General features: G+C 46.4%; 56 protein-coding genes (2 of these 56 running past the window's edge). 8 read left to right on the forward strand and 48 right to left on the reverse strand.

The features are described from left to right. From folD to spoIIIAA, 15 genes are all read right to left on the reverse strand, one after another. Positions 1 to 360, reverse strand: partial view of a bifunctional methylenetetrahydrofolate dehydrogenase/methenyltetrahydrofolate cyclohydrolase FolD gene (gene folD / locus QVE09_RS11720; RefSeq protein WP_017687597.1) — the 5' end (the start) only. Its footprint begins 498 nt before the window's first position; the window shows 360 of its 858 coding nt (coding positions 1–360); it begins with the start codon at positions 358 to 360; its stop codon lies beyond the left edge, outside the window. A 117-nt stretch (positions 361 to 477) separates the two neighbouring features. Continuing rightward, on the reverse strand, positions 478 to 930 hold the full coding sequence (nusB, locus tag QVE09_RS11725) for a transcription antitermination factor NusB (protein WP_017687596.1): 453 nt from the start codon (positions 928 to 930) through the stop codon (positions 478 to 480). Between the two features lie 222 nt (positions 931 to 1,152). After that, the gene (locus QVE09_RS11730; protein ID WP_315936966.1) at positions 1,153 to 1,386 is read right to left on the reverse strand and encodes a DUF2273 domain-containing protein; all 234 of its coding nucleotides are present in this window, start codon (positions 1,384 to 1,386) and stop codon (positions 1,153 to 1,155) included. Positions 1,387 to 1,400: 14 nt separating this feature from the next. Next, on the reverse strand, positions 1,401 to 1,940 hold the full coding sequence (amaP, locus tag QVE09_RS11735; protein WP_315936967.1) for an alkaline shock response membrane anchor protein AmaP: 540 nt from the start codon (positions 1,938 to 1,940) through the stop codon (positions 1,401 to 1,403). A 146-nt stretch (positions 1,941 to 2,086) separates the two neighbouring features. After that, entirely contained in the window at positions 2,087 to 2,497 is a 411-nt protein-coding gene (locus QVE09_RS11740) for an Asp23/Gls24 family envelope stress response protein (RefSeq protein ID WP_017687593.1), read from the reverse strand. Positions 2,498 to 2,714: 217 nt separating this feature from the next. After that, on the reverse strand, positions 2,715 to 4,058 hold the full coding sequence (gene accC / locus QVE09_RS11745) for an acetyl-CoA carboxylase biotin carboxylase subunit (RefSeq protein ID WP_036614375.1): 1,344 nt from the start codon (positions 4,056 to 4,058) through the stop codon (positions 2,715 to 2,717). Positions 4,059 to 4,113: 55 nt separating this feature from the next. Next, on the reverse strand, positions 4,114 to 4,578 hold the full coding sequence (gene accB / locus QVE09_RS11750) for an acetyl-CoA carboxylase biotin carboxyl carrier protein (RefSeq protein ID WP_036614903.1): 465 nt from the start codon (positions 4,576 to 4,578) through the stop codon (positions 4,114 to 4,116). Between the two features lie 139 nt (positions 4,579 to 4,717). Continuing rightward, the gene (locus QVE09_RS11755; RefSeq protein WP_315936968.1) at positions 4,718 to 5,548 is read right to left on the reverse strand and encodes a SpoIIIAH-like family protein; all 831 of its coding nucleotides are present in this window, start codon (positions 5,546 to 5,548) and stop codon (positions 4,718 to 4,720) included. A 66-nt stretch (positions 5,549 to 5,614) separates the two neighbouring features. Then, the gene (spoIIIAG, locus tag QVE09_RS11760) at positions 5,615 to 6,253 is read right to left on the reverse strand and encodes a stage III sporulation protein AG (RefSeq protein ID WP_017687589.1); all 639 of its coding nucleotides are present in this window, start codon (positions 6,251 to 6,253) and stop codon (positions 5,615 to 5,617) included. Between the two features lie 15 nt (positions 6,254 to 6,268). Next, positions 6,269 to 7,099 carry a stage III sporulation protein AF gene (spoIIIAF, locus tag QVE09_RS11765; RefSeq protein WP_315936969.1) on the reverse strand — a complete coding sequence of 277 codons (831 nt, stop codon included), beginning with the start codon at positions 7,097 to 7,099 and terminating at the stop codon, positions 6,269 to 6,271. A 31-nt stretch (positions 7,100 to 7,130) separates the two neighbouring features. Next, the gene (gene spoIIIAE, locus QVE09_RS11770) at positions 7,131 to 8,273 is read right to left on the reverse strand and encodes a stage III sporulation protein AE (protein ID WP_397387042.1); all 1,143 of its coding nucleotides are present in this window, start codon (positions 8,271 to 8,273) and stop codon (positions 7,131 to 7,133) included. Positions 8,274 to 8,341: 68 nt separating this feature from the next. Continuing rightward, a complete protein-coding gene (gene spoIIIAD / locus QVE09_RS11775) occupies positions 8,342 to 8,731 on the reverse strand; it encodes a stage III sporulation protein AD (RefSeq protein WP_017687586.1) in 390 nt (129 codons plus the stop codon). 32 nt (positions 8,732 to 8,763) lie between these two features. Further along, on the reverse strand, positions 8,764 to 8,967 hold the full coding sequence (spoIIIAC, locus tag QVE09_RS11780; RefSeq protein WP_017687585.1) for a stage III sporulation protein AC: 204 nt from the start codon (positions 8,965 to 8,967) through the stop codon (positions 8,764 to 8,766). Between the two features lie 29 nt (positions 8,968 to 8,996). Then, positions 8,997 to 9,515, reverse strand: coding sequence for a stage III sporulation protein SpoIIIAB (gene spoIIIAB, locus QVE09_RS11785; RefSeq protein ID WP_315936971.1), 519 nt, complete (start codon positions 9,513 to 9,515; stop codon positions 8,997 to 8,999). Continuing rightward, a complete protein-coding gene (spoIIIAA, locus tag QVE09_RS11790; RefSeq protein WP_315936972.1) occupies positions 9,508 to 10,512 on the reverse strand; it encodes a stage III sporulation protein AA in 1,005 nt (334 codons plus the stop codon). Before spoIIIAA ends, spoIIIAB begins: the two co-directional genes overlap by 8 nt. A gap of 263 nt (positions 10,513 to 10,775) precedes the next feature. Here spoIIIAA and QVE09_RS11795 point away from each other — a divergent pair, with 263 nt between their 5' ends. Continuing rightward, positions 10,776 to 11,525, forward strand: coding sequence for a 2-phosphosulfolactate phosphatase (locus tag QVE09_RS11795; RefSeq protein ID WP_315936973.1), 750 nt, complete (start codon positions 10,776 to 10,778; stop codon positions 11,523 to 11,525). An 87-nt stretch (positions 11,526 to 11,612) separates the two neighbouring features. Here QVE09_RS11795 and QVE09_RS11800 read toward each other — a convergent pair whose 3' ends face one another. The 5 genes from QVE09_RS11800 to QVE09_RS11820 all read right to left on the reverse strand — a co-directional run bounded on the left by QVE09_RS11800 (position 11,613) and on the right by QVE09_RS11820 (position 16,113). Beyond that, entirely contained in the window at positions 11,613 to 12,866 is a 1,254-nt protein-coding gene (locus QVE09_RS11800) for an aspartate kinase (protein ID WP_315936974.1), read from the reverse strand. A 190-nt stretch (positions 12,867 to 13,056) separates the two neighbouring features. Next, a complete protein-coding gene (gene efp / locus QVE09_RS11805; RefSeq protein ID WP_017687580.1) occupies positions 13,057 to 13,614 on the reverse strand; it encodes an elongation factor P in 558 nt (185 codons plus the stop codon). Positions 13,615 to 13,904: 290 nt separating this feature from the next. Next, on the reverse strand, positions 13,905 to 14,978 hold the full coding sequence (locus QVE09_RS11810; protein WP_315936975.1) for a M24 family metallopeptidase: 1,074 nt from the start codon (positions 14,976 to 14,978) through the stop codon (positions 13,905 to 13,907). 39 nt (positions 14,979 to 15,017) lie between these two features. Next, entirely contained in the window at positions 15,018 to 15,461 is a 444-nt protein-coding gene (gene aroQ / locus QVE09_RS11815; protein WP_036614400.1) for a type II 3-dehydroquinate dehydratase, read from the reverse strand. Between the two features lie 76 nt (positions 15,462 to 15,537). Beyond that, positions 15,538 to 16,113 carry a YqhR family membrane protein gene (locus tag QVE09_RS11820; protein WP_315936976.1) on the reverse strand — a complete coding sequence of 192 codons (576 nt, stop codon included), beginning with the start codon at positions 16,111 to 16,113 and terminating at the stop codon, positions 15,538 to 15,540. Between the two features lie 213 nt (positions 16,114 to 16,326). On the opposite strand from QVE09_RS11820, the gene QVE09_RS11825 reads away from it, so the two are divergent. Both QVE09_RS11825 and QVE09_RS11830 read left to right on the forward strand, forming a co-directional pair. Then, complete coding sequence (locus QVE09_RS11825) at positions 16,327 to 17,319, forward strand: DUF1385 domain-containing protein (RefSeq protein WP_315936977.1); 993 nt, start codon at positions 16,327 to 16,329, stop codon at positions 17,317 to 17,319. 5 nt (positions 17,320 to 17,324) lie between these two features. Beyond that, the gene (locus QVE09_RS11830) at positions 17,325 to 17,657 is read left to right on the forward strand and encodes a hypothetical protein (RefSeq protein ID WP_036614407.1); all 333 of its coding nucleotides are present in this window, start codon (positions 17,325 to 17,327) and stop codon (positions 17,655 to 17,657) included. A gap of 61 nt (positions 17,658 to 17,718) precedes the next feature. Here QVE09_RS11830 and QVE09_RS11835 read toward each other — a convergent pair whose 3' ends face one another. From QVE09_RS11835 to mntR, 3 genes are all read right to left on the reverse strand, one after another. Continuing rightward, a complete protein-coding gene (locus tag QVE09_RS11835; RefSeq protein ID WP_315936978.1) occupies positions 17,719 to 18,720 on the reverse strand; it encodes a patatin-like phospholipase family protein in 1,002 nt (333 codons plus the stop codon). A gap of 91 nt (positions 18,721 to 18,811) precedes the next feature. Beyond that, positions 18,812 to 20,422 carry a family 10 glycosylhydrolase gene (locus QVE09_RS11840; protein ID WP_315936979.1) on the reverse strand — a complete coding sequence of 537 codons (1,611 nt, stop codon included), beginning with the start codon at positions 20,420 to 20,422 and terminating at the stop codon, positions 18,812 to 18,814. Positions 20,423 to 20,632: 210 nt separating this feature from the next. Next, a complete protein-coding gene (mntR, locus tag QVE09_RS11845; RefSeq protein ID WP_062835284.1) occupies positions 20,633 to 21,061 on the reverse strand; it encodes a transcriptional regulator MntR in 429 nt (142 codons plus the stop codon). Between the two features lie 192 nt (positions 21,062 to 21,253). Here mntR and splB point away from each other — a divergent pair, with 192 nt between their 5' ends. Beyond that, positions 21,254 to 22,324 (forward strand): spore photoproduct lyase, encoded by a 1,071-nt coding sequence (splB, locus tag QVE09_RS11850; protein ID WP_315936980.1) that lies wholly within the window; start codon positions 21,254 to 21,256, stop codon positions 22,322 to 22,324. A 145-nt stretch (positions 22,325 to 22,469) separates the two neighbouring features. Here the strand turns inward: splB and QVE09_RS11855 are convergent, their stop codons facing one another. The 17 genes from QVE09_RS11855 to adhE all read right to left on the reverse strand — a co-directional run bounded on the left by QVE09_RS11855 (position 22,470) and on the right by adhE (position 47,530). Then, positions 22,470 to 23,183, reverse strand: coding sequence for a cytochrome c biogenesis CcdA family protein (locus QVE09_RS11855; RefSeq protein ID WP_017687570.1), 714 nt, complete (start codon positions 23,181 to 23,183; stop codon positions 22,470 to 22,472). 49 nt (positions 23,184 to 23,232) lie between these two features. Further along, positions 23,233 to 24,036, reverse strand: coding sequence for a metal ABC transporter permease (locus QVE09_RS11860; protein ID WP_105409230.1), 804 nt, complete (start codon positions 24,034 to 24,036; stop codon positions 23,233 to 23,235). A 52-nt stretch (positions 24,037 to 24,088) separates the two neighbouring features. Continuing rightward, positions 24,089 to 24,847 carry a metal ABC transporter ATP-binding protein gene (locus tag QVE09_RS11865; protein WP_091018152.1) on the reverse strand — a complete coding sequence of 253 codons (759 nt, stop codon included), beginning with the start codon at positions 24,845 to 24,847 and terminating at the stop codon, positions 24,089 to 24,091. 99 nt (positions 24,848 to 24,946) lie between these two features. Then, positions 24,947 to 26,005: a metal ABC transporter substrate-binding protein gene (locus QVE09_RS11870; protein ID WP_397387032.1), complete on the reverse strand. Its 1,059-nt coding sequence runs from the start codon at positions 26,003 to 26,005 to the stop codon at positions 24,947 to 24,949. Positions 26,006 to 26,239: 234 nt separating this feature from the next. Then, positions 26,240 to 28,300 carry a methionine--tRNA ligase gene (gene metG / locus QVE09_RS11875; protein ID WP_315936981.1) on the reverse strand — a complete coding sequence of 687 codons (2,061 nt, stop codon included), beginning with the start codon at positions 28,298 to 28,300 and terminating at the stop codon, positions 26,240 to 26,242. Positions 28,301 to 28,765: 465 nt separating this feature from the next. Beyond that, positions 28,766 to 29,017 carry a membrane protein insertion efficiency factor YidD gene (gene yidD, locus QVE09_RS11880; RefSeq protein WP_091018158.1) on the reverse strand — a complete coding sequence of 84 codons (252 nt, stop codon included), beginning with the start codon at positions 29,015 to 29,017 and terminating at the stop codon, positions 28,766 to 28,768. A 2-nt stretch (positions 29,018 to 29,019) separates the two neighbouring features. Beyond that, a complete protein-coding gene (locus QVE09_RS11885) occupies positions 29,020 to 29,484 on the reverse strand; it encodes a Fur family transcriptional regulator (RefSeq protein ID WP_074095707.1) in 465 nt (154 codons plus the stop codon). A gap of 339 nt (positions 29,485 to 29,823) precedes the next feature. Further along, a complete protein-coding gene (locus QVE09_RS11890) occupies positions 29,824 to 32,076 on the reverse strand; it encodes a stalk domain-containing protein (protein WP_315936982.1) in 2,253 nt (750 codons plus the stop codon). 275 nt (positions 32,077 to 32,351) lie between these two features. Continuing rightward, a complete protein-coding gene (gene nagZ / locus QVE09_RS11895; RefSeq protein ID WP_315936983.1) occupies positions 32,352 to 34,007 on the reverse strand; it encodes a beta-N-acetylhexosaminidase in 1,656 nt (551 codons plus the stop codon). A 27-nt stretch (positions 34,008 to 34,034) separates the two neighbouring features. Beyond that, positions 34,035 to 35,666, reverse strand: a complete 1,632-nt coding sequence (locus QVE09_RS11900; protein ID WP_315936984.1) for a response regulator transcription factor — start codon at positions 35,664 to 35,666, stop codon at positions 34,035 to 34,037. Next, a complete protein-coding gene (locus QVE09_RS11905) occupies positions 35,663 to 37,498 on the reverse strand; it encodes a cache domain-containing sensor histidine kinase (protein WP_315936985.1) in 1,836 nt (611 codons plus the stop codon). Before QVE09_RS11905 ends, QVE09_RS11900 begins: the two co-directional genes overlap by 4 nt. Before the next feature lie 32 nt (positions 37,499 to 37,530). After that, a complete protein-coding gene (locus QVE09_RS11910) occupies positions 37,531 to 38,361 on the reverse strand; it encodes a carbohydrate ABC transporter permease (protein WP_036674968.1) in 831 nt (276 codons plus the stop codon). Then, complete coding sequence (locus QVE09_RS11915; protein ID WP_315936986.1) at positions 38,361 to 39,245, reverse strand: carbohydrate ABC transporter permease; 885 nt, start codon at positions 39,243 to 39,245, stop codon at positions 38,361 to 38,363. The genes QVE09_RS11910 and QVE09_RS11915 overlap by 1 nt, the downstream gene beginning before the upstream one ends. 51 nt (positions 39,246 to 39,296) lie before the next feature. Beyond that, a complete protein-coding gene (locus QVE09_RS11920) occupies positions 39,297 to 40,664 on the reverse strand; it encodes an ABC transporter substrate-binding protein (RefSeq protein ID WP_315936987.1) in 1,368 nt (455 codons plus the stop codon). A 278-nt stretch (positions 40,665 to 40,942) separates the two neighbouring features. After that, complete coding sequence (gene pflA, locus QVE09_RS11925) at positions 40,943 to 41,692, reverse strand: pyruvate formate-lyase-activating protein (RefSeq protein WP_315936988.1); 750 nt, start codon at positions 41,690 to 41,692, stop codon at positions 40,943 to 40,945. A gap of 89 nt (positions 41,693 to 41,781) precedes the next feature. Next, a complete protein-coding gene (gene pflB, locus QVE09_RS11930) occupies positions 41,782 to 44,040 on the reverse strand; it encodes a formate C-acetyltransferase (RefSeq protein WP_315936989.1) in 2,259 nt (752 codons plus the stop codon). 877 nt (positions 44,041 to 44,917) lie between these two features. Further along, positions 44,918 to 47,530 carry a bifunctional acetaldehyde-CoA/alcohol dehydrogenase gene (adhE, locus tag QVE09_RS11935; RefSeq protein ID WP_074095716.1) on the reverse strand — a complete coding sequence of 871 codons (2,613 nt, stop codon included), beginning with the start codon at positions 47,528 to 47,530 and terminating at the stop codon, positions 44,918 to 44,920. 430 nt (positions 47,531 to 47,960) lie between these two features. Here adhE and QVE09_RS11940 point away from each other — a divergent pair, with 430 nt between their 5' ends. Then, complete coding sequence (locus QVE09_RS11940; protein WP_076333276.1) at positions 47,961 to 48,677, forward strand: Crp/Fnr family transcriptional regulator; 717 nt, start codon at positions 47,961 to 47,963, stop codon at positions 48,675 to 48,677. An 87-nt stretch (positions 48,678 to 48,764) separates the two neighbouring features. On the opposite strand, the gene QVE09_RS11945 is transcribed toward QVE09_RS11940, so the two are convergent. The 6 genes from QVE09_RS11945 to QVE09_RS11970 form a co-directional block, all read right to left on the reverse strand. Next, entirely contained in the window at positions 48,765 to 49,478 is a 714-nt protein-coding gene (locus tag QVE09_RS11945) for a hypothetical protein (RefSeq protein WP_017687552.1), read from the reverse strand. Between the two features lie 197 nt (positions 49,479 to 49,675). Then, positions 49,676 to 50,407 carry a hypothetical protein gene (locus QVE09_RS11950; protein ID WP_315936990.1) on the reverse strand — a complete coding sequence of 244 codons (732 nt, stop codon included), beginning with the start codon at positions 50,405 to 50,407 and terminating at the stop codon, positions 49,676 to 49,678. A 194-nt stretch (positions 50,408 to 50,601) separates the two neighbouring features. Continuing rightward, complete coding sequence (locus QVE09_RS11955) at positions 50,602 to 50,898, reverse strand: winged helix-turn-helix transcriptional regulator (protein WP_074096966.1); 297 nt, start codon at positions 50,896 to 50,898, stop codon at positions 50,602 to 50,604. A gap of 410 nt (positions 50,899 to 51,308) precedes the next feature. Continuing rightward, complete coding sequence (locus QVE09_RS11960) at positions 51,309 to 52,037, reverse strand: ThuA domain-containing protein (RefSeq protein ID WP_315936991.1); 729 nt, start codon at positions 52,035 to 52,037, stop codon at positions 51,309 to 51,311. A gap of 24 nt (positions 52,038 to 52,061) precedes the next feature. Further along, complete coding sequence (locus tag QVE09_RS11965; protein ID WP_036674961.1) at positions 52,062 to 53,030, reverse strand: sugar phosphate isomerase/epimerase family protein; 969 nt, start codon at positions 53,028 to 53,030, stop codon at positions 52,062 to 52,064. 201 nt (positions 53,031 to 53,231) lie between these two features. After that, positions 53,232 to 54,344: a Gfo/Idh/MocA family protein gene (locus tag QVE09_RS11970; RefSeq protein WP_036614448.1), complete on the reverse strand. Its 1,113-nt coding sequence runs from the start codon at positions 54,342 to 54,344 to the stop codon at positions 53,232 to 53,234. Positions 54,345 to 54,534: 190 nt separating this feature from the next. Here QVE09_RS11970 and QVE09_RS11975 point away from each other — a divergent pair, with 190 nt between their 5' ends. Further along, positions 54,535 to 55,353, forward strand: a complete 819-nt coding sequence (locus QVE09_RS11975) for an AraC family transcriptional regulator (protein WP_315936992.1) — start codon at positions 54,535 to 54,537, stop codon at positions 55,351 to 55,353. A 25-nt stretch (positions 55,354 to 55,378) separates the two neighbouring features. On the opposite strand, the gene QVE09_RS11980 is transcribed toward QVE09_RS11975, so the two are convergent. Together QVE09_RS11980 and QVE09_RS11985 are read right to left on the reverse strand one after the other, a co-directional pair. Next, complete coding sequence (locus QVE09_RS11980) at positions 55,379 to 55,693, reverse strand: hypothetical protein (protein ID WP_036614451.1); 315 nt, start codon at positions 55,691 to 55,693, stop codon at positions 55,379 to 55,381. 37 nt (positions 55,694 to 55,730) lie between these two features. Further along, the gene (locus QVE09_RS11985; protein ID WP_315936993.1) at positions 55,731 to 56,669 is read right to left on the reverse strand and encodes a Gfo/Idh/MocA family protein; all 939 of its coding nucleotides are present in this window, start codon (positions 56,667 to 56,669) and stop codon (positions 55,731 to 55,733) included. A gap of 100 nt (positions 56,670 to 56,769) precedes the next feature. Here QVE09_RS11985 and QVE09_RS11990 point away from each other — a divergent pair, with 100 nt between their 5' ends. Continuing rightward, positions 56,770 to 57,480 carry a TVP38/TMEM64 family protein gene (locus QVE09_RS11990; protein ID WP_315936994.1) on the forward strand — a complete coding sequence of 237 codons (711 nt, stop codon included), beginning with the start codon at positions 56,770 to 56,772 and terminating at the stop codon, positions 57,478 to 57,480. A 181-nt stretch (positions 57,481 to 57,661) separates the two neighbouring features. Beyond that, positions 57,662 to 57,671, forward strand: partial view of a peptide-methionine (S)-S-oxide reductase MsrA gene (msrA, locus tag QVE09_RS11995; RefSeq protein ID WP_091028748.1) — the beginning only. 953 nt of this gene lie beyond the right edge of the window; the window shows 10 of its 963 coding nt (coding positions 1–10); its start codon is at positions 57,662 to 57,664; its stop codon lies beyond the right edge, outside the window.

A 57,671-nucleotide genomic window follows, 5' to 3' on the forward strand; every position in this document is an offset into this window, starting at 1 on the left:
GTCTACGTCTTTATCCACGGCAATCGCATCAATGACCGCTTTCTCTTCGATATGTTTCGGCAGTGGGAGTTGAACCAAAATTCCGTTAATGGATTGTTGATTGTTAAGCTTGTCCACCAGCGCAAGCAGATCTTCTTGGGACGTATCTGCATCCAAGCGATGCACTTCGGAGTAGAAGCCGAGGTCGTGACATGCTTTTTCTTTATTACGCACATATACTTGGGATGCCGGATCTTCACCGACGAGCACAACAGCCAGACCAGGTACTACCCCCTGTTCGCTAAGCTGTTTTACTTCTGTTGTCATGCTTGCGCGGATCTCTTGGGATACTTCTTTACCGTTAATAATAGATGCTGTCATTGTACTCTCTCTCCCTTATGTGAATATAAATTTAGAGGTTGTTCAAAAAGCCCGCTTTGGATTACGAAGGATACTGAAAACCGGTCTTTTTGAACACACACTATAATTAATCATAACTTAAGATAATTTTGCTTTGATGGCGTCAACTTCCTGAATCATTCGTCCAAGTACACCATTGACAAACTTGCCGGATTCTTCTGTACCAAAATATTTGGACAGTTCAATCGCTTCATTGACGGATACCTTTGCCGGAATGTCATCACGGAACACCATTTCATACGTAGACAGTCGTAGAATCTGGCGATCCACACGTGACAGACGGCTAATCTGCCAACCTTTCAAATAATCAACGAGTAATCCGTCAATTGCTTCCTTATTGTTCCAGGCTCCTTGTACAATCTCAGTAACATAAGTACGCATTACATCTGCATCGCGGATAACTACTTCGGTTTCATTATCTTCAGCAGCTTCATTGATCAACATGTTCACAGCTTCTGCTGCGCCTACCTCATTCATTTCCATCTGATACAGACTTTGTACTGCAATTTCCCTTGCCAAACGTCTTTTCATGTCCTGCCTCCTGCAGCGCTCCGTCTGGAGCGTCATCATGCTTATTTTATAATCCATGCAACCCTCTCATCAAATCCTGTAATGGATTGATCGATGGCTTCCACGGTATTGTTATTGTTATCCCTTTTCACAAAAAAACCTGCAATACGTTTCCTCCAAAAAACGGGCAACCTAAACTACAGCTCTATTTTCGGAAGAAACATATTGCAGGGTTCAGGTAGGTCACTTAAACGGACGCCAGCGATCGCCAAGCCATTGTCCCCACTCACTCCAGGGAATGGACGAACCCAGCTTCGAATCGCTTCGTCTGCCTAACGTATAACCGATGAACACCAAGAGTGCAAAGAACAACATATCCCAAAAACCGATCCATACATAAAGAAATCCAAAAAAGATGCCGCCGATAATTCCGGTAATTCGGCCTCTGTGACTATCCCAAATCTCTTTCCACAGCATCAGTGAAACTCACCTCATTCCACTCGACTCTTGTAGTTAGGCGACTGGGTTACATTAGCGATATACACCGTGACAAAAGAAACCGGAATCCCCGTAATCTCTTGTACATGATCATGTATCGCCTTTTGCAGATCAGAAGTCAGCGCAGGAATAGGTGTCTCGCCATCCACTACCGCACGGATCATAATCTCCAGTCCTGACTCAACCACGCGTATGCGTGCCTTGACATCACGTACTCCCCGGAATCGGGAAGTTGCCTTCAAACAGAGATTCTCAATCGTCTCCATCGAAATCTGTACATCACCAAACTCAGTACGTTGATCTACAGACGGCAACGATGCACGCCCACGCCGAACCGAGATGTAGAAAAATCGCAAACTCAGGATAAACAAAATCGCTGCTGCAATAACCGACGCAACAATAACGTTTTGTTCCTGCTGGTAATTCAATTCGTAAGGCAGCACACCGCTGATCAGAAGAATGACGGCTGCCGATATTGCTCCAACGCTTATGCTGTATATAAACAACAGAAGCCGATCCAGTATTTTAGCCACGAACTGCACAGCCTCCCTTGCTCACTAACATGACTTAACCTGTTCACTATCAATAATCAGATCGTCATCTAGCTTTCGCTATCATGAAGACCTGTCCAAGACGGGGATAACCCCCGGCAGAAGATGCCGGGGGAATCTGTCTTCTTTTATTTTACGCGTTGACTGTTCAGGTCGATCTCTTCCACTTTCTCGGTGCTCTTGAACTGAACGTCATGAATGTGCACATTCACTTCATTCACATTCAATCCTGTCATGTTCTCGATGGAACGTTTCACGTTCTGTTGAATCTCCGTAGCTACCTGTGGCAAACGGTATCCGTACTCGATAATTACGGAAACATCAACTGCAGCTTCACGTTGGCCTACTTCAACTTTAACGCCTTTGGAAAGGTTTTTGCGACCAAGCAATTCAGCAAATCCGCCAGCGAATCCGCCACTCATGCCTGCAACACCTTTCACTTCAAGGGTTGCCAATCCAGCAATCACTTCAATAACTTCAGGTGCGATCTGGATTTCACCGATATCCGTTCGTTCAAATTCAGTCGGTAGTGTACTCATAACTGTTCAACACACCTTTCGCGAGATAAGTTTGCGGCCATCCGTCAGGGCGCTGGACTCAGGTTAATCAACCTTCAGAACCCTTCCGGTCCGGCTTTACCGGAACTCCTGCAAACATCCGCGAGGTGCGGGCTTATCCTTTGCAGGAGACATGCGCTCTTATTATTCATACTATATCATTTGGGCTACATTATGACAAACAAGCCCAATATACCTTTTAAATCTCGTTTTCCTCAAGAAATTTGATATCAAAGTCACCACGAATGAACGTTGGGTGCTCCAGCAATTTCTGATGGAAAGGAATGGTTGTAGATATGCCTTCAATCGCAAATTCCCCAAGCGCACGTTTCATCTTGGCAATCGCCTCTTCACGATTCGCTCCCCACACGATCAATTTTGCGATCATGGAGTCATAGAAAGGTGAAATGGTATAACCCGGATAAGCAGCACTATCTACACGAACGCCAGGTCCTCCCGGTGCAAGGTAGAATCCGATTTTGCCTGGTGATGGCATAAAGTTACGGTCCGGATCTTCCGCATTGATACGACATTCTATCGACCAGCCATTGATAACCACGTCTTCCTGACGGAATGAAAGTGGGTTGCCTTCAGCTACCGAGATCATCTCACGGATCAGATCCACGCCAGTAACCATCTCAGTTACCGGGTGCTCTACCTGAATACGGGTGTTCATCTCCATGAAATAGAACTCGCCATTCGGGCTGAGCAAGAACTCCAATGTGCCCGCTCCCGAGTAATCCACAGCAAGGGCAGCCCGTACCGCAGCTTCGCCCATCAGTGTGCGCACATCTTCGGAGAGAATCGGACACGGAGCTTCTTCCACCAATTTCTGGCGACGACGCTGAACCGAGCAATCACGCTCTCCCAAATGTGCTGCATTTCCGTGTTTATCGGCAATGATCTGAATTTCCACGTGTTTCATACCTGTCAGGAATTTCTCCAGATATACACCTGCATTGCCAAATGCCTTTTGTGCTTCCTGCTGAGCAGCGGTAATCTGCTTAATCAGCGTTTCTTCATCTTCGGCAATACGAATTCCCTTACCTCCGCCACCAGCAGTAGCTTTGATAATGATAGGATATCCGATATCTCTAGCAATCATGATGGCTTCATCCATATTTTCAACAAGGCCGTCTGATCCAGGAATAACAGGTACTCCTGCATCTTTCATCGTTTGTTTGGCAACAGCCTTGTCTCCCATTTTGGTAATGGCTTCGGGTGAAGGCCCGATGAATGTAATATTGCAAGACTCACAAATTTCCGCAAAATCAGCATTCTCCGCCAAAAAACCGTATCCAGGGTGGATTGCATCACATTCCGTCAGCGTAGCTACACTCATCAGGTTTGTGAAGTTGAGGTAACTGTCCTTAGACAGTGTCGGCCCGATACAATAAGCCTCATCTGCAAGACGAACATGCAGAGAATCCTTGTCCGCTTCCGAATAGACGGCTACCGTTGAGATGCCGATTTCACGGCAGGCACGAATAATACGTACCGCAATCTCTCCACGGTTCGCAATCAGTATTTTTTGAAATTTCATTTCGTTTTGTCCTCCTTCGAAGCTCATGCGGTTAGCTGTTAACCAGCCATAACGGTTATTCCGGTTTCACCAGGAAAAGGGGCTGCCCATACTCGACCAGCTGTCCGTTCTCAACCAGCACTTCAACGATTTCTCCCTTGATGTCCGCATCAAGCTCGTTCATCAGCTTCATGGCTTCGATGATACATACCGTTGTTTTCTCAACAACTTTATCACCAGCGCTCACAAAAGGACCCGCTTCCGGCGAGGAAGCTCTGTAAAAAGTACCTACCATCGGAGATACAATTTTATGTAAATGACTTGTAGTATCGACCTGCGGTGCAGCTTCACTTACCACTGCGGCCGGCTGTACTTGCGGAGCAGCAATCATTTGCGGTTGCACAGCAGCTGCTTGAACATACTCCGTTTTTCCCGGTTTGCGGATCGATAACCGTGATCCTTCATTTTCAATTTCCAATTCTTGAACGGAACTTTCATCTACCAGTTTAATCAGTTCTTTGATTTCACTCAATTTAAACATTTCCATTATTCACTCCTTCGGCATCATGCCAGTCTCACTAGGACGGTCATATGGCTTTATGTATTATATCATAATCATTAAAAATGGAAAGAGCCCGAGAGTACAACCAGCTCCCGGGACTTCATTTCCATGATTTGGATTACTGTTCTGTGACGTATTGCACGCTGATTTTGTTCTGTGAAACCGCCAATTCTTTCATGACCAGATCCACAATGGATACCGCCTGTTTTACATCCAGTTTGTCACTGAGGACCACAACTTTATACTTGTCGGCATCTTCTTGAACGATCGCATTAGCGAACTGTTGAGAGAGTGTCTCCTCAATGCCAGTGATTTTAGCTTCTTTTTCTTCCAGTGTACGGAGCTGCTCCGTTGCTTTGGCATTCTCCTCTGGTGTTTTACTCAAGTCACCTGCCACGGTCATCAGTTCCTCATATATGCGATTGTTGCTTTCCTCACGTTGCCACTGGTAGTTCTGGAACTGGCTGCTCGCAGATGCTGTCGTATTCTGCTCTTCCATTTCCTTGAGGACTTCCTCATCTGTCTTGGTTGCAGTACCACCTGCCTGACCGTCTGTCTCCGGTGTAGTTGTTGCCCCTTTGTCGGTCTCTTTGTTGGTTTCTTTGCCTGCCTCACCCTTATTCTCGCCTGGTTCGACAGCAGGTGTTTTCTCTGTATTTCCGGCTTCTTTACCTTCCGTAGCCGCCGGTTCTTCCATAGCTCCAGCCGCACTTGGATCACTTTCAACTTCGCCGCTATTCACCACTTCATTCACAACCAAACCTTCTGTAGGATCAAGAATGCCTGCCGTCTCCTTTGCTTCCCCTTGCTTGATTCCATCCACTTGCTGACTGTCAGCCACCGGCGCGTTGACTGGACCGGAATCCTCAGTGAACAGATAATACGCGGACAAAATGACCATCAGACTCAGCATGGAAACGAGCCATACCGTTTGACGTTTGTTATTCATTAGAACTTCCTCCTCAAATTGGCTTCAATCTTATGAGAATTGAATTTTGTGATTCAACAAACCAAATTAGTCTTGTTTGCGCGGTACAACAGAAATCCGGTAGGCTGCCACATTCAGTCCTTTTTCCACAGCATCGGTTATCAGGTCCTTCACAACCTTGTTCTCTGCACCCCTCGCAACCACAAGCACACCACGGATCTGCGGTTTGAGCTTTTTGGTCACTATAGGTGTCTGATCCCCTGATATTTCGTACGTAATAATCTCGCCATCACGGGTATATTGCGTCATATGTCGTTTGCCCCCGCTAGCATCCGTTTCTTCGGTAAGTTGCTGAGAATCCTTCACGTTCCGCTGAACGACCAGCTCTTCTGTGGAATCCACGGTAACCATCACATCAACCGTTCCCACACCAACAATGTTTTCCAGCACACCTTTGATCTTGTCTTCAAATGCAATTTCGATCGCCTGAAAAGGATTCTGTTCTGACGGATCACTCTGTATGGATGCCATGGATGTTGCCGGGTCCGGTGGTTCCCGACCGATATTTTCGGAATCAATTTTTTTGACATTGACGAAGGAATTGAATAGCATGATTCCCACCCCGATCAAACCGAGGATAATCAGCCAGCGGAAGGTTTGACTTCGCCTTGCCCCACCCTCTCCGCCACCCATCCAGGTTTCCATCTTTTTGAACCATTGTTTCATCGGACACCCTCCTTCTCAGAGCACTTCAGCACTTTTTGGTTCTTTCACTTGAACTTTGCTCGCATCAACATCCCACTTTTCGGTCAACAATGTAATAATCTGCACCGCATGTTCGGACCTTGTGGATGTCTCACCTTGCTGCTTCGTCTCGTCTGCCTGATCACGTATAACAGGCTCGGAAGAAGCTTCATTTCCATCACGCTGCCCTTTACTCACATCAATCTGTACATCAGGCACTTCAATCTGACCAATCTGGATGGGCTGCTGTGTTTGAGGTGATTTATCCTTCTCGGCTTCTGTGTCTGTTCCAAATATGGGTTGTGTATTTGCAGCGACTCCTTGCTGCCTTGCCTTCACTTCTCCTTCCGCACCCTCTCCGGCCATCTCGACCAACACACGCTGTATCACAGGCAGTTCGACTGATGAGGCAGCTTCCATCTCCGTTTCATATTTGCTCATTGCCAGCTGTACCTCTACGGATCGCACCCTCGCTCCTGTTGTTTCTTCAATCTGGCCTTTCATGACATTAGCCAGTTCTTTCGCTGTCCATTGTAAGGATTGTTCCTGTTCATTGGATTGCAGCCGCTTACCCTGAGCCAATATCTGTTCGAGTGTTGCATTTCCATCCGATGGAGCATCCATTGCCGACATCGCCCGTTTCAGTTCGCCAACCGGATCACTTTTGAGCAGCTTGGTTATGGGTGATAAAAGGGTCAGCAGGATGAGAAGGCTCAGCACAAGCTTGGCATAACGTTCCATGGATCGATTGGGCAACAGCATATCCACAAAAGTCGCCAGCAGAACGATCATAATCAATTCCCGGAGCCAGTTGCTCAGCCACCCCATCCTTTCCATCCCCTTTCTTGCCAACATACATTCAGCGCATCATGACAGTCAGATTGCCCGCGGTCAACAGGATGGTGATTGCCAAGAAAAACATCAGCCCGACGGCTGCGAGCGCCGCAAATACGTAGATCATGCTCTTGCCGATGGCCTGCAGGCATCCAACAATCGGGGTGTCTCCTAGCGGTTGCATAATGGCTCCAGTTACGTTGTATATCAAGGCAAGAGCCAGGATCTTGAGTGCCGGAAAGGCACATAGAAACAAAATGATGATCACTCCGGTGAGTCCAATTGCATTTTTGACAAGTAAAGAAGCTGTAATTACCGTATCCGTCGCATCCGCAAATGTTCTGCCCACGACAGGGACAAAATTGCCTGCGATGTATTTGGCGGCCTTCAGGCTAACTCCATCCGCTACCGATCCCGATGCTCCCTGAACCGAGATTACACCCAAAAACATCGTCAGCAGGATACCCAGCAATGCCACACTAATATTGCGCAGGAGGTCTGCCAGCTGTGTCAGCTTGTACTTGTCAGACAATGAACTGACGAGATGCAGAACAGCTGAGAAGAAGAGTAACGGGAATACCAGCAAGTGAATCAATGTACTCACCAGATGAATCATGAAAATGATGAGTGGATGTGTAACCGAGACGGTGATGACGTTACCCATAGACGCGAGCAGTGTGAATAACAAGGGAACCATGGCCATCATGAAGTTGATCATGCCGGTTATGGCATCCTTGGCGTATCCAATCGCCACACTGAAGCTGTTGATCGCAATAATGATGATGACCATATAACAGATGGAATAGGCGATTTTGCTAATATTATTTTTCTCAAAAGCGGTCTGAAGCGTCTCCAGAATCATGCTGAGTACGCTTAACATCACAATCGTGACCAGAAGCTTGCCATTATATAAAATTTCATGCAGCATGAAGGTTCCTATCGCTACAAACACCGATTTCAGGCTGAACCCTTCATTGCCGGGGACTAACATATCCATGAAGGAAGGGGTTTTCCCATCCGGGAAGAAACCACCGTATTGTTGCATCAGTTGATCCCAGTATTTCTCCACCTGATCCTTGGGAAGCTGATCGGCCTGCTGCTGCATCCACTCACCGGAAGGCGAGCTTGCAGTAACCTGTCCCAGGATACCAAACAGAAAACAGAGCATCAGCACAACCCTAAGGCGCCACTGCGGTTTATGATGCATTGATTTCATATGAAGTCCGCACGCCCTTTCTATACCGGCATCAGCTTCATGACGGTTTCGATAATAATGCTGATGATCGGTATAGCAAGTACAAGGATCAGTACCTTACCAGCCAGTTCAATCTTGGACGCAATGCTTTCCTGACCTGCATCCCTGACAATCTGTGCGCCAAATTCAGCAATGTACGCTATGCCAATAATTTTCAGCACCGTTTTCAGATAAATACTCTCCATGCCTGAATTCTCGGCAAGCCGCTTCAACACTTCGATGACTGCACCGATTTTGCCAATCAACAACATGAAGATGACAATGCCTGTCGCGGCAGCAATCAGAAAGGCAAACATCGGTTTCTGTTCCTTAATGACCAGAATGAGTACTGTTGCGATGAGCGCCAAACCTACAACTTGGATAATTTCCACAGGTCACCACCATCCGGCTTCATGACCGTTTTTCATTGAAAAAGAAATATCGATTTGATCTCTTGTAGCAGGCTGTCCAGCATACGGACCACCATGAACAATACAACGACAAATCCGATTACGGTCACCCAGTGAGCCATATCTTCCTTTCCCATTTGTTTCAGTACCGTGTGAATCATGGCAATGATGATTCCGATACCCGCAATTTGAAAGATTGCGTTCACTTCTAGATTCATGACCTTGGCACCTCACTATCCCGGCTATTTCAGAAGATCAGAATGACGATTAACGCTCCGACAAGCATCCCGAGGCTTCGGCTCATTCGTTCATATTTCATTTGATCGGCCTGGGCACGGGATTCCTCATGCATTAGTTGTTGAATGGCTAACGATATATGTTTGGTCTGATCCTGACGGTCACTTGTGCCAAGGCTGAAGCTTAATTGCAGCATCACTTCCTTCTCGTCAGCCTTCATGGCCGATCTTCCCCACGCCAGATCCACGCCTGACTGCAGACTTTCCCGGGCAGTGAGTCCATGAGGAGGTTCCATCCGTGTGGCTGCATGAAGGAACAGCGTCTTTACAGGTTCTTTGGTCTGTGCTCCCATCTTGCTCATGGCATCGGGAAGTGGAGTGAGCCCATAGTTAATCTCCGTCATTAGTCGCTGGAGGGCTGCGATGAGTTCGCGCAACTGTCTCGGTCTTAATGCATACTGTCTGGCCTTGTAAAAACCGGCGAGGGTGCTGGCTAACAGAATGATTACCGCACCAAGCATGTTAACCAAAGGCTTCACCTCCTGCCCCGGTCTGCTGCAACGCACGCATTTTGCCATCAGCCAGCCGAAAGGTCATGCCCCGGCTCGTCCGTTGCAGCTGGACATAACGTTGAAACATCTGCTCCGTAATTAAGGTTCTGAGGGCGGGTCTGGCCGACAGTTCCGATAGATCACGGCCATGAGCAGTCGCGATTACAGAGACTCCTGCATGCAGGGCTTCCATCACCGCCTCGGCATCCTCCGGACGACCGATCTCGTCCACAATCAGGACATCGGGTGACATGGAGCGAAGCATCATCATCATGCCCTCAGCCTTCGGACAACCGTCCATCACATCGGTTCGGGGACCTACGTCGAATCCAGGTACTCCTTTGTAGCTACCCGCGATTTCGGATCTTTCATCCACAATGCCCACTTTCAGACGTGGACGTATTCCCTGAACCAGTTCATTGCCCCCTGTAAGCTTTGTACCACTGCTAATTTGTCTCGCCAGATCTCGCAGCAACGTCGTTTTCCCTTGCTGTGGTGGCGAAAGGATCAACGTGTGCAGGACCTGTCCGCTCTTCATATCGAGAAGATGAGGAAGGATACGATCAGCCACTCCATGTACCTCACGGGCTACCCGAACGTTAAACCCATTGATGTCACGCAAGTATTCGACACGCCCACCGCTTAGTACCGTTCGGCCAGCAAGTCCGATTCGATGTCCTCCAGGTATGGTGATGAACCCTTTGCGCAGTTCCTCTTCCAATGTATAAAGTGAATGGTTACTGATCAGGTCCAGCAACCTGTGCGTCACTTCTTTCTGAGGAACATACGCTTCTTCAGGATTCCCGGTCGGACAACCTTGAGGTGTTAGGAAGTGGTATGTGTTGCCTGCATTAATCTCCAGGGGTCTGCCTTCACGAATACGTACTTCCTCCACTTGTTCCAATAGAGCGGGTGGCATTCTTCCGAGAATGGTTCGGATCGGTTCCGGAAAAAGTTCCTTCCAGTTCACCTTCATGAGTAGGCTCCTCCAACCTTCAGATCATTTGGTTCACACTTCTGGCGCTTGTTCATATCTCAAGTTTATGCCTGTACATTTAATTTATGACGCTGAAATCTATCAATTCTTCAGAATACGGTTGAGAGTTGAAACCATAGATCCACCTTCTGTTCTAGGCACCCGTCTAGATGTGCATGCATATAGTAATTGCAGATAGGTAAGTTCCATTCCGGTTCAAAACAGAACTACCGATCCCCAGATACAGAAAGGAGTTGTGGGGAGTGCGAGTTGATGTCGTTGGCAATGTGAATGAAGTACGTAGCATTGATATTGCAGGGCGAAGTGCAGTTGTCATTGATGTATTGTGTACGACCAGTACGATTGTTACGGCTCTGGCGTATGATGCTTCGGCTGTGATTGCTGTAGAGACGGTTCCACAAGCCAAACAAATGGAAGTGAAAGATTGCATTCGAGGCGGGGAGCGTTTTGACAAAAAAATCACCGGATTCGAGGTGGGGAATTCCCCCTATGAATATATGACTGCAGGCATTGCAGATAAAACAATCATTCTCACCACAACCGATGGAACACGAGCTTTGATCAAGGCTTCCAAGGGGAAACATGTTTTCGCTGGTTCATTTCTCAATGTGCAGGCTGTTGCAGCAGTTCTATGTGAACTTCAACGAGATGTATTGCTGTTATGTGCGGGAAACCAGGATGAATTTGCTCTGGAGGACGGCTTGTGTGCTGGATGTATCATCGACGAACTGCACCGTCAATCCTGTTCTCCCCTCCAACTAAACGATCTCGGAATAGTGCTTTATCAAGCGGTATCCCAACGTCAGGAGAGCATCCCGGATCTGGTGCAGAGATCTGTTAGCGGGCGGAGGCTTGAAAAGTTAGGCAGAGTTCATGATATTTCGTATTGTTCTCAATTAAACTTGCTGGATTGTGTTCCCGAGATGGGGGAGGGGAACCGCATGCAACCTTATAGAGGCATACGCGGGGGAAAGATGTTCAAGTTATTGTGAAAATTGTTATGCGAAAAACAAAAAAAAGGTGTACTGCTGCCCGTTGGCAACAGTACACCTTTGCTAATTTACATACACGGCAAATACTTATCTGCGGTCTTGAGGTCCGCCGATAACGGCTTGCTCGGCAGTGTCGAGATCATATGCTGTATGCAATGCCTTAATGACGTCATGCAGCTTATCTCCGTCAATAACACAAGATACTTTGATCTCGGAAGTGCTCACCATCTTGATGCTCACGCCTTCAGCGGAAATGACTTTGAACATCTTCGCAGCTACACCAGGGTGACTGACCATGCCTGCGCCAACAATGGAGATTTTAACGAGGTTCTCCTCTGATGTAACTTCACGGTAAGGCAAGCGGCTGTGAAGGCCTTCAATGACACGTAATGCGTCCTCACGATCAGACAGCGCAACAGAGAACGAGAAGTCCGCTTTGCCATCCATCACTCCACTCTGAACGATAATGTCCACATCCAGCTGATTGGATGCAAGCGCACCAAATACTTCGGCCAGAACTCCTGGTACATCCGGCACACCCAGAATACTGATGCGAGCCACATTTTTGTCATAGGCAATACCACTAACCACTACGCCTTGTTCCATTGCTGCTTCCTCCTTCACAACCGTTCCTTCATTATGGTTAAAGCTGGATCTTACAATTAAAGGTACACCGGAATGCTTCGCGTACTCTACTGCACGCGGATGCAGCACCGCTGCTCCCAAATTAGCGAGTTCCAGCATTTCGTCATACGATATTTCTTTCAGCTTACGCGCAACCTTAACGATCCGCGGGTCCGTAGAATATATTCCGTCTACATCTGTATAGATCTCACACGCATCAGCCTTAATTGCTGCCGCCAGCGCTACAGCTGTTGTATCTGAACCACCACGACCCAGCGTTGTGATCTCGCCGTCTTCCGTCATGCCCTGGAAGCCTGCAACAATAACAATGTTGCCCTCGGCAAGTGCTGCATTCACACGGTCAGGTTGAATATCATGAATACGTGCTTTTCCGTGAACCGGCTCTGTGCGGAATCCCGCTTGCCAGCCTGTAAACGATACTGCCTTACGTCCAAGCGCTTGAATAGCCATCGATAACAAAGAGATCGAAATCTGTTCTCCTGTCGTTAAGAGCATATCCATCTCACGAGCAGGCAGATCACTATTCAGTTGTTTTGCCTGATCAATCAAATCATCTGTTGTATCCCCCATGGCCGAAACCACGACTACACACCGATGTCCTTCATCAGCTTTTTCTACAACACGTCCGGCTACACGCTTCATGCGTTCTGTATCTCCGACCGAGCTGCCCCCAAATTTCATGACGTACAATGACAACGCAAATCCACTCCCTACCTTGTGCAGTATGCATAATTGATGTCCATCGTCATTATTCTCTACGAGAAATGACTTTAACCCAGTATATTACGAAAGCGCCTGATAGGCTAATCTTTTTTCGAAAAAACCCTCTGCCAAAGGAATGGCAAAGGGTTGTTAATACCGTTTATTAGCTTACAGCTTGTGAAAGTTACGCACGGGAAGAGTATTTACCTTCACGTGTGTCAATCAGGAGAACGTCACCTTCGTTAATGAACAAAGGAACTTGTACGTTCAAACCTGTTTCCACTTTTGCATTTTTGGTAGCGCCTTGTGCAGTGTTACCTTTAACACTTGGCTCAGTCTCGATGACTTTCAACTCAACGCTTGTTGGCAAGTCGATCCCGAGGATTTCACCTTGGTAGCTAACGATCTTAACGACCATGTTTTCTTTCAGGAAGTTCAATTCCCATTCCAGTTGATCACTAGTCAATGTGAACTGATCATATGTTTCGTTATCCATGAACGTGTGCTCTGTACCGCTTGCATACAGGTAGGATACGCCACGGTTTTCGATGATGGCACGACCAATAGTTTCGCCTGCACGGAATGTTTTTTCAACAGTGTTACCATTACGCAGGTTTTTCAATTTGGAACGTACAAAGGCAGCGCCTTTACCTGGTTTAACGTGTTGGAAATCAAGCACGGTATAGATATCGTTATCCACTTGCACGGTCAAGCCTGTTTTAAAATCGTTTACTGAAATCACAAAAAATCCCTCCTGATATGGTTGAAAAGTAGGTGATATAAGACGATGGGTTAATGTTATATGTAAAATGAGCCCAAGAATGACCACCTCGTTCACTTCGATTGCAGTACCATCCTCCGATCGCTGTTATCCCCAGATTTTTTTGATCCCATTATCAATGGGAAAATCCGGTGATAAAGGCGAACGCTTCGCTTCTTCAGATTGGTTCTGCACTCTCCGTTATGGTGAAATTTCTTATTTTCAATTTAAATAACACATTAAAAATCGTCTTATATCCCTGTGGCTGTAATTTAGCCGATTACGGTGAACTTCTTGTCCGACTTCGTGAGAATATGAATACCCGTCTCGGTAATCACTACGTCATCCTCGATACGCACGCCGCCAAGCCCGTCAATATATATACCCGGTTCAACGGTAACAACCATACCCGGTTTCAATACATCGTCGCTAAGCTTGGACAAGCGAGGAGCTTCGTGAACTTCCATACCCAGACCGTGGCCTGTGCTGTGTCCGAATTGATCTCCATATCCGTGACCTGCAATGATATCACGAGCCAATGCATCTGCTTCCCGTCCGGTCATGCCCGGTTTCAGGTTCTCCAGCGTATGTAACTGAGCTTCCAGTACAATGTCATAAATTTTGCGCAGTTCAGGTACAGGTGTACCTGTTGCAATGGTACGTGTCAGATCTGAACAGTATCCGTCCAAAAGTGCACCAAAGTCAAATGTAATTAACTCATTTTGTCCGATGACCTTGCTACTCGCTACACCGTGAGGCATAGCAGAACGTTCACCCGATGCTACAATGGTGTCAAACGAAGAGGACGTTGCTCCATGTTTGCGCATGAAAAATTCCATCTCCAGATCCACTTCACGCTCCGTCATACCCGGTTTTGCAAACTGCAAAACATGGCTGAATGTGGCATCTGCCAGATCTGCTGCTCTCTGCATGACCGCGATCTCGTCTTCATCCTTGAACATGCGAAGTTGTTCCACAATCCCGGATACAGCTTTCAGTTCAATAGACTGCAGTGCTTCAGCATAAGCGGAGTGAGTGCCAAATGTAACACTATCCTGCTCGAAGCCAACTGCTTTGATATTCGCGGATGTCAGCAATTCGCGCACCGTATCCATCGGCTTGGCTCCATGCTCCACAACGGTAAATCCTTTGGCTTGCTGAGGCGCTTGTGACATATAACGGAAATCAGTTAGCAGATATGCATCCTGTTCCGTAATCAGCACATATCCCGCCGAGCCTGTAAAGCCCGTCATATAACGACGGTTAATCGGGTTTGTAATCAGCATTGCTGTGAGTTCATGCTCACGCATGGCTTCACGCAACTTATTTACTCGTTTGTTTTCCATCGGTAACCCTTCTTTCTCTCACATTCCCGGGTTCCCGGCTCAGGTTTGTTTGTCCAGATGACGCACAAGAGCCAGCAATCCCAGTTCATAGCTTACTTCGCCAAATCCGGCAATCTGCCCGATTGTTTCCGCTGCAATCACTGAATGATGTCTGAACGCTTCGCGTGCATGAATGTTGGATAGATGTACTTCAACCGTAGGGACTTTTACAGCATTGATTGCATCACGTATAGCATAGCTATAATGAGTAAATGCTCCGGCATTCAGTATGATTCCGTCTGCCTCACCCATGGCTGCATGAATGCGGTCAATGATGTCCCCTTCATGGTTCGATTGATAAAAAGCGATGGAGACGCCAATTTCATCAGCCTGTCTGCGAATTTTGTCCTCAATATCCTTCAGACTGAGCGTTCCATAGATGCCAGGTTCGCGTACACCAAGCATGTTCAGGTTCGGACCATTGATCACAATAATTCGTTTCATCGCTGCTCCACCCTCTCTGCAAATAACCATCTGCTATTTTAACACAGCCATTGCCGGATTGAGAAGCTTTTTTGCGCTATGCCCCCGCTTGCTCCGGCTCGCGTTTACGTTCATCCGTGTACTCCATGGCTACCGTGTAACCAATAAACAGCCCCCATAACAAAAAGAAACAGAGTTCCGTGATGATTGAATCCCAGGTTAAACCGTTCAAAGGCTTCATCATACCCAGTTTGGGTCCGACCAGTACAAAGAGAATCAGCCACCAGACGATTCCATACACCATGCCGGGTAAAGGCCCTTTCAGTTTTCTAATCGTGAACGTGTAGAGTAAGGATGCCAAGATGGAAAAAACGATGAAAAACAGCCAGCCTGTCAGATGCCCTGCTGCGGTATATATATATTCATGTTTGAAAAAAGGCTCCGCCAGAAATCCGACAGGTACAATCGTAAAATGCAACAGATAAAATAGCCAATGCATCCCGCCCCAGATAAAACCGGCAAAAAAGCCTAGCTCTAACGCAAAGGAAAATGGCTTCGTATAGTAGTGTGCTTGACCTTGCCTCTGGGTAGGGCGCCTGCCCCTGTCTTTTTGACGTTCTTTCGGACGTTGACCTTCATCATGTGATGTATCTTCATGCTTACGCTCTGTCATCAATATTCTCCTTCATTCCGTTGATAATCCCGCATTATGCCTCGAATTTTCTGCCTGATTCTACGAGGTAGTATGTTCAAAACAGGACAATCTTAACAACATCCTTCAAGGTTTGACTCACAAACTAGAAATTGGTCTCAAAATTCGATACAATAGGGTTATTAAACTGCCTTTGATCGCGAAGGCCTAGAACAGAATAGGAAGGTGAATAATTTGCCTCAACAATCCAAGCCTGTCAGCTATGGGGGGCAAGCTGTCATTGAAGGCGTAATGTTCGGTGGGAAACATGTCAACGTTACAGCTGTTCGTAGAAAAGACGGCGAAATTACGTATCTGGAAGTTCCCAAGCAAGACAAGTCCTGGGTCATGAAATTGCGGCGGATTCCTTTATTACGCGGAATTGTCAGCATTATAGATTCAAGTGTCAAAGGTAGCAGACATCTCAATTATTCTGCTGACGCCTATGCTGATGATGAACTGGAACCGGAAGAGAAAGCCAAGGAAAAAGAGAAAGAAGGTTCGGGCTGGAGCCTAAGCATGATCATTGGTGTGACTGCCGTAGCCATCCTTTCATTCCTTTTTGGTAAAGTTGTGCTCACATTGCTTCCTGTTGTTATCGAGAATTTTCTATTCAAAAATGCATTCGACAATCAGTTTTTGCATAATTTACTGGAAGGCGGCATTAAGCTGATCCTGTTACTCGCTTATCTGTGGTTAATCTCACAGACGCCGATGATCAAACGTCTCTTCCAGTATCATGGAGCGGAACACAAAGTAATCAGCGCACATGAAGCTGGTGAAGAACTGACACCGGAGAACGTGCAAAAGTACAGCCGACTGCACTACCGCTGCGGAAGCAGTTTCATTATGTTGACTGTCATCATTGGAGTGTTTCTATACTCCCTCTTCACGTACGATAACCTCTGGGAACGGATGGGTCAGCGTCTGTTGTTATTGCCAGTTGTGCTAGGCATTTCTTTTGAACTGTTAAAGCTCACGAATTCGGTACGTGATATTCCTGTACTGCGTTATCTCGGATACCCGGGATTGTGGCTGCAATTGCTGACAACAAAAGAACCGACCAACGAACAGGTAGAAGTATCCATTGCTTCGTTTAACCGCATGCGTGAGTTGGATGCCAAGCTAGCCAATGTCTCTGCTACGTCAGAAGTACCTGTTGCAACACTCGATCCTGTGAAAGGGTGAATGATATGAACAAGCAGGCAATCTTATTTTGGACGTTCATCGCACTAGCTGCTGTTGGAGTCTTGACTTGGCTGGGGAACGCTAGTCCATCCAGGATCATTATTCCTCTGGTCGTGTTCGGAGCCGTATTCCTGCTGTACAAATATCCGCCTCGTCGCTGGGCAAGCAAAACCAAATCACCAAAGATTAAACCATCGGCACGAACCATGGCGAAAGTCAATGCACAGTCCAGTGCCAGAAAGAGCAGCGGCTCTTCAAAGAAACGCAAGGATTATCCTTTCCAAGTGATTCAGGGACAAAAAGGTAAAAGCGATGAAGATATACCGAAATTTCACTAAAAGTTACTGAATATACAAAAAAGCAATTCTTCCAACAAGCGGAGAATTGCTTTTTTCACGTTTATACAGGAATCAAAGGCGGGGCTTCTGCTTGTTTCTTGCGCAGTTCTTTTCTTTGTTTGTCCAGCTGTTCATCATACATTTTCATATTCCACCCGTTGAAAAATTCGCTCCCTGCGGTTGCACCTGATCGATATAAGGCTGTGCTGTCCTGTAACGATAAATGAAATTGCGTCGGTTTAATCCCAAGCGTTGGTATCTTCACTGTACGAAACCGGTTAATCTGTTCGATGTAGCGTTCATCATGTGCTGTGAGCATCGTCTCCACGAGGGCCTGAAGCATGCTTAGCGGCCCTTTAATCCGGGCAGGTTCTACTTCCGTCTTCCCCACCATTTTGAAACCAACAACCGGAATAACGTCTCCCCCTCGTTCCGTACGATCCCCATCGAAGAGCCACAGCGGAAAATTGCTAAGCAACCCACCATCCACGACATATACGAACTGATCTTGAAAAGGAAGTCCTTTGGAGAATACTGGCGATTTACGTATGACTACCGGATCGAAAAAATACGGAATACTGCAACTCATGCGTACTGCTTTCGCAACATCCAGTTTGGCAGGATCAATGCCGAACCGACGAATATCGTCTGGCAGCACCAGAATGGTCCCATTGGATATATCGGATGCGGTAATAAGCAACTTACCTTGCGGCAAGTCAGCGAAGGTGCGAATCCCTTTCTGCTCCAGCATCTTGCGAATCCATGATTCCAGCGCTTCTCCCGAATACAATCCTTTCTTCAAGAATAGCCTTGCTGCGGGTCCGATCCATCGGGTATTAAATATGGGGGAACGACGCAGCAATGAAACAAAGGGTGTATTCTCAATAATGACTTTCATCTCTTCAGCCCGGTAACCCGCCGCTAGCAGAGCAGCTACAATGGAGCCGGATGACGTGCCGGCCACCCGATTGAACTGAATGCCACAATCTTGAGCACCCTGCACAGCACCCGCAAGCGATATTCCCTTGACGCCTCCACCTTCAAATACCGCGTTAATTAACATAACAAAAAACCCCCGTTCTCCAGGCAGCCACATTTCTACTGCCACTCTATGAGAACAAGGGTTTGTCTTATCACTGTATTGTTAAAATGTTTTATAGACCATAGTAGGATTTTAATTTGGCAATCAAGCCGAGAGGGTTCTTCGTCAGGTACTGTGAACTAAAGAAAATGTCCCCTTTAACCGAACCATACTTCTTGTTGTAGTTCAGCTGATCGATGATCTCCTGTGATGTCTGCCAGCCAATCTCCGGTGTACCTAACTTATAAGGAGAGTGGCCGATATACAATTTTACATTGGTGTTAGCCACTTCATTCGCCCACCAGTCCACGACTTTGTCGTATCGAGCTACACTCAGTGTCATACTCCAATACACCTGCGGAGCGACATAGTCGATCCACTCCTGGTTAATCCATGTCCGCACATCCGCATTCATGCTGTCATAAGCGGTTACTCCTGCTTTGGTATCAGAGCCGGTCAGATCAACGGATTTGTTACGCCATACACCAAATGGACTAATTCCATATTCAACGTTAGCTTTTACGCTATGAATGCTCTGTCCGAGCTGCTTGACGAACTGATTAATATTGTCACGACGCCATTCAGCACGATCTTTGGTATTTAATGTGTTATAGGTTTTGAAAGCTGCATCATCATTAAAGGTCACATTGGACGGATAGAAATAATCATCCAGATGTACACCATCAATATCATACTGATTGACCACTTCCATGATTGTATCGATAATATGCTGTCTGGCTTCCGGGATACCCGGGTTAATGTACAATTTACCGGATGCATTCACAATCCAGTCGGGATGAAGCTTGGAGATGTGGTTTGCAGCTAAGTTCGATGTACTCGCTGAGTTCGTTGCTCTAAACGGATTAAACCAGGCGTGGAACTCCAGACCTCGTTTATGTGCTTCCTCGACCATAAACGCGAGGGGATCATAACCTGGATCTTTACCTTGTGTTCCTGTTAATACGCTGTTCCAAGGTACCAGACCTGAAGGATAGATGGCATCCCCATTGGCTCTCACTTGGACAAATACGGCATTAATGCCCATACCTTGCAACGTATCTAGCTGTTTTGTATACTCCTGTTTTTGCTTCTCTACATTTCCCTTGGCACCGGATGTAGGCCAGTCTCCATTCACAGTGGAAATCCAGGCTCCCCGCATCTCTTCAGAAGCTGGTACAGTGCCCGTGCCTCCAGGCTCCGCTGGGGTTGCCGGGGTTGGTTCAGGAGTTGGGACTGATTCGTCTCCTGTGTACAGATCAATGGTCTGGGCTGCCTGATTCCAGTTCACTCGAATGCCCAGATTCTCACTGACGAATCGAATGGGTACCATGACCCGACCTTGTTTCAATTCGACCGATGCATCCAGATCAACTACAGCGTTATCCACGGTCGCCTGCTGGCGCCCGCTCGTCATAGAGATGACTGAATCGGATTTCTGAATGGTTACGGTACGAGTAGCTTGAGACCATAAAACAGACGCACCCAGTCCTTCGCTAATAACACGCAGAGGCACCATCGTTACATTTACTTTGGGCAAGATGTAGGGTGATACATCCGATTCCAAACGGTTTCCGTCTAGAAAAATAGCGATTTCCTTCTGCCCGGCTGCTTGTGCCGTCATGCCTGCTGTCTGTAATCCAAGTACAAAAATGAGCAGCAGCATCAATCCTTTACGAACGTTCATTAGTGCAGTCCTCCAAAATCATTATAAATTTGCGGTAAATTCTACTAGTTTAATAGACGCTCCTACCGTTCGTTTAGTTGCGAAAATCACCAAATTATGGTGTGATTGCACACAAAAAAATGCTTCCTGCCATTGAAACGGCAAGAAGCATCCTTTGATCACGGGATACAATTCATTGTATATCACCATTGTGTATTCCACTACTGAAACTTAAGACTCCGTATTACTCATGACGTCCTGAAGGTTTTTGAGGTCACGCAACCGGCTCTCATCCTGACGGAAGTATTCAACCAAGGACTCAATACATGTAATGGAGTCCCAGCTCAGGTGATGTTCAATGCCTTCAACATCATTGTAGATATTTTCTTCCTGAACACCAATCGTTGTCAAAAATTGTTCAAGCAGATGATGGCGCTCCATCAAACGTTTGCCCATCTTTTTGCCTTTTGGCGTAAGCACCAGTCCGCGGTACTTTTCATAGATCAGGTACTCGTCTTTGTCCAGCTTTTGGATCATCTTCGTCACCGATGAAGGATGTACTTCCAGTCCTTCAGCTATATCAGACACACGAGCATAGCCCTTTTCATCAATTAATTTGTATATACGCTCCAAATAATCTTCCATACTGGGCGTTGGCATCTGCTTCCCTCTTTTCTCTCTGACCGGCCCATATTCGTGCCTGGTCCCTATCTTATAATGATACATGTTATCAATACGCATTGGCAAGTCCTGCACAGTTCGGAGTGCGCTGTTACGCAAGTAATTGGCAGGCGTGACTTCTCCACAAACGAGGCAAACTAAGCAAAGTTCCGCATCGAAAGGAGTGATTACGTGAGTACAAGTGTAGCCTCACCGCCAGTTCGTAAAGCAAAAGGTACTGAACCCTTTATTCCCGATTTGGTGTATTTTGAACCCGGTGCGTTGGAATATGATAAAGGCAAACGGATTATGGAATGGGTGACATCCAAAAACATATCTTATCAGATGACCACATCCCATAACCGAATCACAAACCTGCCCGGTGATACCGAACAAGAAAAGTACCGGATGGCAAAGCGTACTCTGGTCGTTGGTGTACGCAAAACACTCAAGTTTGACCAGTCGAAACCTTCAGCGGAATATGCCATTCCCATCTCTACAGGCTGTATGGGGCACTGCCATTATTGTTATCTTCAAACTACACTTGGTGCGAAACCTTATGTCCGTGTCTATGTTAATACCGAGGAGATCATTCAGGCTGCAAAAGGATACATTGAAGAACGCGCGCCTGAAATCACACGATTTGAAGCTGCCTGTACGTCTGATCCCGTAGGACTCGAGCATATCACGGAGAATTTAAGTGACCTGATTCGTTTTATGGCGGAAGAAGAATATGGACGCTTGCGATTCGTAACCAAATATCATCACGTTGATCCGTTGCTGAACCTTAAACATAACGGCCACACTCGTATCCGGTTTAGTGTCAATTCGGATTATGTCATCAAAAACTTTGAACCGGCTACCTCCAGATTTGAGGAACGCATTGAAGCTGCTGGCAAAATTGCACACGCCGGTTATCCCCTGGGATTCATTATCGCTCCGATCATGTGGTATGAAGGCTGGGAAGAAGGATACTCGGATCTGTTGCAGAAGCTGGCAGATACGCTTCCAGAGGAAGCAACCAAGGATCTTACGTTTGAGATGATCCAGCACCGTTTTACCAAAACGGCCAAAGCAACCATTGAAAAGCGTTATCCTAAAACCAAGTTGGAGATGGATATCGAGAAACGTAAGATGAAATGGGGCCGCTGGGGCCAGTACAAGTATGTGTATAAGGATGACCAGCAAGATGCGCTGCGCGAATTCATTACGGAACGGATCTTTGAACATTTTCCACTAGCCAATATTGATTACTTCACCTAAACGAAAAACGCGACTGCCGTAATGATATGCTGGTAAATGCATTTCTAACAAACGATTAAAAAGCAGGTTACATGAACCAGAATGTCTCTGGTAACATGTAGCCTGCTATGCCATACATAATAATACTCGAATTCAGTTCATCCGTTTAGATAATCATCCAGTCTGGTGTAATCTGCTGCAACCAGATGGTAATCTTCGTCATCTGATCTGTAAAAAGCAATACCCCAAGGAACAACATTAATGCTCCCCCGACTTTCATCATGACATTGGAATACCGTAAGATCCAGCGTGTAGAACCGATGAAAAAGGCCAAAATGAAAAACGGGATTGCAAACCCTGCGGTATAACCTGTAATCAGCGCCAGCCAGGTTGTGGGCTCACTCGCAGCCATCGCAATGATTGTTGCCAGAATGGGACCAATACAGGGCGACCAGCCAGCTGAGAAACCGATGCCAAATATAAAAGAGCCCAGATAACCTGCAGGTTTCCATTTCATATCCAGCTTGCGTTCCTTCATCAGAAACTGCGGCTTGAACACACCAAGCAAAAATAACCCCATAAGCATAATCAAAATCGCAGATAATTGACGAATCAGTTCGCGGTTATCATTGAAAAATTGGCCAAATAGTCCAGCACCAAGGCCAAGCGAATAAAATACAGCCGAGAAGCCTAAAATAAACGCCAGCGTATGCGTCATGGTCTTAAAGCGGACTTCACGCTGATTGCGGTCATCCTTCAATTGTTGCACCGTCATACCTGTAATGTAGGAGAGGTATGATGGATACAGCGGAAGACAACATGGTGATATAAATGAGACTAAACCTGCTACAAAAGCCATCCATACATTAACATCAGGCATGAAGCGGATGTCTCCCTTCCCCGGGCTCACGTGCTTGCTCGTTCAGTCGTCAGGCTCGGAACCCTTTTTTTCCAATCATCGTCAGAATCAGCATCATGATCAGCAATAATACAATTGTTGCTCCAGGTGCGAGGTTCCAGATGCCTGCTACGACCAGTCCAATGACTACGGCAATTTCGCCGATCACCACGGACAAAATAATGGCGGATTTGAAACTTCGAGCCATCAATAGGCTGACCGCTACCGGAATGGTCAATAGTGCTGACACCAGAAGCGCACCGACAATCTTGATCGCCGTGCTAATGACAAGTGCTGTCATCACAGTGATTAACATGTTCAGAATTCTCACTGGCAACCCTGTGACTGCTGCCGCATCTTCCTCAAAGCTGAGCAGGAAAAATTCCTTATGTAACAATGCCACTACAATCACCACGATCAGCGTAACCACACCTACCAGCTTCAGATCCGTAGCGTCTAATGTATATATACTGCCGAACAAATAACTCATGACATCTGCATTATATCCTTTGCCCAGCGTGAAGAACAAGGAAGCAAGAGCCACGCCACCGGACATGATAATGGCAATCGATAATTCGGCGTAACTCTTGTACGCTTTGCGCAATTTCTCTATCGCAAATGAAGCAAGCACGGCAAATATCAAGCCCACTGCAATGGGATACACTTCAATCAGGAATCCAAGTGCAACACCGGCAATGGTCACATGAGACAAGGTGTCTCCGATCATGGATAACCGCCGTAAGACCAGAAACAGTCCGATTAACGGAGCGGTAATGCCAATTAACAACCCACCCGCCAGCGCACGCTGAAAAAAATCACTCATTAATATTTCCAAAACAAACACGACTCCTTCGGCCTTACTCTAATCTAATGGGCCATAAATACAGCTAGCGTACCTGTGCAGTGGTATGTTGCAGATTGGTCTCAGCACAATCCTGTACCTCATGCGAATGACGGACATGAAAATTAATTTTGCCATTCGTTACCGCAGCTTCAGAACCCAGATAACTTTCCATCCGATCCATATCATGAGACACCATCAGAAAAGTCATGCGGTGATGTTCATGCATATGGGTAATCAGTTCAAAGAAACTGGCCTGTGATTCAGCATCAATACCTACGGTGGGTTCATCCAGAATCAACAGATCCGGGTGATTGATAAGCGCTCGTGCCAAAAATACACGCTGCTGCTGTCCGCCGGACAATTGACCAATTCGTTTGTTCGCCAGATCCTCGATTCGCATGACCTGCATCGCATCCGTGCACTGTTGCTGACATTTGCGAGACATACGACGGAACATGTTTTTGTTATTGTACAAACCTGACATGACCACTTCACGAACGGTCGCAGGGAACAACGGGTTAAATGCATTCTTTTGTGGCACATACCCGATTCGGTCCCAGTCCTTGAACCTGCGGATCGACTGTCCGAATAGTTTGATATCTCCCTGCGCAGGAGGAAGAAGTCCTACCAGCATGCGCAGCAATGTCGTTTTACCCGCCCCATTGGAACCGATAATCCCGACAAAGTCCCGCTCCTGGGCCATAAAATCGAGATTCTCAATCACTCGCTGGTCCCCGTAGGAAAATGATAGTTTCTCGATCTCTATAATTGGATCATGACATAGTGGCATGATTTGCTGCATGGCAAAGCCGCCCTTCATTATATATAAGAATCCCATAGCGTCCTAAGAGCCTTCACCGCGAACGGTAAAGACTCTTCGATCTGAATTCTTCATTCTATCTTATTTTAATGCGATCAGCAGATTTTGCAAATTTTTCTCCATCAGGGTGAAATAATCATCTCCGTTTGTTGCCTGCTCCTTGGTCAATCCCTCAACCGGATTTAGGACCATGGTCTCCACGCCTGCTTCACTTGCCAGTGTTTTCGCCAATTTGTCAGATACCAGCTCTTCGAAGAAAATGTATTTAATGCCTTCATCTTTAACCAGTTTCGCAAGCTTCACAATATCCTGTCCTGTCGGTTCAGCATCCGGGGAAAGTCCCATAATGGCATGTTGGGTTAATCCATAATCACGTGCAAGGTAGCCAAACGCTTGGTGCGAGACAACAATTTCGTTGTTTGGTACGTTAGCCAATTCATCTGTAAAACGCTGATCCAGCGTCTCAAGCTTCTTACGAAGCTCTTCATAACGTTGTTCGTAACCTGCTTTGTGTTCGGGATCTGCCTCGACCAGACTATTTTTGATGTTTTCAGCCATGATCATGGCCGATTTCGGACTAACCCACGTATGTGGATCAATATGATGATCAGCGACATCTCCACTGGCAGCCTCATCTGTATTTTCATCCGCCTGCTCATCTTCGTGCTCTTCGCCGTGACCGTGACCATCATCACCCTCAGCAGTTAACAGCTTAACACCTTCGCTAACGGCAACAGACTTCACCTGTGTATCACTATTCAGCGACTTCAGAAAATTCGGTACCCATCCTTCCAGTCCAGCTCCATTATAGAAAAACAGCTGTGCCTTGGACGTATTAACAATATCCTGACTCTTGGGAGTCCAGTCATGTGGTTCTACTCCTGTTGGCAGCAGGTTAATGACATTGGCATCTTCACCACCAATTGCAGCCGTAAAAGCATATACAGGATAAAATGTCGTCACAACGTTTACCTTACCTTCCACAATCGTCGCACTATTGGAGTTATCCTGCCCACATGCAGACAATACCAGTAAACTGAGAATAAGCAAACCCGTCCACAGTAACTTCATGTTGCCTCTTTTGCTCGTCTTCCCTGTCCGGTTATCCCGAACTTGATGTTGCATTTTATAAAATGTCATTATGATTCACTCCGCATCTCTTAATCGTAAACATTACTGAAAGAATTATAGGTAACCTGACCCTACTTGTCAAGCTATCCCGTCCTATTCATTCTTTCCTGAAAGACGGAGTTATAACAGTATATGCTTGTTCTCTACCCGTCAGATACGAATTATATCGACAAAAAAAAGGGACCCGAATTACATCGGGCCACCTTGAGTCATAGTTACGACAGTATTTATATATTTATATTTTTATTTTACTTGTGCGCCATTAGGCATGTTGTCTGGTACTGTAGCAAGCGTAAGCTGGTCGCCATGGGACGCTGCAAGGATCATACCTTGAGACAGTTCACCACGAAGTTTCACCGGTTTGAGGTTAGTTACACAGATGACTTTGCGTCCAACCATCTCTTCTGGCGAATAGAACTTTGCGATTCCAGAGACGACTTGGCGCTGCTCATAACCCAGATCGAGCTGCAATTTCAGCAACTTATCCGCTTTTTTGACAGGTTCGCAGGAGATGACTTGAGCCACACGCAGTTCAACTTTGGCAAAATCGTCAATCCCGATCTCTTCCGTACTTTCAGGTGCAGTTACCGGTTCAACAGCTGCTGAAGCTCCAGCATCTGCTTGACTTGCTTCAGGCTGTGCCGCTTTTTGGCCACCAGTCATTGCTTCGGAGATATAAGCAATTTCCTGTTCGGAATCCAAACGCGGGAAGATTGGATCACCTTTTTGCAAGGCGTTTCCAGCTGGAACCAGACCCCATTGCTTGGCTGTATCCCAAGCCGTAAGTTCACCTTCCTGAATGCCAAGCTGTGCCCAAATTTTATGAGGAGCACGTGTCAGGAACGGTTGCAACAGAATGGAAGCAATTCGCAAGCTTTCGATCAGGTGAGCCATAACGGATGCCAATTCATCGCGTTTTGCCTCATCACGAGCCAGCGCCCATGGCTGCGTCTCATCAATATATTTATTGGTGCGGCTGACAAACTGGCTGATCGCTGTCAGTGCTACGGAAAACTGCAGGTTTTCCATCGCCTGTTCCACTTTTTCCACTGTAGCATGACCTGCTTCTTCCAGAGAAGCATCAAATTCCGTTACATTCGAAGCAAACGCAGGGGCTTTGCCTTCAAAATATTTGTCTACCATCGCAACTGTACGGTTCAACAGGTTACCCAGATCGTTTGCGAGGTCGGAGTTGACACGCTCTACGAAACTCTCCGGTGTAAACGTACCATCGGAACCAAACGGAACTTCACGCAGCAGGTAATAACGCAGTGCATCCAGACCGTAGCGGTCAATCAGGGTCACTGGATCAACAACATTGCCTTTGGATTTGGACATTTTGCCATCCTTCATCAACAACCAGCCATGCGCAAATACTTTCTTCGGCAAAGGCAGATCCAATGCCATCAACATAATTGGCCAGTAGATCGTATGGAAACGAACAATTTCTTTCCCTACCAGATGTACATCCGCAGGCCAGAACTTGTTGTACAGGGATGCATCGGATGAACCGTAGCCCAGTGCTGTAATATAGTTGGACAACGCATCAATCCACACGTAGACTACGTGTTTTGGATCGCCTTTAACTTTGACGCCCCATTCAAATGTGGTCCGTGATACGGCCAAATCTTCAAGACCTGGCTTAATGAAGTTGTTGATCATCTCGTTTTTGCGGGATTCCGGCTGAATAAAGCCCGGGTTCTCTTCATAATATTTCAACAAACGATCTGCATATTTGCTCATACGGAAGAAGTAAGATTCTTCTTTGACCAATTCAACCGGGTGTCCGCTATCCGGGCTCTTGGCCGAGATAATCTCACCCTTCTCATTCTTCTCTACATCCACCAATTGAGTCTCTGTGTAATACGTCTCATCCGGAATGCTGTACCAGCCTTCGTACTCACCTTTGTAGATATCTCCCTGTTTCAGCAAACGGTCAAAGATATCCTGAACAATGGTTTTGTGACGCTCTTCGGTTGTACGGATAAAGTCATCATTGGAAATGTCCAACTTGTTCCACAGTTCCTTGATCCCCACAACGATATCGTCGATAAAAGCTTGCGGTGTCTGTCCTTTCTCTTGTGCCTTGCGCTCAATCTTCTGGCCATGTTCGTCGGTTCCTGTCAGATAATGAGCATCATACCCGCGTATACGCTTGTAACGAACCATCGCATCTCCTGCCACCGTTGTATACGCATGCCCAATATGCAATTTGTCACTTGGATAATAAATCGGGGTTGTCAGATAAAATGTTTTTTGGTCAGCCATGAATGACTTCTCCTCCTTCAAATGTTCTTGCTTCATGTGATCCCTTCGTCCAAAACAACTAAAAAAGAACACAAAAAACTCCCGCCCCTATGGGACGAGAGTTGCTCTCACGTGTTACCACCCAAATTCCCCATGTTTTTTGCAAAACACAGGCTCTGTCGGTCCTTCGACCGCCCATTAACGCTGGATCACGCCTCAGCCTTACGACAGCAGCTCTGAAATCACTGTCTGCACGCTCGAAAGAGGTTCCTCCGGGACCATATTCCATCCTCCTCCCAGACCGGTTCTCAGCTTATCCGGCTCTCTGCACTGGGGGTGTGTCTGTACTTATCCCTTCACTGGAAATCATATAGAAGTTGTTCAAAAAGTAAAACCAGACTTTTTGAACTTGCACATATAGGAAAAATATACTGAAATGCGGACCCCTTTGTCAAGTGGACAGCATCCTCAAGTTCAATCCTGGCCTGCTTCTAGGCCACCCAAATGCTTCCGGCTATAACATTACTCTGATACCAGAGTTGACTTCTCCGCCTTTGGTGGTACCAGATCTACACCGCCTGGATGAAACGGGTGACATTTGGCAATACGTTTCGCTGTTAACAACGAGCCTTTGAGGGCACCGTGCACTTCAATCGCCTCCATAGCGTAAGCCGAACAGCTCGGATAAAACCGACATGTTGGGGGTGTTAATGGAGAGATATAGTTGCGGTACACCCGAATGGGTGCCTGAGCGATTCTGCGCGATAACTTCATGGTCAGTGCTTCCCATGAGCGTGTTGATGTCCCGACGCCGCTTTGGCCGGAGCATGCTCAGCACAGTCCTTGCAATATCCAAATACCTCGAACTTGTGGTCTACAACCTGAAATTGCTCAGGCGCATCCGCAAGCTGCATCGGGCAAAAAATAATAGGATATGTCTTCTGACACTTCAGACAGATCATATGATGGTGATGATGATCTTCACTACAGTGTGCTTTGAATTTAACGCCATCTTCGAAGATGACCTGTTCCAGTACACCCAGTTCCTGCATCACCCGCAAATTACGATATACTGTGTCAAAACTCAGTCCGCTGTAAGTCTTACCCATATATTCATAGACGTCCTTGGGTGTAAGATACCCCGGAGACTCGGCAAATAACCGGGCCAGTGTTTTCCGCTGATCAGTAATGCGGAGCCCCTGTGAGGACATGGTCGAAATAATCTGTTCTGTCGACAGCATGATCTAAAGCACCTCCTGTCATACGAGCATTTTGCATCATTCATAGAACGACAGTTTATTCAGCAAAAACAAAAACTTTTGCTTTTTTGTATACCTCTAATAATGCATCAAATTACGATTAGAGTCAACGAAGACACCGGGTTGGGTCATTCCAACATCACAAAAAAAGGACTCCATTCACATGCATTGCCATTAGTTTAGCTTTGAGCTAATGACATTACATTTTGATGGAGTCCCTTCCTGACGGTTCAGATGATCAATCGTTCGGGCGACTTTTAGGGTGAACGGGTATATATGATATAAGCTTTCACTCCAAACCGTCCGTGCATGTTCATGTTATTACTTTTCAGCCGGAAGCGGCGTGAACAGCAGGTTAACAGGCAAGTTACTTCCTGGTGCCGCCGAGAAGAGAATGGTTACACTCTCGCCGTACGAACCTGTGCGATACATAACGCTTTGCTCATTAGGTGCAGTTACAGATTTACCTGTGGAAATCTGAACGACCTGTCCATTCACGAGTGCCACACCAGAGTATCTGCCTCCACGAGGGTTGAATGAAATCAACGTGCGCGGAGCAACATTATTCAATGTAATTTTGTACAATACACCGAAGTTACCTGCGTTGGAAGCTTCTGTGTAAGCCATAGGGTCCGTTCCCACAAGGTTTGGATCACTTGCATTGTCTCCAAGTGGAAGACGTGCAGGCTTCGACCCTACTTCTTGATCATACGTAATGATCCGTGTTGCATTTGGATAGGTACCACGGTTGTGAACACCATCACGATCCAGAACCGGCAGGCTCGACAACACTTCCATCGGGTCCTTGTTTTCTTCAATCATGATAATGTTGTAATCCAGTTCGTAGTCACTGAATACATCCGAATACAAGGAGATGACTTGTCCCTGTTTCATTGGAAGAACGCTCAGATCATTCAGAATCAGCTTGCTTTCTCCTGGCTGGATGTACACTTTCTTTTGTCCGGTACCATTCTGCATGGACTGGAACCAACGGTCAATCGACAGCTTTCCAGCTACCGTTGCAAAAGGAGACGGTCCTGCAAAGCCCATGTTTTGCTGATCAATAGACGCCGTGTATGCATTGTTGTTTGTCGCTACAACATACATTTTTACGTTTTTGCCCGTGTTGTTCACATGGTGAATCATAAAGCGTGTCTGTCCAAAGGAAGATTCCTTGTACACAATGCCTTCCGTATTTACGGTTTCCGGGCTGTTACTGCGGATCAACAGACTTGGCTCATCATAATACGTGAAAGGAACTTTCTCCATTGCCGGTACTCCTCCACCGTCGAAGGTGAACTTCTCACCGACTGGTGTGAACAATTGATTGAAGTCAGTCACACTATAAAGTGTTTCTCCCGTAATATTGATCATCTTGGTGTAGCTATCGCTAGCACCATGTTTATCGGTAACTGTAATCGTTACGGTCTTCGGTCCTGGAACAAAGAATGCAAGTGCATTGTTATCCCATTCTGTTTTTACAATTGCATTCTCATCATCTGTACTTTGATCAATATAAGTGATTTTCTCACCCATTTTGTATTCTTCTTTATCTGTCGTAAACATCGCGACAGGAGGCAGATTCGGTCTTTCAACCTTAATCGTAACCGAATACGGATCACTCCATTGACCGCTTGAATCCTGGACCGCATAGGTTACTGTGTATACACCTGGTTGGTCGAATGAATCCTGACGGCCTGTCCAACGCTCATCTACAATGCTGAGTCCCTTGGGAGAGCTGGATCTGGTTGTGTATCTTACCTGATCTCCGGCAAAGACCTCTTTTTGTACCGTGAAGCTCGCCACCGGTTTGGTACTCAGATTCAATACAACCGTTTTGGCAGATTGATTTACTTTATACGTAATGTCCAGAGCCTGTGTAATTGAAGTCAACGGCACCATGAACGTATTTTTTTGTTGATAAGCCGCGCCCTTCATTGTTCTGGACACACCATTAACGGTATAGATCTTGCTGTTTGTTTTGAAACGTAGCTCATCTTCACCACTAATAATGATCGTTTCTTTCGTTGTGTTATCATATTTAACATCATAGCCAACCCGATCAACGAGAGCACGGATGGCTACATAGGATACACCATTTTTAACAGCCATCGGCTGTCCGGCAAGATATGTTTTGCCATCTTGCATCATTTTATTACTGTTCATATAAAGAGTGAGGTCTCCACCCCCGCCTCCAGCAACAGATGAACCGCCTGTAGATGGTTGCTCCACTTCTACTGGTGCTGGTGCTGGTGTTTCCTCAGCTGTACCTTCTTCGTCCGTAGGTTCAATTACCGGCTCAACAGGAGTCGCGTCTGTTCCTGTAGGAACATCTGTCTCAGGGTTCACTTCTTCAGTTGTTTCATTATTTGATGTTGGAGTGTTTGTTCCGGTTTTCACTTCGGATTCCGCGATGGTTTGTTCTTTCTTCACAACCTCCACGGATTTAACTTTGGCTGTATTCACTGATGTAGTATCGCTCTGATCTGCTGATTGTGCATTGGCAGGAATCACTGCAAACGCCTGAAACACAGCAAAAGCGGTAAGTATGGACAATTTCTTCTTCAAATTCATTCTTTGTCTTTGGCTCCTTCTGCTCCCATTTTATAAATATCCCCCTCAAAAAGTCATATTATTAGACGCTTGGGACCGGGAAAAGTTGCTAAAAAGTTAAGAGGAGAATTGTAAACTTTTAATAGAAGGAAAATGCTATGAAAATAGTTATCTATCAATTATCTTTTTGGCATTCATATCCCAAAATTACCCAACAGAAAATTCCATCAAAAAAATCTCTCCAGGAGATGGTCAATTAACACCATATCGCAGAGAGATTTAAGGTTAGAATAGGTCTAGCGCAAACGGACAGGCAGACTTCCTGTTGGCTGCAGTCCACCGATTAACACATGGGACAGTACCCGAACAACTGCAGGTGTATTCTCATACGTACACACATAACTTCCCGGCCTCGAAATCTCCAGCAGATCATATGGATTGCGCAGAGCAATTACAATCAGGGAATGATTCTTACTAAGCTTTTCAACCAAATACTGTTGCCCTTTTGGAAGATGACCTGCAGATGTGTACGTACATACGATAACTTGTTCACTCTCCGACACATCTGCCAATATCCGATCTGCTTCATCATAAGTGGGCTGAGTTGTAATGATGTGCTCACGAACTCTGCCTCGCAACTGCGATAGCGCAATACCCAGCGATTCTGTATGAGACCACGGTTCATCCACCTCTGTCCGTTGCACAACTTCAGGCCAAATGACATACACATCCTTCTCTGGGTCCAACGGCAGCAGCCCATCATTATGAACGATGGTAATGCTGCTTGAAGCAATCTTGAACAGTGTCAATTCGTTTAATTCCCTGGTTTCAGTGGATTCAGTGGGTTGAGTGAATTCAGTGTTTTTAACAGGTTCAACATCTGCTGTTTCAAACGGTTCACTCGCTTTGGGCGAAACAAGATGATTATTCTGCTGCCCGCAGCGCTTTCTTTTCCATGTCATAATGCGTTCCACCGCCTGATGAATAACCTCTTCCGAAATGCGCCCCGTTCGAACTGCTTCCACAATGGCTTCCAGCGCAGCAACCTGATCTTGCAAGGTATGACTCACCAAGATCAGATCTGCTCCTGCCTCCACAGCACGAATGGCAGCTTCAGCTACCCCATAGGGTTTGGATATCGCATGCATTTCAAGACAGTCTGTAATAATAATGCCTTCAAAACCCATTTCCTCACGTAGCAGACCTGTTAACACCTTATGCGACAACGTTGCCGGAATGGGCTCGGGCTCAATCGAAGGGAACATCACATGAGCTGTCATAATAGCATCAACTCCCGCCTCAATCGCCCGGCGGAACGGTAGCAGCTCCATCTGTTCCAGCCTGTTTCGATCATGAGGTACCGTAACTATGCCAAGATGAGAATCTATGGCGGTATCTCCGTGTCCCGGGAAATGTTTAGCAGTAGCAGCTACGCCCTGTAATTGATATCCGGTGATGGCTGCTACGCCATGAGCGGCCACACTTTCAGCATGTTCACCATACGAACGTACACCGATTACCGGGTTAAGCGGGTTGTTATTTACGTCGACCACTGGCGCAAGGTTCATATCAATACCGATGTTTTTTAACTCACGCCCCAGAATTTGGGCACACTCCAGGGTATATTCCGGATTTCCTGTTGCACCAAGTGCCATATTACCCGGCACTTGGGTCATTCCCTCTTTGTCAATCCGTGCAACCATGCCGCCTTCCTGGTCCACCGAAATCATAAGTGGTAATGCTCCCGCTTCAGCAGCCATATGCTGCAGTTCCACGGACAGCCGTGTCAATTGATCTACACTTTCGACATTCCGCCGGAAATAAATGACGCCCCCGACGTGATAATCACGGATTAAGTGAGTAATCTGTTCATCTGCGTGCTGACCGTGAAATCCACACATCAACAATTGGCCTACCTTTTGCTCCAATGTCAGATCATTCAAGAGTTTCATCTAACCTCTCCTCTCGTTTCCTAGCCACTACGAACCCAATCGTTTGCTCTGCCTGTACTCGGAGGGTTTCATATGGAAGTGTTTATGAAACACCTTGGAGAAGTAACGGCGCTCCTTGAAACCTGTTGCTTCCCCAATTGCTGTAATGCTCCATTCGGTTGTACTCAACAATAAAGCGGCACTTTCCATCCGTTTCTGCGTCATATATTCCACAAAAGTAACACCCATTTGGGTTTTAAACAGCTGGCAGAAGTATCCCGGGCTGATTCCGAGCCAATCTGAGACCTCATCTATTCCCAAGTCCTGTTGCAGCCGTGCGTCCATATACTCACATGCAGATAGGATCAGTTCCGATACGGAAGGACGTGGCAGTGTTTGTTTGCCCTGACAGGCATGGATAACGACCTCTGCAAGTTCAAGGAGTTCCCTCATGGAGACGGCCCCTTGCAGTGCATTCCAATAATTCACTTCGTGCTCTTCAGCGATGGCCTGTACTTCGCGCAGTTCCCGAAGCATATGTACAAGCATAAACCGAAGATTGGTTTCATCTATGTTGTTGAAGGATTCTCCCGAATTCCCCATTTGCTGTTTAAGCCGATCCAATACATCGCGTAATCCCTGCTTGTTCCCTTGTCGAATCCACCGAGTAACAAGCTCCAGATCTTCTCTTGTAATCCATGAGTTTGCCCCTTTGGAGGCCGCATGTTCATACGATATGGTGGTTTCGGGACAATTCGCCTTCAGCACCCTGTCTTCACTCTCCGCGTGGCACATCAGTATTTTTTGACAATGCCGGTATCGATCCAGAATTTGACTTTCCAGGTTCACGGGCACAATATCCTGAACAACCCTGACCTTCACATTTGAATCCAAGGATAATATCGCATTTAATTCGAGACACAGTTGATGGGCCAGTTCCTCTGAGACACGTTTCCACTCCCCCGATGCCTCCAGCAGGATGCACCACTCACCTTTGCGGGTCGAAAGAATCTGACAATCCACCGTAATTCTCTCTGCCACTTCCCTAAGGCTGGAACTTACGGTCTCATGCCATCGTTGATGCTGAAGCTCGGACCAACCAATAGAATGGCGAAAATAACCGACCGCATCCACCAGCAGCAACGTATAAGGTGCAGTAGTTGTTATGAATTCAGGAACAGAGGCAGGATAGGCAACCTCCAATGGTGCTTCTCCTCGCAAAAGGTCCATCAACTGTTTGTGTCTGATCCAGCTTTCCATCTCTTCGCTGCGATAACGTTGCGATTCGTTTTCCAGTCGTCTCTTCTGGATCTGCCCGGCAAGCTCACGCAGTTTATGTTCCAGATTCAAATAATCAATTGGCTTACATATGTATTCATGTACGTTATACTTGATAGCGGTTCGAGCATATTCAAACTGCTGATAACCGGTCAGTAAAATAATTTCACACGTTTCACCCTGCTCTCGCAGCAAACGAATAAGTTCCAATCCATCCATAGACGGCATCCGAATATCACACAAGAGAATGTCTGGATGACTTTCTGTTACTTTCCCCAGCGCTTCTACACCACTTCTCGCTGTACCTGTGATTTCAATCCCCATCTCTTCCCAGGGTAAAATGTAGTTCAGATTCTCCAGAATCGGCAGCTCATCGTCAACCAGCATTGCAGTCAGATTCATCCGGCTTCCTCCTGCTCATATAATGGAATGATGCATCGAATAACTGTGCCATACCCCGGTGCTGAACATATAAATATGCCATACCCGGCCCCGTATTGAATACGAATTCGATCTGCCACACTTCGTAATCCCAATCCCCGGCGTTCCGTTATGGACGATAATGATTCCGCCCCTTTCACCAACATGTCTCCCGGCGGATCTGCTGCCATGTACTCAAATCGTGCGAGCATTTCCTGGGGAATACCGATCCCATTATCCTCAACACATAACACAAGTTGATCCTGTTCTGCATATGCGCTTATCCGCAGTACACCTGGATAGGTGATCCCCTCAAACCCATGTTGAATGCTATTTTCCACCAGAGGCTGGAGGGTAAGCTTGAGCAGGATTGAGCTGTATAGATGGGGTGGAATGTCAATCTCATAGGTGAACAAATCACTGAACCTGTACTGTTGAATCTCCAGATAACTCTGCAAATGCCTGATTTCCTCACCCAGCGGAATCTCCTCCTGATCCTGAATGCTGATACGAAGCATATTGCCAAGTCTGGTCACCATCTCGCTTACTTTGCGGCCCTCCCCACGCAGCGCTAATCCATTAATGGATTCCAATGTGTTAAACAGGAAATGAGGTTTGATCTGGGCCTGTAGTACACGTAGTTCCGCTTGGGCCTTCTGCTCTTGCTCTGCCCGAACACGACGGAATAATCCCCCGATCCGATCCAATAGTTCATTGAACCCTTGCGCAAGCAGCTGCATTTCGTCAAATCCTTTTCCTTCGACCCTCGCATTAAAATCACCATCATCCACACGACGCATAAACCTTACAAGTACAGCAATGTTACCCGTAATGCGATTCATGAAAAAAAGATTAAAGATCATCGCTGCGAGCAGGCATAAAAGAATAATGATGACTGACCAGCCTGCAAAAGCATTGGTTTCCGCAGATAAGGCTTCCCATGAAGTCACACTGACGAGGCTCCAGTTATAGTTCTTCAGATGATATTGCGAAATGATGCTCTCCTTGCCGTCAAAGACCGTTCTGACACTGCTAAAGCCAGGACCGTAACTGTCGGATTCAGCACCAAGATTTTGCATGTTCTCACCGTTATAAATACCTGCAGGATCATAGACGATCAGCCCTTCTTCATTAATTAACAGGAACGACGTATCCTGTGCTGAATCGCTGATTTGCAGGTGACGGAAGATCCGGTCGATCTCTCCTTTTTTGATCTGAACAACAAGCACGCCGATATTTTGAAAATAACTGAGTTCTTTGACCAGTCTGATCTGGGTGAAGACAGGTTCTACCCCGGTTAATTCGGGATATTCCAGAGGTGCGAGCCATTTGGGCACGCCATTAAGTTGCTGAATTTCGTTAAACAAGGGATGCACTTTGAATTGCTGGAAAGGAAGGGCTTGAAAATTTTCTTTGGTGAAAATGGATACAACCTGGTTGTTCTCGGACGAACGCAAATCATATAAAAAGGCATAACTGATGAACGGATAATTATATAGAAGGGAACGGAAATTGCGCTGGCTGGCATTCAGGGATAACTGATTACCGGTTCCCAGATCCTGCTTGGTCGGATCTTTGGCGTTCAACGCCATTTGAAAAACCGATGTCGCTATCCCGTTGTCGGTAACATTATTAATCTGCTGAAATACATTCTCGATATTGTAACTAATAGCCTGAAGCGCATATTCGGCCTGTTGATTGTATTTTTTCTCAATCGTATGTGATGTGACCAGAAACATGCCAATGCCTAGCGCACACATCGGTACAATAATCAGCAGCAGAAATGCCAAGGCCAGCTTCATTCGCAAGTTCATATCCCGTTCTCCCTATCAACTGGTTCATGGTATTAACCTTTGACACCACCTGCAGTTACTCCTTCTATAATTTTCTCCTGGAGTATAGCGTAGATCACAAGTACAGGTACAACGCTGTATACAATACCTGCTGACATCTGGGCATAGTTCATCTGATATTGATCCCGAAACTGGACCATGCCCACAGGCAGCGTACGCAATTTATCGGTGGATAAGAAATAGTTGGCGAGTAAAAATTCGTTCCAGTTGCCGAGGAAATTAACGATAAAAACGGTAACAATAGCCGGAACCGTAAGAGGTATCACTATTTTAGCAAAGATACCCGGGGCCCTCAAGCCATCCATGACCGCCGCTTCCTCAATTTCTCCAGGCAGAGAACGCATAAAAGCCGCCAGGATAATAATGGTAAAAGGGATCGCATTGGCCACATAGGGCACGATCAATGCCAGATGTGTATCCAATATGCCCATTTTGCGTACAAGCAGATAAATCGGCAGCATAAGTGCATTGTTGGGAATAAGCATACCCGCCAGAATCAGGCTGTACAGAAACAGGCTCCATCTCCGGTGTCTCATCCGGGTTACGGCAAAAGCAAACATGGCACCGAGCACAATCGTACACGCCGATGATAGAACCGAAATGTACAGGCTATTCCAGAAATACGTGCCAATCTTGGCATTCACCCAAGCCTCCACGTAATTGTTAAACTCCCATGTTGTAGGTAAACCGAATGGATTCAGGGCGATTTCATTGTTATCCTGCTTAAATGAAGAAAAAATTACAAATAGAAAGGGAAACAAAATCGCGATCAAGTACAACATTAACAACACATGAGGTATACTGCTTTTTATGCTTTTCGCCATCAATATTCCACCTTCTCGCTCCGCCTCGCTACCAGCAGTTGATACACCGCAGTGAGCACAAGCGTCAGAGCAAAGATCAGCACTGCAATGGTATTGCCATAGCCATATTTGAAGTTGGTAATCGCGTATTTGATCATGTATGTGGCCAGAACCTCGGTGGACCCGGCGGGCCCACCTTTGGTCATGACAATCACGATGTCTGCTGCTTTCATGGCACCTGCAATGGACAACATGATCACCACCGAAATGATCGGCCGGATCAGCGGCAACGTAATTCGCATTGCACGTTGTACCGCTGTTGCCCCATCGATTGCAGCCGCTTCATCCAGATCACGGGGAATCGCCAGTATGGCCGCGAGCACCATGACAATGTAAAATCCCGTCCACTGCCAGGCATTGGTCACCAAGATGGACAACATGGCAAATCGGTTATCCGATAACCAGTAGATTGGATCGATGCGCAACACATGAAGTATTTTGTTTAATAGTCCGATATTGGGTTCATAGATGAATCCCCATAAAATACCGATAACGGCTGTCGACATGATGGATGGTAAAAAAACAGCTGTTTTATACAGACCTTTCAGTCTTCTCACATTGGCAATCAGAAGCGAAAACAGGACGATTAGAGGTACCTGAATAAGAACCGAAAATCCGATGAAAAAGCCGTTATTCCGTGTGGAAATCCAAAATCGTTCATCAGTCAGTGCCTTCACATAGTTGGATAAACCCACAAAACGTGGCTCAGCGGATACCCCATTCCAACTCGTCAGACTGTAATATAAGGAGCTGCCAATTGGATATAGAAAGAACATTACAAACAGAATTAAGGCTGGCATTACAAACAACGTATAGATTAACGGGCTGCGGAGTGAAGTATTCATGGTCAGCCTCCTTCAGTCACTTCAACGATCGCAGTTTCAACTTGAATTGATTTATTCCACGGAAGCGTTTGCTTCCTCCTGCACCTTTTGCAACTCTTCTGCCATTTTCTCTGGCGTGGTCTGCCCACCAATCAACTTCTGGATTTGCAGATTGCTGATCTCTGTCGTCACATCGGCCTGAACGAGTGCATCAAATGCCGGGAACGACGTCTTGGACGCATTAAGCACGGCCACAATTTCTTTCATCAGATCATCGGTAATGCTATCGGTCAGCACTTTCTCGTCCAGCTTCATCGCAGGCAACACGCCATCTTCCACAAGACCACGGACCTGCATATCTTCATTGTAGAAATTTTTGATAAAAGCTTTCACTGCTTCCAGCTTCTGCGGGTCATCCGCCACTGCTGCCGAGAATCCGTATCCATTGTTCACATCCCGCATCAAAGACGTCTGATCTCCTGCGCCGTTCTCTACCGGAGGCATATTGAAGAATCCAACCTTGCCAATGAGCGATTCACCGCTCTGACCTTCTTTGAATACAGATGATTTCCATGTTCCGTCATACATCAACACCGCTTCGCCGCTTGTAAATTGCGTGGTATATTCGGCATACTCGAAGCCCAGTTCACCTTTTTTGAAATAACCCTTATCCACCCATTCCTTATGTTTGGCAAAACCTTGCACAACACCCGGATCAGTCCACTTCGCTTCACCTGTTGCAAACTTTGCGGTAATCTCCGGCCCGGCATACCGGGACCACAGGTGGTTCGTTAACATAAGCGGTACCCAGCCTGCCTTGGATGCAGAAGCCAGCGGCACTTTGCCATCGGCCTTGATCTCGGCCAATATGTTGTCAAGTTCAGCCATGGTGGTTGGGGCTTTCCATCCTTTTTGTTCGAAGTACTCTTTATTATAGAAAAAACCTTCGCCCGAACCGCCAATCGGCAGTCCATATACTTTGCCTTCATAGGTAAATGGTTCAAGGGATGTAAACTGGTCTTGAATGCCCAGCTCTTGCAGGATTGGGGTCAGATCAAGCAGCATACCTTCCTTGGCATAAACTTTGGAATCCGGGCTACCGAACAGTTCAAATATATCCGGCGGGTTGCCTGCCGCCATCTCTCCGCGAAGCTTTTCCTTACGATTCACATCGGATTCGACACCATCCAGCGTAAAGGTCAGATTGGGTACCTCTCCCTCCACTTTGTCCACAACATCCTGCAGAATGGCCAGTCTTTTCTGTTTGTCGGCCCCCACCTGTGTGTGACGGAGAAGCATCTCAACCGGTTCCTTACTTGTTTCCTCCACAGGTGTGTTGCCTGCGCCTTGCTGTGGCTCGTTACTTGAGCTTGCACATCCCGCCAAAGTCCATGAAGTGATAAGCAATAATGAAAGCAGTAATGTCATTCCTTTTTTCATCTGGTTGACCCTCCTCAAGATATTGAGCATTTGGCTTTACACTCTGATTATAAAAAGCCGGAGCTTACATCGTAAGGATGACAATTCATCAATGGAGGGATAAAATCCTTCACTGGACCCATAATCTTGCATTTACAATGGATATCAGCAAAAAAACAGCCCCTGCGAAACATATTCGCAAGGACTGCTTGATTGGAATATAAGTTGAACTTAAAAATATTTACACTTGCCACTCCGATGACAGAACAACCTTCCGATCGCTGTTATCCCCAGATTTTTTAATTGGAACAAGTCACGCCAGCCGTTTCCTGGCGACCCTGTTCGATCAGGCGATACGCCCGCTCCACTTCTTCTTCACTTGGTGAAGGAACTCCATCCAGTGGATATACTTTACCGAGCGCTTCCCATTTGTAGATCCCCATCTGGTGGTATGGAAGAATTTCGAACTTCTCGACGCCATTTAATGTTCCAATAAACCGTCCGAGGTTAAGCAGATCCTCTTCCTCGTTATGAATACCAGGCACATACACGTGGCGTATCCACATTTTCCGGCCTTGCTCCGATAACCACTTGGCCGTTTTTAACGTTCTCTCATTGGATTTGCCTGTTAGCTTGATATGTTTCTCGTCATCAATATGTTTGAGGTCCAGCAGAACCAGGTCTGTATGATCCAACAGATCGTGAATCCGTTCCGGTTCGTTAAATCCATTGCTGTCCAGTGTCGTATGCAGTCCCCAGCGGCGCTTCACTTCCTTGAAGATTTCGGCTACAAAGTGGGCCTGTAACGTTGGTTCTCCGCCAGATATCGTGAGTCCGCCTCCGGAGCTGCGGTAGTAAGACAGGTAAGGCTCAATTTCAGCCAGTACCTCCTCAAGCGTCATTTCTTTTCCACCATCCAGCGCCCAAGTATCAGGGTTGTGGCAATACTGACATTTGAGTAGACATCCTTGCATAAAAAGCACAAAGCGGATGCCTGGGCCGTCAACCGTCCCGAAAGTTTCGAGTGAATGAATATGTCCGTTAACCATGCTGCCTCTTCCTTTCTGTATCCGCATCCGCTGTGCGTTTAATATGATTTGGAATGCCATGCTCTAGCGGTCTTCTACTTGCAAATTACTTACATGGAGCCATGGAACGTACGGTTGATGACATCCAACTGTTGTTCACGAGTCAGTTTAATGAAGTTAACGGCATATCCGGATACCCGTACGGTCAGTTGCGGATAGTTTTCCGGGTGATCCATCGCATCAATCAATTGTTGACGATCAAATACGTTGACGTTCAGGTGATGAGCGTTTTGACCGAAGTAACCGTCCATCATCGCAGTCAGGTTGGATTTACGTGTGGTCTCCTCTTTACCCAATGCTTTTGGCACGATGGAGAAGGTATTGGAAATTCCGTCAAGACTGTGTTCATAAGGCAATTTGGCTACAGAGCCAAGGGATGCCAGTGCACCTTTTTTATCACGACCATGCATTGGGTTCGCACCAGGAGCAAATGGTTCACCTGCTTTACGACCATCCGGTGTAGTCCCCGTTTTCTTACCGTATACCACGTTGGAAGTGATCGTCAGAACGGATTGTGTTGGTACTGCGTTACGGTAAGCTTTGTGCTTGCGAATCATACCCATGAAGTTCTCAACCAGTTCAACAGCAATGCTGTCTACGCTGTCTTCATTGTTACCGTAACAAGGGAAGTCTCCTTCGATTTCAAAATCAACAGCGATGCCTTGCTCGTTACGAATTGGTTTTACTTTGGCATATTTGATCGCACTCAGTGAGTCAGCTGTAACCGACAGACCAGCGATACCGCACGCCATCGTACGTACAATGTCACGGTCATGCAATGCCATTTCGATACGCTCATAGCTGTACTTATCGTGCATGTAGTGAATGACGTTAAGGGTGTTCATATACAGCTTCGCGAGCCACTCCATCATTGGTTTGAAGCGTTTCATGACCTCATTGTAATCCAGCACTTCGCTTGTAATGGCAGGATACTCAGGTCCGACCTGTGCTCCGGATTTCTCGTCACGACCACCGTTGATCGCATACAGGAGAGCTTTAGCCAGGTTGGCACGAGCACCGAAGAATTGCATTTGTTTCCCGATCTTCATAGCCGACACACAGCATGCAATACCGTAATCGTCACCGTAGATCGGACGCATCAGGTCATCATTCTCATACTGGATTGAGCTTGTTTCAATAGATACTTTACTGCAATAATCTTTGAAAGCTTCCGGAAGTTTCGTGGACCAGAGAACAGTCAAGTTCGGTTCTGGTGCAGGACCCAAGTTGTGCAGCGTATGCAGGAAACGGAAGCTGTTTTTGGTTACGCGTGTTTCGCCATTCACAGACATACCACCGATGGACTCCGTCACCCATGTTGGATCTCCACTGAACAGTTCGTTGTAATCCGGTGTGCGCAGGAATTTGACAATCCGCAGTTTCATCACAAAATGGTCAACCAGTTCCTGAGCCTGTTCTTCGGACAAAATACCTTCTTGCAGATCACGCTCAATGTAGATATCCAGGAAAGAAGATACACGTCCCAGGGACATCGCAGCACCGTTCTGTTCTTTGATCGCAGCGAGATAACCGAAGTACAACCATTGGAATGCTTCTTTTGCTGTTGTCGCTGGCAAGGAAATATCGAACCCGTGCATTTCGCCCAATTGTTTCAATTCTTGCAATGCACGAATCTGCTCAGACAATTCTTCCCGCAGACGAATGACATCTTCATCAATAACATCAACTTCGAGTGCATTCAATTCGCCTTTTTTGTTACGAATCAGGAAGTCTACCCCGTACAAAGCTACACGACGATAGTCACCGATGATCCGGCCACGGCCATAAGCATCTGGCAGACCTGTAATAATCCCTGCTTTACGCGCTGCACGCATATCGGAAGTATAAGCATCGAATACACCTTGGTTATGTGTTTTGCGAATGTTCGTAAATATATCAATGACGCCTTGAGGCAATTCAAAGCCGTATGCTTCACATGCATCAATCATCATCCGGATTCCGCCTGTTGGTTGAATGGAACGTTTGAACGGAGCATCGGTCTGAACGCCGACAATCTGCTCTTTGGATTGATCCAGATAACCTGGTTGGTGAGAAACAATAGTCGCTGGTGTGTTTACATCAACGTCAAGGACACCACCGTTATCCCGTTCTTTTTTGGTCAGATCAGATACGATATCCCACAATTCTTTGGTATTCTGGGTTGCACCTGCTAGAAATGCTTCATCACCGTAATACGGAGACAAGTTGTGTGCCAGAAAATCATTCACATCTACGGATTTGGTCCATGTTCCTTTGGTAAAGTTTCTCCAGCCTGTTTGTTGTTTGACATCTTTTTCAATCACCGACATCTTAATCCCTCCACTAATTTGGATTTCTGGACACATAACATCTTGCTTCATTCGTAGCATTGTGTGCCCAGAGCCGCGATTAATGTGAATTGTTTCACATAAACCGGAACATGTTCTCTCTACTTGGGAACCGGAACCGCGGGATGAATGTTTTTCTTACATTTTCAGTATACGACTCGAGGCTTTCATCATCTGTGATTTTTGTCACAAAGCCAGTGAACTAACTCACTCCACCTGCGCTTTGTCCCATTGAACCCGGTAAATTCACACTTAGCCACTGCGCGGGCAGAACAACTTCCGATCGCTGTTCATTATTTAAATTTACTGAAAAAGCGAATGAACCATAGATGATGTACGCTGGCCACTACAAGGAGAGAATAACCTTCCGATCGCTGTTATCCCCGGATTTTTTGATTCACTTTTTCAAAGGTGAAAATCCGTTGATAAAGGCGACCGCTCCGCTTCTTCAGGTTTTTTCTCTCCTCTCCGTTATTGTGTGAACATCTGGCTCAAACAGCCACATCACGAATTCCGTGTAACCTCTTTAAGAACCAATGCTCCTCTATACTCGGAGCAAAACAAATCTTAAAATAAATCCTGAAAAACAGATGCTCGCTCTTCTGTTTTTCTGCCCTCTCCGTTATTGTGTGAACATCTGGCTCAAACGGCCACATCAAGGATTCCGTGCCACCTCTTTAGAACCTTTTGCTCCTCTATGCTCGGAGCAAACTAAATCTTAAAATAAATCCTAAAAAACAGGTGCTTCGCTCTTCTGTTTTTCTGCCCTCTTCCTTATTGTGTGAAAGACGGCAATCGGGGCTCCCCTCTCGGGGAACCCTGATCTTATTGCCGTAAGGCAAGCTTCGTTCTAGATTTATTATTCAAACTTTCCGTAGAAAGCGTTGCGGTAAACATCAGCCAGTTCAGTTACCAGCGGCAACTTCGGATTGGCAGTTGTACATTGGTCTTCGAAGGCACGGTCTGCCAGATAATCCACATGTGCTTCAAAGTCTTTGGCATCAAATCCGATTTCCTGGAACGATTCTTCAATGCCCAGTGTTTTGTTCAGTTTGCGAATGGCATTGATAAGACTGGTTACGCCTTCTTCTGTCGTACGTGCAGGCAATCCCAAGATGCGGGCGATTTCGGCATACCGCTCATCCGCTACAAAGTGCGAATATTTCGGGAACGATGCAAATTTGGTCGGTTTTTTCGCGTTGTAACGAATGACGTGCGGCATCAGGATTGCATTGGTGCGTCCGTGTGCGGTATGGTACTGACCGCCCCATTTGTGCGCCAAGCTGTGGTTAATGCCCAGGAATGCGTTGGCAAACGCCATACCGGCAATTGTCGAAGCGTTATGCATTTTCTCACGTGCCAGTTTGTCGCCTTGCAGTGCCGATTGCTCCAGGTATTGGAACACCAGTTGGATTGCTTTGATCGCAAGTCCATCTGTGTAATCATTCGCCATGACAGACACATAAGCTTCAATCGCATGAGTCAGTACGTCCATACCTGTATCTGCAACGGCTGTTCTAGGCAGGGAGTATACAAACTCCGGATCAACAATCGCTACGTCTGGTGTCAGCTCATAGTCGGCCAATGGATATTTGGTGTTGCCTTGATTTTTATCTGTGATAACAGCGAACGATGTCACTTCAGATCCTGTACCCGATGTTGTTGGGATCGCTACAAATTTCGCTTTTACGCCGAGACGTGGATATTTGTAGATCCGTTTGCGGATATCCATGAATTTCTGTTTCAGATCGTTGAAGTCCGTGTCCGGGTATTCATAGAACAACCACATGGCTTTCGCAGCATCCATCGGTGATCCACCGCCGAGTGCGATAATGCAGTCTGGTTGGAAGCGGCGCATCATTTCGGTTCCGCGATCTACCGTTGTTGTGGATGGATCTGGCTCAACATCGGAGAATACTTCGATCGCTACTGGCATTTGGCGTTGACGCAGATAGTGTTCTACCTTTTCAACATATCCAAGCTTCACCATCATGGCATCCGTAATAATCGCTACACGTGTGATGTCAGGCATTTTGGCAAGGTACTGTGTTGCCCCTTTTTCGAAGTAGACTTTGTTCGGCACTTTGAACCATTGCATATTCACGGTACGGCGAGCCACCCTTTTCACATTGATTAAGTTCACAGCGGTTACGTTGGAAGAAGTCGAGTTACGTCCGTATGATCCGCATCCCAGTGTCAATGAAGGCATGTTTGTGTTGTAGATATCCCCAATGGCACCGTGTGTGGATGGTGAGTTCACAATAATCCGTCCGGTTTGCAGACGATCTGCGAATTTGCCGATCACTTCTTCATTTGTGGAGTGGATAACCGAAGAGTGACCCATGCCGCCAAAAGCAACCACTTCTGCTGCACGCTCAATGCCCTCTGCTGCCGTTTTGACTTTGTAACAAGCCAGTACCGGACTTAATTTCTCAGCCGACAATGGGAACTTGGTACCTACCCCTTCAATCTCGGCCACAAGAATTTTGGTGCCTGCTGGAACTTCAATACCGCACAACTTCGCAATGCTCACCGCAGATTGACCAACAATCGCCGGGTTCACTGCACATTTCTCGGCATTAATCGCACCTGCTGTCAATTTTGCTGCTTCATCTTTGTTAACAAAGTAACAGCCATTGGCGATCATTTTTTTCTTCACTTGATCAAAGATCGGTTCTTCAATGATGACTGCTTGCTCGGAAGCACAGATCATACCGTTGTCGAAAGACTTGGACAGAATCAAATCCGTTACAGCCTGATTGATATCCGCGCTTTTCTCGATAAAGCAAGGTACGTTACCCGGTCCTACGCCCAGTGCAGGTTTACCACAGCTGTACGCTGCACGTACCATGCCTGATCCGCCTGTTGCCAGAATGAGAGCCACATCATTGTGATTCATCAGTTCGTTTGTACGATCCATGGAAGGATCATCAATCCACTGAATACAATCTGCTGGTGCACCATGTTTCACAGCCGCTTCCAGCAGGATTTTAGCAGCTTCCCGGCTACAATTCTGTGCAGATGGGTGGAAACCAAAGATGATCGGGTTACGCGTCTTAATGGAGATCAGTGCTTTAAACATCGTTGTTGATGTTGGGTTCGTTACTGGGGTGATCCCCATGATGATCCCAACCGGCTCCGCAATTTTCTGGAAGCTTTCGTACTCATTATCTTCAATTACACCTACCGTTTTGTCATATTTAATGCTATGATACACATATTCTGTAGCAAATATATTTTTGGTGATTTTATCCTCATATACTCCGCGGCCTGTTTCTTCTACAGCCATCTTGGCGAGCATCATGTGTTTATCCAGACCGGCAAGCGCCATTGCTTGCACAATTCGGTCAATCTGCTTCTGGTCCATCTTCATAAATGCGGCGTGTGCTTTATTCGCTTTGTCAATTAACGTTTGAATATACTGACCTGCTGTCGGTTCTTTTGCTGGGGCGACTTCGTTCTTTACAGCCATCTCCCTCATCCTCCTAAAGGTTCGTATTGGTTTGTCTCTCTTCTTTACATTCACATCGTACCATGGGTAAAAGGTTAAATATGTGATTTTTTTCACAAAGTATAACAAATTTAATTTAAGTTTTGTAGTGTCCTTCACACGACCATTTTCACTTCCTATTTAAAATATAGGACTGTAAAATTCATCCTCTCCATCAAAAGTGAATTTAATCACAATGTTTGAAATTTCGTCATTTTTGCCCCCTTTCCTTCCCCCTCAAACGGTAAGATTAGGTATATACTGAACTTAAAAATTGAACCACCGCAATTTGTACCGTCCTTCCTCCCGGCCGAGATGACCCTGATCAGGACGGCAACGGTTTGCGGCGAACCTCGGAGGCTACTGCTTACTACAGAAGGTCGTCCGATGGACATAAAGGGGAGATAGACTTATGAGAGAACTAACAACTGTACTGGAAAAGCGCGGTAATACCAACTGTTTCTCGGAAGCGAATTTCAACCATCTGCTGGTTACCATGAAAGATAGAACCTATCCGGAAGGCACACATCTGTACTGGGAAGGCGATATCTCTGACAAACTTTATTATATGAAACGGGGTCGTGCCCAGATCACCAAATCCACGGATGAAGGCAAGGAACTGATCATGTACATGTATCAATCCGGTGATATGATTGGGCAGGCTGATCCCTTCTTTGGCTCTAAACACAGCTTCTCAGCGGAAGTGTTAGAGGACAGTGAGATCGGTGTACTGGAGCATAAAGACCTGGAGATGTTAATCTGCCAGCATTGTGACTTTGCGATCGACTTTATGAAATGGATGGGCATCCACCACCGGTTGACACAGACCAAATTCCGGGATCTCATGTTATATGGCAAACCGGGTGCACTCTGCTCCACCCTCATTCGGTTGTCGAATTCGTATGGTGAGCCTCATGGTGAGCATGTCATTATTCACAAAAAAATTACCCACACGGACCTGTCCAATATGATTGGAGCCACTCGTGAAAGTGTAAACCGCATGTTAAGCGACCTGCGCAAGAAAGATGCAATTGAATATGACAATGGCATGATTGTTATCAAAGATCTGAAGATGCTGCAAGGGATCTGTCACTGTGAACTTTGCCCGAACGAGATCTGTCGTATTTAATATCTGCTATGCTAATCGGATATTGCTTATATATTTTAATGAAAAAAGCCCAGTTCTCAAAAAAAGAGATTGGGCTTCTTGGTATACTTAGGATGCATTGGTCAATTCAAGCTTTACCGCATCACGTGGATTCAATTTCATGTCCAGACCATTTTCCATTAATTCTTTGTCATTCACCATAATGACCCACCGCTCATTCATACGAGGTGTGACATTTTCGACCGAAACGACAAATTTGTTATTCTCCGACATTCTTACAATGCCGCTGGACTTCAACACATCACGAACTGTGCACTCTTGAACATAAACGCCGGCATATTGACGATTGAGGGTTGGCATAATGTTTCCACCGCTAACTTTGAGTAACGTTGTCTGATATGCAACGCCATCCCCCCCACTGTCAGCGGCTTTCACGTAAATGATCACTTCATCTTTGGCATGAAGCTCCATGTCCCAATCTTCCTGTTCAATATCCTTGCCATTCAATTTGACAGCCCAGCTAAGCGAAGAATCCAGAGAAACTTCACCGACGGATTGAATCCGTTTGCCATCTGCCGTAAAATCAACCAGTCCGCTATTGAGTAATGCTTTCTTGAGTGTCAAACCCTCACTAAAATCTCGCTTAATGGACTTTGTTGCATCAGGCAAAAATGTACTGCCATCTACAGCCACTGTGATCGTATTCGCTGTTTCTGTCTCTTTGACAATTGGCTGTTCAGAAGGCTGTGTCTCACTACAACCAGCCAAGATCGCCAGTAGGAGCAAACATACACCTATGTAACCGGGGATTTTCTTCATCATGTAGGTAACACCACCCTGCGTAAAATCATTCACCCTGTTGTCCATAACCTCTATTATGGCACAACCTTCGGCAAAAAAAAGTGTCAAAGCCGTTACTTTTATTGCGCGTGCCCTCCAGAGAGGGCTTATACAACAAAGAGAGCCTGTACACAGGCTCTCCAATCAATATCATTTTTATGTTCTAATTGGTTACGTTATCATTGGACACTAGCCTGGATGTATGTCCGTCCTCCATCGCCATCTTTCAGATATGGATTAAGCCCAAAGAACTGCTCCTCAGATACATATACACCTGTCAGCAATCGCCCTTCAAGCAATCCACCGTCAACCTGCACGCAACATGAAGGTGCGTCTACATACTCCTGATACAACGGAATCTGTCCATATTGTTGATGGACCTTGAATACCTTGCCCTGCTCATGCAAAGGCCGTTCCGAGAAATAGGTAGGCACAATATAACGAGCAATCACATCCAGCTCCTGCACGCTATAAAAGGGTTCATCACCAAGCCATGGTGCAAACATTCGAATCTTCTCATATTGTGACCAGACAACCGCCTGAATCAGCATTTCTGCCTGAACCAACCGACCTTCTCCCACATCTAAAACCAATTGCTTAGCATTCATAGTTTCTTCCATCTGAGACATCGTTGAATCAGGTTGTCCCAGCTCACATCCGATACACTTCCAGCCCCTGGACGTTTGAATCCATTTTTGCAGCACCGCCGGAGCTAATTTCGGACCATCGCTGTTCACAGAATGCGTATTCACTTCGGCAAGATCATCCTTAACCGAACGGGAATATGCTGTGCGCTTAAACAACTCTGCAGCTTTTTTGTAAATTAGATGGACCTGAATGGATGCGCTCTCAAGTTCTGCAATATCTTTTTTGCCGTAGCGTACTTCACGGGATAAGCTTTCTTCTCTCATGACAAGTGGGCCTCCTTCGCTCCGGCCGTCTGTGGCCATTTTCTATAGATTATACTACAACTCATGACAACATGTGCATAGCCTAAGAGAAAAACGCCGATCCACCTAATAATTAAGACAAAAACCCCTGATTTCCACAGAAATCAGGAGTCTATGTCATTCATGCAACGAAAGTGGGTGATATTGCTTATACGTTAGTCAACCCACTGCTCAGCCCAGTCTTGAATTTGATTCATGACAGGCTGGAGCGCTCTACCTTTATCCGTCAGTTCATATTCAATACGAACTGGCGTCTCGGGATAGACGTGACGAACCAGAATACCTTCACTCTCCAGATCTTTCATCCGTTCGGATAACATCTTATCACTCATGGATGGGATCAGATTGGAGATATCCTTGAATCGCTTCGAACCACTCATCAACGTTTGAATAATTAAACCATTCCAGCGCTTGCCCAAAAAAGAAAACGCCGTCTCAAAACGCGGACACATCCGCAAGTCTTGACCTTCCACATTAATCACCTCTTTAGAGATCACTCAACTTACATTTTGTTAGTATATTTCATAATAACATATTTAAGCTTCAAAGAAAACGCCTGCAACTAAAAAGTTTAAATTTTAGAAGCATAACATCCAAAATGGATCATACATCCCAGTATACATTACACGCTGCGTCGTAACCATGGGAAATATCGTATAACTTCCCCACAGTACTATCTTACCCAAAAAGAACCCAACTGCCACAGTCATCATTGACTTGCAGAAGGGTTCCTTCGTATACATTATCAGTATAAGTTTAACTAAAGAATATTTACACTAGCACTCCGACGTCAGAACAACTTTCCGATCGCTGTTATCCCCAGATTTTTTTGATTCCTTTCTAGGGATAAAGCAATTTGTGATTAGACCAGCACGCCACCAAATGGTCTTACAGGTTCACTCTTGCCAAATTCCGGCGTAAAGCTGCGGGCAGGATATGCCCATTTCACTGCGTTGCTGATCACTCTTAATATTTCCGGTTTGTAATAGGTCGGATACGTCTCATGACCTGGCCGGAAATAAAAGATTTTACCTTCACCACGCCGGAACGTGCATCCGCTCCGAAATACTTCTCCACCCTGGAAGTTGCTCACAAACACCAGTTCATCCGGTACTGGAATATCGAAGAATTCACCGTACATCTCTTCTTTTTCCAATACAATCTTGCCTTCGATGCCATCCGCAATCGGATGAGATGGGTTAACACACCATACAATTTCCTGCTCGTCAGCTACACGCCATTTCAGATCGCAGCTGGTTCCCATCAGCGCTTTGAATGGTTTGGAGAAGTGACCTGAATGGAGCACGATCATTCCCATCCCGTTCAGCACTCGCTGCGCAACCTTCTGTGAGATCTCATCGCTTACGCGATCATGTGCCATATGTCCCCACCATATAAGCACATCTGTGGAATTCAGCACTTCATCACTTAATCCGTGTTCAGGCTGATCCAGTGTAGCTGTACGAATAGCAAAGCCTTCGCCGCCAAGTCCGTCAGCCAGTGCTCGATGCAGACCATCCGGGTAGACTTCCCTTACTTCATCGTGAATTTTCTCATGGACAAATTCATTCCAAATGGTGACGTTGATCATATTCAATTTCCCCCTAGTGTAGCTCTAAACCCACCACATATCGCCCAGCGGTTCTTCAATCAATACTTGCTGGAGATTTTGCACAGCTTTAGAGAATCCTTCTTCAACCGACATCAGACCGTCTTCGTGTTCAATACTTACTACATAATCATATCCGACCAGACGCAAGGCACTCATAATATCTGCCCATGTCTTGTTATCATGTCCATAACCGACCGAGCGGAACTGCCAAGCCCGATCCAGCATATTGGTATAGTCTTGCATATCCGTTACACCGTGTTTGTTCACGTTTACCGGATCAATCGTTGTATCTTTTGCATGGAAGTGATGGATGGCTCCTTCACGTCCCAAGATGTGAATTGCCTGAACAGGATCAATACCTTGCCACCACATGTGACTTGGGTCCAGATTGGCTCCAATCACTTCACCTGCTGCTTCACGCAGTCTCAGCAAGGTTGCTGGAGTATGAACGGAGAATCCACCGTGCAGTTCCAATCCAACTTTTACGTTACGATCTGCTGCAAATTTACCCCACTCTGTCCAGTAAGGGATAACTTTGTTCTCCCACTGCCACTTCAGAATCTCCTGGAAATCATTCGGCCATGGTGCAACAGGCCAGTTCGGATATTTGGCATCCTCATGGTCTCCCGGGCAACCGGAGAATGTATTCACTACAGGTACTTCCAGCTTCTCAGCCAGTTCTACCGTTTTAACAAAATCATCGTGGAATCCTTTGGCAATATCCTTTTGCGGATGTAGCGGGTTACCGTGACAGCTCAGTGCACTGATCGTCAAACCACGTGATTCCACTGCATTTTTGAAGTTTTTCAATGCTGTAGGATTGCTTAACAACTCATCTGGCTTACAATGTGCATTGCCTGGATGTCCGCCTGTTCCGATCTCTACTGCTTTTAATCCCTTGGATGCTACATAATCAAGAGCATCCTCCAATTTACGTCCTCCGAATAGTACCAAAAATACGCCGAGTTTCAAGTGCGATTCCTCCCTGGATTAGATATCGTATGATTGCTGAATTCATGAATATTGAACTGTATACTTTTACCGTTCAGATCACATGCCTGTTTGATTAGTGTGGAAAATCGAGAGTGTTTCTATCCTGAAATTGAACGTAAGAATACTGGTTATTCTGCTTCACTCGTAAGAGCATCAAGCTTTGAACACTTTTTACTCAGACTAGTGTGATTCCACGGTTTCAATCTCAGTTTGAACTGTGCGAGTTACTGCAAAAGAATCATAGCTGCTCTCCAGATGTATGTGCTTGCCTTCAAGTGAAGAACGCTGGAATGAATGCATGGCTTCCAGTACGTGATAAGCAAGCTTGCCACTGGCTTTGTGTTCCCGTCCGGCACGAATGGATTCAACCATTTCCGTTACGCCGATGCCTCGTTCGTTTTGTCCACTTTCGAAGACTGGTTTGACCGTCTCCCAAGTGTCTTGACCGTATCTGCGAACCTTCACTTCCCCGTTAAAATAATTGGGGTCCGGTACACTCAGCGTACCTTCTGTACCATAGATTTCAATACGTGGCAGATCCGAAGCTCCGCGAATATCAAAACTGGTAATCATGGTTGCAATGGCACCTTCTGCAAAATCAATGGTTCCTGCCAAGTGAGTAGGCGTCTCTACTTGCAGTGCTGTACCTTCCTTTGGCCCAGAGCCAATCTTGCGATCTGCGATCTGTATGCCTGCCGAGGCGCTGATTCTGCGTATCGGTCCAAGCAGCGTAATCAGAGCGGTCAGGTAGTAAGGTCCCATATCAAACATCGGTCCGCCACCTGCGACATAAAAGAACTCCGGATTAGGATGCCAAGCTTCTGGTCCTCCACCCATAAAGAATGAAGTCGCTGCAACCGGCTTGCCAATCAGCCCATCCTCAATGGCTTTACGCGCTGTCTGTATGCCTGAACCAAGGAAGGTGTCCGGTGCAGAACCAACATACAATCCCTTTTCCTCAGCCAGTTCAACAACCTTGCGACCATCCTCAAGAGAAATTGCCAGCGGCTTCTCGGCATACACATGTTTGCCTGCTTCGAGTGCAGCCAGATCGGTCATGGCGTGACTTCCAGGAACCGTAAGGTTCAACACAAGTTCAATTTCGTTATTTTGCAGCAACTCATCTACATTGTAAACGTTTGCGATATTAAATTCATCTGCCCGTTCCTGAGCGCGTTCACGAATCAAATCCGCAACAGCCACGACTTCAATGACCGGGTTGTTTTTGAGATTTTCCAAGTAGATGGCGCTGATGTTACCACACCCGATGATGCCTGCTTTCATTTTCTCCACTGTGACGTTCATCTCCTTACGCATGGTGAAAATCCGCGTTTGAATGGTTGAGAACCATATGTTTTGTTGGATGTTTCCTGTTCCTTAAATCTAATACTATGGTATTCCGTTTCAGCTTCAATTAAAATGAATAATATGATTGAAACATGAACTATCTGGTCATAATTTTCAAATTGCAAGGAGTATGCCCATGCCGACAGATCAATCCTGCCAAGTTCTTACAGCAGGCTTTTCATTTCATCGTAAACCCTACGCTATGGTGCAGCCTGAAGGTGTGAAGAACTACCTGTTAAGACTGCAAACAGACGGACGTTGCCGTGCACGTATTGACGGGGACATGTCCCCGGTGGATGCGGGCGATCTGCTTCTTTTTGATCCTGACGAGCCTTATGAGCTGAGAATAGACAATGAAACCAATCCGATGGGAGAACGACTGGTGGAGAGTGGCGACTATCACATCTTCTTTAATGGTTCCTGGGTGGATGAGTGGTGGAAACGCCACAAACGGCCAACCCGGATCAAAGTCGAATTGACGGAAAGCCTCTTGGTCCTGTTTCGACAGCTCGTACTGGAGCAACGCCGCATCTCCAATCCTTATCCGGAAATTTCAAGTTATTATATGCGAATTTTATGTCTCGAAGTGGATCGTCTGCTCGCGGAGCATCCAACGATAACCAACACCAATTATGTGGCTTATGAGATCAAGAACTACATTGAAGAAAACGCTTCCTCTTTATTCAAGCTCGATGATGTGGCAACACATATTGGCATCAGTGTCTCACGGGGTGTTCATCTCTTCAAAGAAGCGTTTGGCAAAAGCATCATGCAATACACGCTTGACGTACGGCTCAACATGGCCAGGGAACGGATTATTTTCAGTCCAATGACCCTGGAGCAAGTGTCTGAGTCTTCCGGCTTTAACAACTATACCTATTTTCATCGGGTATTCCGTTCCCGGTTCGGCATGTCCCCGAAGGAATTCCGCGTCATTCACCGGGAACAGATGTAATCATACCAGTATACGTAAGTTGAACTTATTTGCGCGCGGCTATAGCCTCGGATACAACCATTGCCAGATCTTCATTGCCAAACATGGACAACACGCCAAGTACCGTATCATCCGGGATCTCACCGGCTTCCTCCTTGGATACAATCAGCTTCTGCACCTGCTGCAAACGCTCGTTGCTCTGCTGATTCGGGTAGGCTTGCCGGTACATCTCTTCCGGGTCCAAACCATTATTGACACACCACTGGGCAAATACGAGGATCATCATCTCTTCTTCCTGTTTATAGGTTTCTACAACAGCTTCTTCGATCTGTTTATTACGTTCCTTTTCATATTCATCCATGACTTGTATTCCTCCGTATGTGTATTCTGCTCTGCAATTATTTGCGAATCAATTGTTCCGCCAGTTCATGACTGTCCATGACATGACTTGCACTGATCAGGCAATCATCAGGTGAGTCCAGACAAGCCAGGAAATTGTCAACTGCTCCGATAAAACCTCTGCGTGTTAACACGGTGTCCCAGCTCCCAAACGTTTCTTTGGTTTCCAGACTCCCCTGTTCCATGCAGCAGATCGTGTCCATGTTCACCACTTCAACAGATCGACCACCACCATGCAATTCGATCTTCTCCAGATCTGCCCCAGCTTCACGCACCATATCAAATCGACCGTAGGCTGTTCTGCCCAGCTTGGCCGTTCCGGTTGCATGCAGCAGTCTGTCCATATCATTCTTCCGAATCCATTGATGAAGCAACTCCACATTATGATCCGAGTACCACAACATCAGATCCAGCATATGGATGAGATCATCATAGATGGTTTCTGCCGCAGGACGCTCCTGAATGCCTGTACGATGTTTGGTCACTGTCAGGGATTCGAAGCCTTTTCCACCCTGCATCCATTCTTTCGCTTTTTGGTACATCGGTGCGAATCTGCGGTTGAAGCCCACTGCCAGCAACAGCCCTTGTGCCTCGGCAAAAGCAGTCATCTCTTCCGACTCCCGAATCGTATAGGATAACGGCTTGTCTACGTACACGGCTAATCCCTGTTCCAGACATTGCATGACAATGTCAAAGTGTGCTTCCGTTGCTGTATGTACAAACACCGCATCCAAGTCCCAGGACAACAGTTCTTTCAGATTCGTTGTTCCCCGTTCTAATCGATACGCCTCCTGAACGGCTTTGACCGGTTCCGGAGATCGGTTCATAATGCCTACAATCTCCACGTTCGGATGAGCTGTTAACAGCGGCAAATATACTTTACGTGCAATATCGCCGAGGCCGATAATTGCAACTCGTTTACGTTGGGTTGTTTCCATGATGATCACTCCACCTTCAGTTCGGTTCTATATTTCCACGTCCTATAGTGTAACCCTTCGGACAGCAACTTGCCAGTGATTGCAGCAGACTTCGCACGAATTGTTCAGACAATGGGCGAACGTGGTAAACTTAGGAGGAACAGCAGTACAGATCGGGACACGACTAGACCTGCCTGATCTGAAAGGAGCGTTTGGGATTTTGCGAAAATGGTTATGGCTTCTGTTATATGTTTTACTTGCAGGAGTCACGTTTATTTACAGATATGAACTGCTGGCCTGGACCGATCTTCATCAGTCCATCCCGCTGTTACTCGCCATGGCAACATTGTTTGCTCTTGTGCCTGTAATTCCTTATAAGTTTGTTATTATCGCCTTTGGTTACAGTTACGGTACCACCACGGCAGCCTGGATATGCTGGCTTGGCACAACACTTGCAGCCATGCTCGTTTATGGCGGAGCAAGAACCATCTTCAGACATCAGGCGAGATCGTACCTCGAACGTATTCGGGGTCTAAACCGTTTTACCACATGGATGGAGGCACATCCGTTCATGGGTGTCATGTCAATGCGACTGTTGCCGATCGTGCCTCAGATGGCCGTTAATATCTACGCAGGTATAACGTACACGCCATTCTGGGTCTTCATGGTTGCCACGGCCATTGGGAAAATGCCAGCGATTTTTGTATTTGCCTATGCAGGTGCACACGCTGAAACCTCAATCTGGCTGAGCCTGGCGATCCTCGCCGGATATCTGGTGCTCATGGCCATTGTATTGCTCTTATTTCGCTTTCGGTCACGCAACAAAGTCTGAAAACGGAATTCGCAAGCCGTACAGATTCAGCTTGTTTTCTTTCCGGCTTGGTTGGCTTGCCAATTCAGGATATAATAGAAGAGCAAGCCTAATGCTTGTGTAACAAGTTTTAATAAAACGGTAGATTGCTGGAGCTCGAACACGAGCGCTAGATCTTCATCAGAAATGGAGTGACTATAGCATGGAACAAC

Source organism: Paenibacillus sp. ClWae2A (assembly GCF_032452295.1).
Taxonomy (GTDB): Bacteria; Bacillota; Bacilli; order Paenibacillales; family Paenibacillaceae; genus Paenibacillus.

Coding starts and splice junctions, on each gene's coding strand:
- nusB (WP_017687596.1), bottom strand. CDS start 930: ATGAAAAGACGTTTGGCAAGGGAAATTGCAGTACAAAGTCTGTATCAG.
- QVE09_RS11730 (WP_315936966.1), bottom strand. CDS start 1,386: ATGCTGTGGAAAGAGATTTGGGATAGTCACAGAGGCCGAATTACCGGA.
- QVE09_RS11740 (WP_017687593.1), bottom strand. CDS start 2,497: ATGAGTACACTACCGACTGAATTTGAACGAACGGATATCGGTGAAATC.
- accC (WP_036614375.1), bottom strand. CDS start 4,058: ATGAAATTTCAAAAAATACTGATTGCGAACCGTGGAGAGATTGCGGTA.
- accB (WP_036614903.1), bottom strand. CDS start 4,578: ATGTTTAAATTGAGTGAAATCAAAGAACTGATTAAACTGGTAGATGAA.
- QVE09_RS11755 (WP_315936968.1), bottom strand. CDS start 5,548: ATGAATAACAAACGTCAAACGGTATGGCTCGTTTCCATGCTGAGTCTG.
- spoIIIAG (WP_017687589.1), bottom strand. CDS start 6,253: ATGAAACAATGGTTCAAAAAGATGGAAACCTGGATGGGTGGCGGAGAG.
- spoIIIAF (WP_315936969.1), bottom strand. CDS start 7,099: ATGGGGTGGCTGAGCAACTGGCTCCGGGAATTGATTATGATCGTTCTG.
- spoIIIAE (WP_397387042.1), bottom strand. CDS start 8,273: ATGCTCTGTTTTCTGTTTGGTATCCTGGGACAGGTTACTGCAAGCTCG.
- spoIIIAC (WP_017687585.1), bottom strand. CDS start 8,967: ATGAATCTAGAAGTGAACGCAATCTTTCAAATTGCGGGTATCGGAATC.
- spoIIIAA (WP_315936972.1), bottom strand. CDS start 10,512: ATGAAGGTGAACTGGAAGGAACTTTTTCCGGAACCGATCCGAACCATT.
- QVE09_RS11810 (WP_315936975.1), bottom strand. CDS start 14,978: ATGGAAAACAAACGAGTAAATAAGTTGCGTGAAGCCATGCGTGAGCAT.
- aroQ (WP_036614400.1), bottom strand. CDS start 15,461: ATGAAACGAATTATTGTGATCAATGGTCCGAACCTGAACATGCTTGGT.
- QVE09_RS11820 (WP_315936976.1), bottom strand. CDS start 16,113: ATGACAGAGCGTAAGCATGAAGATACATCACATGATGAAGGTCAACGT.
- QVE09_RS11830 (WP_036614407.1), top strand. CDS start 17,325: ATGAACAAGCAGGCAATCTTATTTTGGACGTTCATCGCACTAGCTGCT.
- QVE09_RS11835 (WP_315936978.1), bottom strand. CDS start 18,720: ATGTTAATTAACGCGGTATTTGAAGGTGGAGGCGTCAAGGGAATATCG.
- QVE09_RS11840 (WP_315936979.1), bottom strand. CDS start 20,422: ATGAACGTTCGTAAAGGATTGATGCTGCTGCTCATTTTTGTACTTGGA.
- mntR (WP_062835284.1), bottom strand. CDS start 21,061: ATGCCAACGCCCAGTATGGAAGATTATTTGGAGCGTATATACAAATTA.
- QVE09_RS11855 (WP_017687570.1), bottom strand. CDS start 23,183: ATGCCTGATGTTAATGTATGGATGGCTTTTGTAGCAGGTTTAGTCTCA.
- QVE09_RS11865 (WP_091018152.1), bottom strand. CDS start 24,847: ATGCAGCAAATCATGCCACTATGTCATGATCCAATTATAGAGATCGAG.
- QVE09_RS11870 (WP_397387032.1), bottom strand. CDS start 26,005: ATGACATTTTATAAAATGCAACATCAAGTTCGGGATAACCGGACAGGG.
- metG (WP_315936981.1), bottom strand. CDS start 28,300: ATGAAGCAAGAACATTTGAAGGAGGAGAAGTCATTCATGGCTGACCAA.
- yidD (WP_091018158.1), bottom strand. CDS start 29,017: ATGAAGTTATCGCGCAGAATCGCTCAGGCACCCATTCGGGTGTACCGC.
- QVE09_RS11885 (WP_074095707.1), bottom strand. CDS start 29,484: ATGCTGTCGACAGAACAGATTATTTCGACCATGTCCTCACAGGGGCTC.
- QVE09_RS11890 (WP_315936982.1), bottom strand. CDS start 32,076: ATGAATTTGAAGAAGAAATTGTCCATACTTACCGCTTTTGCTGTGTTT.
- nagZ (WP_315936983.1), bottom strand. CDS start 34,007: ATGAAACTCTTGAATGATCTGACATTGGAGCAAAAGGTAGGCCAATTG.
- QVE09_RS11900 (WP_315936984.1), bottom strand. CDS start 35,666: ATGAATCTGACTGCAATGCTGGTTGACGATGAGCTGCCGATTCTGGAG.
- QVE09_RS11905 (WP_315936985.1), bottom strand. CDS start 37,498: ATGAACTTGCGAATGAAGCTGGCCTTGGCATTTCTGCTGCTGATTATT.
- QVE09_RS11910 (WP_036674968.1), bottom strand. CDS start 38,361: ATGGCGAAAAGCATAAAAAGCAGTATACCTCATGTGTTGTTAATGTTG.
- QVE09_RS11915 (WP_315936986.1), bottom strand. CDS start 39,245: ATGAATACTTCACTCCGCAGCCCGTTAATCTATACGTTGTTTGTAATG.
- QVE09_RS11920 (WP_315936987.1), bottom strand. CDS start 40,664: ATGAAAAAAGGAATGACATTACTGCTTTCATTATTGCTTATCACTTCA.
- pflA (WP_315936988.1), bottom strand. CDS start 41,692: ATGGTTAACGGACATATTCATTCACTCGAAACTTTCGGGACGGTTGAC.
- pflB (WP_315936989.1), bottom strand. CDS start 44,040: ATGTCGGTGATTGAAAAAGATGTCAAACAACAAACAGGCTGGAGAAAC.
- adhE (WP_074095716.1), bottom strand. CDS start 47,530: ATGGCTGTAAAGAACGAAGTCGCCCCAGCAAAAGAACCGACAGCAGGT.
- QVE09_RS11940 (WP_076333276.1), top strand. CDS start 47,961: ATGAGAGAACTAACAACTGTACTGGAAAAGCGCGGTAATACCAACTGT.
- QVE09_RS11945 (WP_017687552.1), bottom strand. CDS start 49,478: ATGATGAAGAAAATCCCCGGTTACATAGGTGTATGTTTGCTCCTACTG.
- QVE09_RS11950 (WP_315936990.1), bottom strand. CDS start 50,407: ATGAGAGAAGAAAGCTTATCCCGTGAAGTACGCTACGGCAAAAAAGAT.
- QVE09_RS11955 (WP_074096966.1), bottom strand. CDS start 50,898: ATGTGTCCGCGTTTTGAGACGGCGTTTTCTTTTTTGGGCAAGCGCTGG.
- QVE09_RS11960 (WP_315936991.1), bottom strand. CDS start 52,037: ATGATCAACGTCACCATTTGGAATGAATTTGTCCATGAGAAAATTCAC.
- QVE09_RS11975 (WP_315936992.1), top strand. CDS start 54,535: ATGCCGACAGATCAATCCTGCCAAGTTCTTACAGCAGGCTTTTCATTT.
- QVE09_RS11980 (WP_036614451.1), bottom strand. CDS start 55,693: ATGGATGAATATGAAAAGGAACGTAATAAACAGATCGAAGAAGCTGTT.
- QVE09_RS11985 (WP_315936993.1), bottom strand. CDS start 56,669: ATGGAAACAACCCAACGTAAACGAGTTGCAATTATCGGCCTCGGCGAT.